We start from the raw sequence: 51,680 nt of genomic DNA on the forward strand, positions 1-51,680 counted from the left end.
TCGCCAGGGCGATCATTTTCATCTCGCGCACGTCGATCTTTTTACCGAGATATTCCGGCGTCCGGCCGATCATCAGTCCGGCGATAAATACCGCCAGCATGACGAACAGCAGCATGCCGTACAGGCCCGATCCGACGCCGCCGAAGACCACCTCGCCGATCTGCATCAGCCACATCGGCACCATGCCGCCCAGAGCGGTAAAGGAGTCATGCATGGCGTTTACCGCACCGCAGGAGGCGGCCGTGGTCACCACCGCAAACAGGCTGCTGGCTAAAATGCCAAAGCGGCTCTCTTTGCCCTCCATATTGACACTGCTATCGGCGCCAAGCGCCAGCAGGTGCGGGTTGCCGTGGGTTTCCGCCCACATCACTACCGCCACGCAGACGATGAAGATAAGCGCCATGGCCCACAGAATTGCCCGGCCCTGACGGCGATCGCCCACCGCTTCGCCGAAGGCAAAGCACAGCGCCGCCGGGATCAGGAAGATCGCCAGCATCTGCACCATATTGCTTAGCGCCGTCGGGTTTTCGAACGGATGCGCCGAGTTAGCGTTAAAGAATCCGCCGCCGTTGGTCCCCAGCATTTTAATGGCTTCCTGCGACGCCACCGGCCCCATCGGCAGCGTCTGGCGTACGCCTTCCAGGGAGGTGAACGCCTGATACGGCAGCAGATTTTGCGGCACGCCCTGCTGAATAAAGAACAGAGCGATCAGCAGCGAGATCGGCAGCAGCAGCCAGAGCGTGATGCGGGTGAGGTCGATCCAGGCGTTGCCGAGGGTGCTCACCTGCTGGCGTGACCAGGCGCGGGTGAAGGCGAAGATCACCGCAATGCCGGTTGCCGCAGAGAGGAAGTTCTGCACCGCCAGGCCCGCCATCTGGCTGAGGTAGCTCATGGTGGTTTCGCCGGCGTAGGCCTGCCAGTTGGTGTTGCTGACAAAGCTCACCGCCGTGTTCAGCGCCAGGTCCCAGGAGAGGCCGGGCAGATGCTGAGGGTTCAGCGGCAGCGATCCCTGCAGCATCAGCAGCGTAAACAGCGCCACCAGCCCGAGGGCGTTAAACAGCAGAATGGCGAAGAGATACTGATACCAGTTCATCTCCTGCGAACGAATACCTGCGACGCGCCAGATCCCGCGCTCTATCCTGGCCAGGCCGGGCAGCGGGGTATCGGCAATCATTCTGGCAAGCACCGTTCCCAGCGGGCGGGCCAGAACCATCAGCAGCAGAATAAAACTGGCGATAAGTAAAAATCCTTGAGCGGCCATCAGAATGCCTCCGCGTTGATCAGGGCATAAACCAAGTAAGCCAGCAACAGGAACACCAGCGCCACGCCAGCGATTACGCCTGCACTCACAATCCACCTCCGGGTGTATTTACGATTTACCCGCAGGATAGGAATTACGGCGCAAAGATTTTGCAAAAATCGGCGGGGGCGGTGTAAAAAAAGTATAAAAATGCCAAAGACCATTATTTAACTAATGGTTAGTATTAATTTAACTTTTCTGTAACTAAGTTACCGGGTGAATGTAAATAAAGGCTAAATAAGCCGCTTTTAGTGGTCGGATGAGTAGTAAAATTACAACCAAAGCGCTATTATTTTGCGCAGAGAGACATTGATAATTTACCGGCGTTAATTGCCGGCCTGACATAAGGGAGAGAAATTATGGCGTTATACAAAACTTATCCTGCTCACGTAGTCTTCTTACGTCGCGCTTTCGCCGTCGTGGCCGGCGTAGCGGCACTTCCGGTGATGCTGTTCTGGAAAGACAGAGCCCGCTACTACAGCTGGCTGCACCGCGTATGGGCGAAGACCAGCGAACAGCCGGTATGGATGGCGCAGGCCGAAAAGGCCGCCGCTGATTTTTACTGATAGCCAGCCTGTCGACTGATAAAGCAACCGCCGGTTTTCCGGCGGTTTTTTTTCGCCCGTAGTGGCTTACACTGAGAGCTCTTAACGATAAAGGAGCCGTCATGAGCGATAACTGGCTAGAGGACGATGAGCAAACCCGTCTTTACACCCTGCGCGAGCTGGATAATTTGCGCCGCGACGGGCTGACCCGCGGCCGGCTAATGGATTTTCACAGCCGCTATAAGCTGTTACTGCTGGCCCATTCACAGCCTGAATATCGCCAGATTGGTCCCTTCGTGGCGGAGATCGCCCGCTGGCCGTCGCTGGAGAAATTTTTTGTGGCCTACCGCGAGCGGCTGGTGAAGCTGCTGGCCCATCCCTCCACCCGCGCCAACCACACCAACGTGCTGATGCACGTTCAGGGCTACTTTCGCGAGCATTTGACCGCGCAGCAGAAGCAGGAGCTGACCTCGCTGATTGACCAGTATCGCCGCGGCGAGCAGCCGCTGCTTGCGCCGGTGAGCCTCCTCCAACACTATATGAGCGAATTTCCCGATCCCTGGCTCGCCAACCAGCGCTATTTCAATCCCTGGCCCGAGGCGCAGGGCTAACGAGACGTTATTAAGAGCATAAGAGCAGGAGTTTTATGGCCACCCATCTGGTCTGGTTTCGCGCGGATCTGCGCATTCACGATAATCTGGCGCTGGCTGCGGCCTGCCGCGATCCCGACGCCAGGGTTCTGGCGCTGTTTATCGCCACGCCCGAACAGTGGCGCCAGCACGGGATGGCGCCGCGTCAGGCGGCGTTTATCGTTAGCCATCTGCGCAGCCTGCAGACCGCGCTGGGCGAGCGCGGTATCGCCCTGCAGGTGGCGCAGGCGACAGATTTCTCCGCCAGCGTCGCCCTGCTGGCCCGCTTCTGCGAGGAGCAGCAGGTCAGCCATCTGTTTTACAACTATCAGTATGAAATTAACGAGCGCCAGCGCGACGCGGCGGCGGAGAAAACGCTGAGCCGCGTGGTGTGCCAGGGGTTTGACGACAGCCTGCTGCTGCCGCCCGGCAGCGTGCTGACCGGCAGTCGTGAAATGTATAAGGTTTTCACGCCCTTCAAAAATGCCTTTGTTCGCCGCCTGCGCGAGACGCTGCCGGAGTGCGTCGCGGCGCCGAAGGTGCGTAAAAACGAGCCGCTGACGCCCGCCGCCCTGCGGGAGATTGACTACCCCCAGACGGCGTTCGATCCGCTGCTGTTTGCCGCTGACGAAAAAGCGGCCATCGCCGGCCTGCGCGCTTTTTGCCAGCATAAGGCCGCCGATTATGACCAGCAGCGCGATTTTCCGGCGCTGGAGGGTACCAGCCGGTTTTCGCCGTGCCTGGCGACGGGCGTGCTCTCGCCGCGCCAGTGCTTGCATCGTCTGCTGGCGGAGCTGCCCGGCGCGCTGGACGGCGAGGGCGGGTCGGTGTGGCTCAACGAGCTTATCTGGCGCGAGTTCTACCGCCACCTGATGGTTTACTATCCGAGGCTGTGCAAGGGGCGGCCGTTTATCGCCTGGACCGACCGGGTGGCGTGGCGCGATGATGCGCCGGGGCTGCAGGCGTGGCAGGAGGGGCGTACCGGCTTTCCGATTGTCGATGCCGCGATGCGTCAGCTCAACGCGACGGGCTGGATGCACAACCGCCTGCGGATGATTGTCGCCAGCTTTCTGGTGAAGGATCTGCGCGTCGACTGGCGCGCCGGCGAGCGCTATTTCATCAGCCAGCTGATCGACGGCGATTTAGCCGCCAATAACGGCGGCTGGCAGTGGGCGGCGTCTACCGGGACCGATGCGGCGCCCTATTTCCGCATCTTCAACCCCACGACTCAGGGCGAGAAGTTTGATAAAGCGGGAGGGTTTATTCGCCAATGGCTGCCGGAGCTGGCAGCGGTGCCGGAAAAGGCCCTGCACCAGCCGTGGGTCTGGGCCGATAAGCAGGGCGTAACCCTGGCGTACCCGCGCCCACTGGTCGATCACAAGCAGGCGCGGCTGGAGACGCTGGCAGCCTGGGAAGCCGCCAGCAAAGGCGCTACTCCAGCGCCAGGCGGCGGGTCCTGACCCGCAGGGAGTGATAGAGCCAGATTGCCAGCACCAGGCCTACGCAGGCCAGCGAGCCCCAGGTAATCTGGCTGAACACGTCGATGTAGGCCTCAATCGCGTAGTGCGCCGCCCCGGCCGAATCGAACGAAGCCTGCGACGTCTGGTCGGCGATAACCCCCGCCAGATAGTTGGCGATGGCGCCGGAGAGCAGCATATAGATGCCGGTCAGCACGCCGGTGACGCCGGGTATTTCAATCCGCGTAATCTGCGACATCGCCACCGGATCGATAAACAGTTCGGCAAAGCCCATGACCGCCAGCCCCAGCACCATCAGCGGCATTGAGGAGTGGCCGTAGGTTGCCGACCAGCGGGCGCTCAGCGTCAGGATACAAAAGCCGGCGCTCATCAGGCCAAGGCCGAGCGCAAATTTGCCCCAGATGCGCACGGTGCGGTTACCGGTGATATTCTCTTTGACCAGCCACGCCAGCACCATTCCGCAGAGCATCACCGCAAAGGCGTTCACCGACTGGAACATTGCGGTCGGGACTTCGTAGCTCATCACGTGGCGGTTAACGAAGCGGTCGATGTAGAGGCTGATAGAGCTGCCGCCCTGCTGGGCAAAGGCCCAGAACAGCAGGCTGAAGCCGGTCAGGATAATAATCAGCCGCAGATCCCGGCGCTGTTTGGCGGTATCCGCCCGCAGATAGATCCTTGCCAGCACCGCCAGGCCAATGACGGTGGCGACAATCAGCGCATAGACCGACCACTCCTGCCAGAACAGCACCGTAATCAGCAGCGGCGTAGCCACCAGCAGCACCAGCAGCCAGCCCCAGTTCGGCAGCAGAAAGTGGCGGGCGAGCAGCGCCTCGCGATTGACGCCGGAGGTGTGGCGAAAATGACGGCTGCCGCAGAGGAAGATCACCAGCCCGGCGATCATGCCGATGGCCGCTAGCGCGAAGCCCATTGCCCAGCTGTACTCTTCCTGCACGTATCCGCAGGCGATAGGCGCGATAATCGAGCCGATATTGCCCGCGGCGTACATCAGCGAGAAGCCGCCGTCGCGGCGCGGATCGGTCGGCTCGTATAGCTCACCGAGCAGGCAGCTGACGTTGGACTTAAACAGCCCGTAGCCGCAAACGATAATGGCCAGCGACAGGTAGAGGAAGGTGGGGGCGATTTCGCTGGCGCCGAGCACCAGGTGGCCAATGGCCATCAGCAGCGCGCCGATCATCACCGCCATGCGGTTGCCTAACAGCTTATCGGCCAGAAAGCCGCCGAGGATCGGCGTAACGTAAACCAGGGAACAGTAGGCGCTGAAGAGGGCGTAGGCGTGGTTATCATCATACTTAAGCTGATTGGTGAGGTACAAAATCAGCAGCGCCCGCATACCGTAAAAACTGAAATATTCCCAGATTTGCAGCGCGACGACGTAGTAGATAGCGCGCGGCTGCGATGATTGTGTGTTCATGTAACGCTCAGTTCCTGCCGTAAAACGAAAGTCGATCTTCCTGCATGAATAGCTATTTAGTAGTGAAATTCATGGTCTAAAAGGCTTTCTGGTTATTTAATATGCTGTAATAGTGCATAAATATACACGAATGCGCGAAGAGGTGGGTAGACAAATTGCGGCTTTAAGCTAAAAGTCAAAATAGAGCGCGTTGCGAGCGTGCTATCGACGGTCAGCGAGGTTATCGTTATGTTATCTTCGCAGATAACATAACGACCTGATGGAGCGGCAATGAAAAATAGCGAACTGGAACAACTCATTAACGAAAAGCTCAATAGCGCGGCCTTTAGCGACTACGCGCCGAACGGCCTGCAGGTGGAAGGACGCGAGACGGTGCAACGAATTGTCACCGGCGTGACCGCCAGCCAGGCGCTGCTGGATGAGGCCGTCCGCCTGCAGGCGGACGCGGTGATTGTCCATCACGGCTATTTCTGGAAGGGAGAGACGCCGGAGATTCGAGGCATCAAGCGCCAGCGTCTGAAGACCCTGCTGGCCAACGATATCAACCTCTACGGCTGGCACCTGCCGCTGGATGCTCACCCTGAACTGGGCAATAACGCGCAGCTGGCCCAGCTGCTGGGTATCACTATCAAGGGCGAAATTGAACCCCTGGTGCCGTGGGGCGAACTGTCGATGCCGGTCTCCGGCCTCGAGCTGGCCTCGTGGGTTGAAGCGCGTCTGGGTCGCAAACCGCTGTGGTGCGGCGATACCGGGCCGGAAAAAGTCTCCCGGGTAGCGTGGTGCACCGGCGGCGGCCAGGGCTTTATCGACAGCGCGGCGCGCTTTGGCGTCGACGCTTTTATTACCGGCGAAGTGTCGGAGCAAACCATCCACTCGGCGCGCGAGCAGTCACTGCATTTTTATGCCGCCGGGCACCATGCCACCGAGCGAGGCGGTATTCGCGCCCTCAGCGAATGGCTGACGGAAAATACCGATCTGGACGTCACGTTTATTGATATCCCCAACCCGGCTTAAGGGAGAGAGAAAAGTGCAGCGAGCGCGTTGTTATCTGCTAGGCGAAACGGCGGTAGTGCTGGAGCTGGAGCCCCCGGTGACGCTGGAAAGCCAAAAGCGCATCTGGCGCCTGGCCCAGCGGTTGGCGGACCATGAAGATGCGGTGGATGTGATACCGGGGATGAACAATATCACCGTGGTGCTGCGCCATCCGCAGCTCATGGCGTGGGATGCGATTGAACGTTTACAGCGCTGGTGGGAAGAGAGTGAAGCCCTTGAGCCTGAGTCGCGGGAGATTGCGATCCCGGTCATCTACGGCGGAGAAGCGGGCCCCGACCTCGGTGAGGTGGCGCGCCACTGCGGGCTGACGGAGAAGCAGGTGGTGGAGCTGCATTCGTCGGTGGAGTACGTAGTGTGGTTCCTCGGCTTCCAGCCGGGCTTCCCCTATCTCGGCGGCCTGCCGGAGCAGCTGGCAATGCCGCGTCGCGCTGAGCCGCGCCTGCAGGTTGCGGCGGGGTCAGTCGGCATCGGCGGCGCGCAAACCGGCGTCTATCCGCTGGCGACGCCGGGCGGCTGGCAGTTGCTGGGGCGCACGCCGCTGGCGCTATTTGATGCGCAGCGTAAAGAGCCGGCGCTGCTGCGCTCTGGCGACCGGGTGCGCTTTGTGCCGCAAAAGGAGGGCCTATGTTGAAGATGATCCGCGCCGGAATGTACACCTCGGTGCAGGACGGCGGACGGGAAGGACAGCGCCGGTCGGCCATCAGCCGCTGCGGCGCGCTGGATAAGCCGTCGCTGACGATCGCTAACCTGCTGGTGGGGAATGACGCCAATGCGGCCGCTCTGGAGATCACCCTTGGGCAGGCGGATATTGAGTTTGAACGCGACTGCTGGTTTGCGCTGACTGGCGCCGCCTGTGAGGCGACGGTGGACGGCAGGCCGGTATGGGTCGGCTGGCGGACGGCGGCGAAAGCCGGCCAGCATCTGGTGCTAAAAAATCCTCAGTACGGTATCCGCAGCTATCTGGCGGTGGCGGGGGGCATCGACGTACCGGTGGTGCTGGGATCGCGCAGCACGGACCTGAAGGTCGGAATTGGCGGGCTGGAAGGGCGACGTCTGCAGGACGGCGATCGGCTAAAACTGGGCAAAGCGTCCCGCGAGTTCAGCGGCCCGCAGGGCGTCAGGCAGCTGCCGATCGGCAACCGCATTCGCGCGCTGCCGGGGCCGGAATATCATGAATTCGACAGCGCCTCGCAGGCCTCCTTCTGGCGCTCGCCGTGGCAGCTGAGCGCGCAGAGCAACCGAATGGGCTACCGCCTGCAGGGACAGCCGCTCGTACGCACCACCGACCGCGAAATGCTCTCTCACGGCCTGCTGCCCGGCGTGGTGCAGGTGCCGCATAGCGGTCAGCCGATTGTGCTGATGAACGATGCGCAAACCACCGGCGGCTATCCGCGGATTGCGAGCATCATTGAGGCGGATATGTACCAGCTGGCGCAAATTCCTTTGGGTCAGCCCATTCACTTTGTTCCCTGCTCGCTGGAGGAGGCGCTGAAAGCGCGCGCCGACCGCCAGCGCTACCTGGACCAGCTGGCGTGGAGGCTTAACGATGATAATTGACCTTAATGCCGATCTTGGCGAAGGCTGTGCCAACGACAGCGCTCTTTTACAGCTGGTCTCTTCCGCCAATATCGCCTGTGGTTTTCACGCCGGCGATGCGCTGCTGATGCACCAGTGCGTGCGCGAGGCGCTCAAAAACGGCGTTGCGATTGGCGCGCATCCGGGCTATCCCGACCGGCAAAATTTTGGCCGTACCGCGATGCAGCTGCCGCCGGAAACGGTTTACGTCCAGACGCTATACCAGATTGGCGCCCTGGCCGCGATTGTCCGCGCCGAGGGCGGCGAGCTGCGGCACGTCAAGCCGCACGGGATGCTCTACAACCAGGCGGCAAAAGAGGCTCCGCTGGCGGATGCGATTGCCAGAGCCGTTCGCGATTTTAATCCCGAGCTGGTGCTGGTTGGGCTGGCGGGGAGCGAGCTGATTCGGGCGGGCCAGCATTACCGGCTACCCACCCGCCAGGAGGTGTTTGCCGACCGGGGATACCTGGCCGACGGCAGCCTGGTGCCGCGTTCACAGCCCGGCGCGCTGATTGCCGATGAGGAGCAGGCGCTGGCGCAAACTCTGGAAATGGTGCAGCACCACCGGGTGCGCAGCGTCACCGGCGAGTGGGCGCACGTTATGGCGGAAACCGTTTGTCTGCACGGCGACGGGGAGCACGCGCTGGAGTTTGCCCGCCGTTTACGCGCGGCGTTTGCCGGACGCCACGTTCAGGTTAGCGCCGCAGTGGAAGACCAGGTCGGTAGGTAGTTACAACATACTATAGCGATATCGGGAGAGGAGAAGGGAGCATGGCTGGCGTATTGATCACCGGTTTCGAACCGTTTGACGGCGAAGCGGTTAACCCTTCGTGGGAAGTGGTAAAGCGACTCGATGGCGCTATCATTGCCGGAGAGCGCGTCGTGGCGCGGCAGCTGCCCTGCGTTTTTAACGAGGCGCTGACGGTGCTTCACGCCGCGCTGGATGAATTCAGGCCCGCGTTAACCCTTGCTATTGGCCAGGCGGGAGGGCGGGCTGATATTACCGTTGAACGCGTGGCGATAAACGTCGACGATGCGCGGATCCCGGATAACAAGGGCCAGCAGCCGATCGATCGGCCGATTGTGGCCGGTGGTCCGGCCGCCTGGTTCAGCAGCGTGCCGATCAAAGCGATCGTCGCCGCGCTGCGCCAGCAGGGCATTCCCGCTTCGGTATCACAAACGGCGGGGACCTTCGTGTGTAATCACGTTATGTACGGTCTGCTGCACAAGCTGCAGGGTCAGGCTGGCGTAAAAGGCGGCTTTATTCATATTCCGTATCTGCCGGAGCAGGCGGCGGCCCATCCCGGTGAGGCGAGTATGGCGCTGGAAACGATACGAGCGGCGCTGGAAACGGCGATTGCCGTATCCTTGACTCACGACGACGATCTCAGCGTTACCGGCGGCGCGATGCACTAACAGAAGGACGATATTATGCCGGAAGGTCCGGAAATCCGCCGCGCGGCGGATAGCCTGGAATTGGCGATTAAAGGCAAACCCCTGACCGAGGTCTGGTTTGCCTTCCCGCAGCTGCAGCCCTGGCAGTCTGAGCTGGCGGGCCAGCAGGTGACGCACATTGAGACGCGCGGCAAAGCGCTGTTGACGCATTTCTCCGGCGGGCTGACGCTGTACAGCCACAATCAGCTATACGGCGTGTGGCGCGTGGTCGCGGCAGGGGAGCAGCCGTTGACCAACCGCATTCTGCGCGTCAGGCTGCAGACGGCGGAGAAGGCGGTACTGCTCTACAGCGCTTCGGATATTGAAATATTGACCCCGGCGCAGCTGGCGGTACACCCGTTTTTACTCCGGGTCGGCCCCGACGTGCTGGATATGAGCCTGACGGTGGAAGAGGTCAAGGCCCGCCTGCTGTCGGCAAAATTCCGTCAGCGTCAGTTTTCCGGCCTGCTGCTGGACCAGGCATTCCTCGCCGGGCTGGGCAACTATCTGCGCGTTGAAATCCTCTGGCAGGTGGGATTGACCGGGCGACACAAGGCCTCGGCGCTGACGGACAGCCAGCTCGATGCGCTGGCGCAGGCGCTGCTGGCGATCCCGCGTCTGTCCTACACTACCCGTGGCCAGGTGGATGACAATCTGCATCATGGGGCGCTGTTTCGCTTTAAGGTTTTCCACCGCGACGGCGAGCCCTGCGAACGCTGCGGCACGCTTATCGAGAGAACCATGCTCTCCTCCAGGCCGTTCTACTGGTGCCCCGGCTGCCAGCGTTAAAGCGGCTTGCTAACCCTGCGCGTAGGCGGGCAGGGTTAGCGTGCTTTTTTGAAGGCGGGTCGTGTCGTATTCAGGCCGCGCTCATCTCGGCGCTGATTTGCTCAAGGGATTTATCTTTGGTCTCCGTTACGCAGAAGAGATTGAGTAAAAACCATAGCAGACAGCACAATCCATAGAGCAGGAAAGGGAAACTGCCGTTGAACCACTCGTTGAGCACGCGGCTATCCGTCAGCATCGGGAAGGTCTGGGAGACAATAAAGCTGCCGCTCCAGATTAAAAATGTCGCCCACGACATCAGCTTACCGCGAATAATATTCGGTGACAGCTCCGGGATAATTATCCATAGAATAGGTCCGACGGTTCCGCCAAAAAATAAAATATAGATAATCATAATCGCCAGCATAAAGATGCTGGTGATGCCCATCCAGATTAAAATTCCGAGCAGCGTAAGCGATACAAAGCAGACAAACGATCCGACGATCAGGAGCTTACGTCGACCATATTTATCCACCCGATATACGGCCCATACCGCAGCGGCAAAAAATGCGATACCGATAATAATTTGCTGATAATAGGCGGTGCGTTCGTTGGCGATGCCAATATTTTCAAGTAATACGTTGCCATAATACAGGACGGCGTTAATGCCACAAAGATTTGCCAGCAGCGCCATGGCGAGGATCGTAAATGATACTCTGCGGTATTTTTTCGATAATAGTGAGGTGGTGGCCTCTGAGCTTCCGACCCCGCTATCGGCAAATGAGCGTTTAATTTCCGACAATTCAGCGGTACAGTCATAGCCCTCGCCATTAATATATTTCATTATCTTATTTGCTTCGGCATCCCTGTTTTTACCCATTAGCCAACGTGGGGATTCTGGCAAAAAGCAGACGAGGATCATAAACAAACAGCCGGGAAGCGCCATCGCGCCTAACATAAAGCGCCATGAATATTGGGTCGCCCACGCCTGATCTGGCGCCTGTGCGGCGACCAGCGCATTGACCAGATAGACCAGCAGGATGCCGAAAGCGATCATCATCTGGTAAAAACCCAGCGTTTTACCGCGTATTTCCTGTGCCGATATTTCGCCGATATACACGGGGGCGGTTGCCGAACCCAGGCCCACGCCGATGCCACCAAGGATCCTGAACAGGATAAACAGGGTAAAGTTATAGGGGAATGCGGTGAATATCCCCGCTAAAAAAACCAGTAACCCGGAGATCAGTAATGCTTTTTTCCGCCCCAAAGAGTTATTGATAAACTGCCCGCTCAGTGCGCCTATCATAAACCCTAAAACGACCGAAGAAACCGCCCATCCGGTACCGATAGCATCAAGTGAAAAATATTTACTGAGATGAGAAATTGCCCCAGCGATAACTGCGGAATCAAAACCATACAACAACCCCGCTAATGAGGCAATGAGGGATAATTTATAACTCATATAATGTGTTGTATTCATGTGCAGGCACCCGTTAGTAAACTTTTTTTATTTTTGGTACGGCCTTGTCGGTAATGCGCCGGGAGCGTTCAATATATTCAGGGATGATTTTCATGGAGTCGTCGAACCAGGCATCAGGATCGGTGCTGGCGACCAGCGCAAAGTTTCCCCAGGGCATCAGTGAACCGGAACGAATAGTCACTTTAGCCCGCGGATAAATATCGGTAACGAGATTGCTGTGCGGAATCAAGGTGAAGTCCGCACCGCTGCCGGTAAATATCTCGGTTACGCGGGTGAGTAGTTTTGGATTATTATCCGGGACCTCATCGGCAAAAATAACTTCTTCGATGAAAATTTCATTGCGTAGAACGGCGAGAATTTCAAGAAGATCGACGCTCCCGGAATAAAAGGCAAGATCGATGCGGTTCGCGTTAGCGGGAATCGGGGCACCGGCATCGGTAACTAATATAATGTCGCCATGCCCTAAACTGGCTAACGCTGAGGCGATTTGTGGATGTAGGATTTTTCCAGGTCTCATAATGTACTCCGGATAGTGTTATTTATATAAGTAAAATACGGCACAGGGTGTCAGGTGGTGAAACGCTCCCGCCGTGGGCTAAGGATTATTTATGGTGTAATTCGAGCTCTATTTCCTCCAGGGTCTTGCCTTTAGTTTCAGGAACCATGGTCAGGACAAAAATTAGCGCGACCGCCGATGTGGCGGCAAAAATAAAGAATGTGCTTGCCGCACTGATATTTTCCACGAGGACCGGGAAAAAGCGCGACACGAAGAAGTTGCCTCCCCAAAGGGCAAACGTTGCGATAGAAACCGCCACGCCGCGGACCTGAATAGGGAATATTTCTGCGATGATGACGTAGGCCACGGTGCCATAAGAGACGGCGAAAATAGCCACATAGGCGAGAATACTCAGCAGCAGCAGGGTGGTGTGCGCTTCGCTGGCGCGGAACAGCATCCCAATACAGGTTAGCGCAATCGTCATACCGATAGAGCCGAAAATCAGCAGCGAGCGGCGTCCGACTCTATCAATGATCCACATGGAGAGCAGGGTCGAAATAACCAGCGTCAGGCCAATCAGCACGGTAAAAGACATCGCGCCGCTGACATCCACACCCGCTGTTTTAAAGATTTCCGGGGCGTAGTAAAAAATGGCGTTAATCCCGGTAATTTGTTGAAACAGCGCCACGCAAAAGCCGACGATCAGCGCCTTACGCAGGCGGGGGGTAAACAGCTCACTCAGCCGAAACTGGCTTTCGTTTTGTAACGCGGCCTGGATCGCCGCCAGCTGCTGCCTGGCCGTTGCCTCATCCGGATTAATTTTTCGCAGCACCTCGAGCCCCTTCGCATCATGCCCCTTGCGCAGCAGCCAGCGTGGGCTTTCCGGCACCCATGTCAGCAGGATCAGAAAGATCGCCGCGGGGGCGATGCCGGTCGCGAAGATAACCCGCCAGCCGTATTCGATATTCCACGCTTCGCTGGCGCTACTGGCGATGATTGCCGCAATCGAAAAAATAGCCAGATTGCCCACGCAGTTAAAAAGCTGATTTAACGAGACCAGTCGACCGCGAATGTGCGCCGGAGAAACCTCGGCGATGTAGAGCGGCGCGATGGTTGTTTCCACGCCGATACCCACCCCCACGAGGATGCGAAACCACACCAGCATCTCCGCCGAGGTCGCCATGGCCTGACCGAGTACGCCAAAAATAAAAATCAGCGCCGTCAGCAGCAGAACTTTTTTTCGTCCTACCGCATCGGAAAGCGGCCCCGCCAGCGCAACACCGATGATACAGCCCACGATAATCGAAGACGTTACCCAGCCGATACCGTTCGCATCAAGGGTGAATTTGCTTTGTAAAAAACCGACGGAGCCGGAAATACTGCCGTTATCAAAACCAAACAGAAACCCGCCGACGGCGGTCACAATGGAGATCAACAGAACGTTACGCATCCAGGCGGTTTTTGCTGAGATAGAGGCATGACTGACCATAATACACTCCGTTATTAGGCGGGTGAGCGTACCGCGCGTACCGCGCAGCGTTGTTGTAATACATGAAGGCTGACGTCGGCGGCCAGGCCCGCCGTTGAGCTGGCCGCATTGGCCGCGCCGCAGGCCGCCGCGAGCGTCAGGTGCGCCGCCCAGCCCGACTTCGGCCGGGCCAGCAGGCTGGCGATGAGCCCGGCGCAGTACGCATCACCGGAGCCGACGGCGCTGAGCATCGCCACGGCGGGGGCGGCGATTGTAAAATTTCCGTCCGGGGTCAGCGCCTGGGTCGGCTGCTGCCCATCGGTAATAATCACGCAGCGCACGCCCTGCGCGATCCAGTGGCCGGGTAAATCGTCCGCCGTCTCCGCATTGGCCTGCCGCAGCTCATCGCGGTTGATTTTGATGATGTCGGGCAGCGCGGCGGCGGATTGCAGCAGCGCGGCTCCGTGAGTATCGAGCAGCGAAAGGACGCCATGTTCGCGGGCCAGGGATATCCAGCGCCCGTACTCGTCCGGCGTCAGGTTCTGCGCCAGAGAACCGGTGCAGACAACGGCGCTGGCGCGAGGAAGCTCCGTCGCCAGCATGTTCCACAAACGGCGGTATTCTTCGGGCTGAATAGCCGGGCCGACGGCGTTGTAGACGCTGGCTTTGTCCGGTGCTTTTTGCTCCGTTACCACCTCGCAGATGCGGGTGCTGGCGGCAATCTCGCACCAGCGTCCGTCCAGCCCTTCCTCGGCCAGCAGCTCGCGGCATAGCCGACCCGTCGCGCCGCCAAGAAAACCGAGCAGTAGGGGCGCCGGCGCGTTTTCCAGCTGTGGCTGAAGCTGGCGTAAAACGCGCGCCACGTTCACCCCTTTCCCGCCGGCCAGGGTTTTATCGTTCAGCAGGCGATGGACCGTTCCGGGACGCTGTTGGTCGACCAGCAGCAGGCGTTCAATAGCCGTATTCAGCGAGGCGATAAGCACGTTCACAGGCGGTTCTCCCGGTGAGTGGTAATGAGCCAGCTTTCGCGAGCGATCATGGCGGCGCCGGTGGCAACCGGTTCAGCGAGCTCGCTGACGAACAGCGGCATTTTCCAACGACGTTTTCGGTGCTCAAGCATCTCTTTGCGCTGGAATAGCGAGCCCATCAGCACGGCATCCTGCGGACGGATTGCGCCAATCTCGCACATCCTGGTCAGCAGTCGAAATGCGCGATCGGCGATATGATTCAGGGTCGCCTGCACGATATTTGCTGGCTGAACACCGGCAGGCAAATGGTGCAGTGAAAACAGGCCCAGAGATTCGTCTTCATTAACCGAGACCGACACGCCAGGCGTGCGCGCCTCCTCGAGCAGCTCGCGAAACAGCGGATCGTAATCCCCCTGATAGAGCAGTTCCGCCAGCGTCTGAATGATTTTCCCCGACGGCGTTGCGCAGCCCATGACAAATTCTCCCGGCTGCCAGGTTCGTTCGATATCCACGCCAAGCTGCCAGGCGATAGGCGTATCCGGGAAGTGAGGCGTCAGCACCATCAGATATTCCGAGGTGCCGATCGAATCGAAGACGTGAGTGGGCTGGCGACTCTGAACCGCCCAGGCGGCAATAATTTGATCGTGCCCGCCGGCAAAAACGCAGGCTGCGGGATGCAGCGCCACTCCGGGAAGAGCCTGAGGGCTAATCTCCCCGCAGTGCTCGCCGGTGTTAACCGTAGCCGGGAAAATTTCGGGGCGCAGTCCGAGCCTATCCAGCGTGGGTTCATGGAGATGCATCGATTGTAAATCGACGCACTGCGAGTGGGTTATTTGCGAGGTGCAGGCCCGCCATTCGCCGGTTAAACGCCACATTGTGTAGCTGCCGAAATCTACCCACTGGTCGATTTTTCGCCAGAGTTCGGGATGCTGCTGGCGTATCCAGCTCAGCCGTTCCGGACTCTGGTTCGGGCGCGATCGCATCCCGGAAACAGCATAATGCGCCTGGCTATCCAGCCAGAGATGGACGTCGTCGGGCAGCGCGGCGGCAGGGTAGTTTTCCCACCACGCCAGCGATGGATAGATAACATCACCATAGCGATTGACCGCCACCGACTCCTCCTGGCCGAAGGTGCCGATGGAGATCGCCGCCAGCGGGCCGCAGGCGCGGGCCTCGCTGCGGGAATAGTCGATGATAAGCGCCGCCACGGTTTGCCAAACCGCCTGTGCATCATGGAAGGTCAGCCCGTCGCGCTGGAGGACGGGTGTGCGGCACTTTTTCACCGCCAGCGGCTGACCTTCTTCGTCGATGCCGATAATTTTTATATGCGTGGTGCCAATATCAATGCCGAGAAACCACATGGTGATGACCCTCAGTTAAGCGTTATAGCCCCAGTTTGCCAGGGTTGAGAATGCCGTTTGGATCGAGCGCCTGCTTGACGCGTCGCAGCAGTATATGCGCCGAACCAAGCGATTCCCGGGCATAGGGTGAGCGTACCAGTCCACCGCCGTGGTGGTGCGAGAGCTCGGCGCCGTGCGCCAGGCAGACGCGCATCGCCTCCCGCCAGATAGTGCGCAGCTTATCGACCGCCTCGGTGTCGTTGGCTTCGTGCCCGAGAAGGATCATGTACATGGAGGTCCCCTGCGGATAGACGTGGGAGAAATGCGAGAGAACTTCGCCGGCCAGCGGCGTCAGCGCTTGATTCAGGTCGTGATACAGGCTGGCAATACCGTCCCAGGTATGGGCGACTTCGATGGTTTCGGCAAAGCCGCCGCTGCAATCCAGCAGCTTTTCGACCGTTGAGAAGTCGAAGCGGCGATCCATCCACTGCAGTACACCCTGAGTACCGATCGATTTGCCGCCGTGACGCTGGACAAGGGTCATAAATGCGTCCATTTCCGCGCGGGCAACGGCCTCAACGCCCTGAGTGCCGAGGAACATCACCGGCTTGTCCTGAGCCGGATTTTGCATAGCGTGACGGGCTTCGCTGGGATCGTACACCCGGAGGAGGAAAGGGCGCAGCCCGGCCATCGCCTGTTCGCGCATGATCTGCAGTCCAGCTTCGACGGAGGGCAGCTCCAGGGTGTCGTAAAGACGCGTTTGCGGCAGCGGGAATATCTTGAGCTGCACCGAGGTTACTACGCCCAGCGTTCCTTCTGCGCCGATAAAAAGCTGGCGTAGATCCGGCCCCATCGCCGCGCGCGGCGAGGCTTTCAGCCGTACCTTTTCACCCGTTGCGAGGATAACCGTATAGGCGGTGATGAGATCTTCAATTCCGCCGTAATAAGAGGAGAACTGGCCGGTCGCCAGCGTTGATAGCCAGCCGCCGACGCTGGACTGGTACAGCGATTGCGGTGAGTGTCCTAGCGTCCAGCCCATCTGCTGCAGTTCATCTTCAAGCTGACCGCCGTTGTAGCCGGCGGAGACTTCAACGGTCAGGTTGGTCGTATTGATTGCGCGCTGATGCGCCATGCCGGTGAGATCGAGGACGATACCGCCCCGCGTGGGTAGCGGCTGTCCGGTGACCGAAGAAGCCAGGGCCCGAGGGGTGACCGGCGTATCGTTCTCCGTCGCCAGCGCGAGCACCTGCTGGATCTGTTGCTCATCGGTGACCTTCACCACAACGTCCGCCTGGTAATCATGGCACCCTAAGCGCCTGAGCTTTGTCGACAGTGGCCAGGTATCGTGGCTTGAGGCCTGAAGGGTTTCGCGGTCGCTCAGTACCTGCTGTTCTGGCAATATATTTTTCAAGGCGCTAATGAGATGGGAAATGTCCGGCATACCGACTCCTGCATTGACAATTGTAGAGAACATCCTGGCGGTCTGGCGGAGAAAACGCGCTCAGGGATAATTCATTGACATCGTGTTGATGGCTAATATACGATCAATTTGCAGAAAGCTGCAAATTGCATTTTACTTTTTTAGTCAACTTTGTGAAGGAGAGCAAGATGGATTCCCGTACCGGCAAGGCAGTTCGTTTAAGTCGTATTTTGCGCCCGGAAACAGGGCACGCGGTGGTCGTAGCCGCCTCCCACGGGGTGATGTCCGGCCCACCGTCGGGGCTGAAAACCCGCAGGGATATTGAAACCGTCTTTGCCCAGCTGCGCGGCGCGGATGGGGTGATGGTATCGCCGGGGATGATCCCGCTGGTGGATCAGACGTTTATGGGGCGTGACAGGCCGGGGTTTGTGCTACATCTCGACTGGAAAAACCACGCGCGTTCGATCTATACGCCGGGAAAAGATGGCCGCAGCGAAGGCGTGCTGGTGCAGCTGGCAGAAATTAGCGAGGTGGCCGCCAGCGGTATTGATGCAGTGATGACCTATATGTACCTCGGGCAGAAGGATACGGCGCTGGAACAGGCGGAAATTGCGCGCAACGCGCGTATTGTTCGCGAATGTGAACGATACGGTATCGCGGTGATTATCGAACCGCGCTCGGCGCTGGAGGGCATCGATCCCGACGCGCTTAGCGCCGGGGTGATGAGTATGTACTGCCGCATTGCCGCCGATATCGGCGCGGATCTGGTGAAGGCGCTTTGGCCCGGCTCGGTGGAGGATTTTGCTGCGGTAACAAGCACCTGCTATACTCCAGTGCTGCTGGCAGGCGGTGCGGGCGGCGAAGATCCGCAGTCAACGCTGCAGCTGGCGGCCGATGCCATGCAGGCGGGAGCGAAAGGGGTTATGTTTGGACGACGTATTTTCCGCGCGCAGCGGCCGGCCGGCGTGCTTCGCGCGCTGAATGCCGTGGTGCATGAAAACCACAGCGTTGAACGGGCGCTGCGGCTTCTGGAACAGTAAGAGTTGACGGAAATAATGACGGTTATTGCGCACGATGCGAAACAGCTTTCTCCGGTCGCATTTATTGCCCGCACGATTATCACGCTTGGGCTATCTGGCCGTCTGCCGACCACCTCCTGGTTTCAGGAGGTGCTGGATATTGGCTCTGGTACGGTGCAAAAGGCGCTGCAGGAGTTGAAAAAAGATGGCGCGGTTAATCTCGTCTCTCGCGGGCACCAGGGGACGTTTGTGGTCTCCTGGGATTTCCCGACGCTCTGGGACGCCGCGCGCATGCCGCCGGTGCATATCCTGCTGCCGCCTCGAGGCTCCCTCGAAGCGACGCAGGTGGCCTCCGCGTTTGTACAGCAGTCCGAATGCTGGGGTGTGGTCACCACCGTCGGCTATCTGCGCGGCGCGCGTTCGCGCCTGGCCGCTTTTGAGCATCATGCGGTTGATATTGTTCTGCTCTCTTCCGGCTCTGCACAAATGCTGATGGCGGATGCCGCCGAACAGGGCTTCGAACTTTTTGACGTCGGCTACGGAAGCTACTATCGACCGGGTAGTCTGGTGGTGGTGGAGAAAACCGATGCGACCTTAGTCCGGCGCCCACGCGTCGGCATCGATTTTCATTCCAGCGATCATCAGCGGCTGACGCGAGCCCAGTTCCCGGAAGCGGATTATGAATATGTGGAAGTGGATTTTACCCTGCTGCCGCGTTCCGTTTTTCTCGGCGAAATTGATACCGGCGTCTGGCATCAGCAAGCATCGCTGATTCCGCTGGATAAGGTTGGGTTGAACATTTGTCCGTTGGATAATCCGTCCGCGCAGGCGCTTGCCAAAGAGATTTCCAGCGCGGTACTGGTGGTCCGCTCGTCCTCTCCCGTAGCCCAACTGCTGCATCAGCTCGATCTTCCGCGCCTGCAGCAGCAATCATCTCAGGCGTTCGATAGCCTCAATGACCTTCAACTGGCGTTTCGTCTGCCCTGAATGGTGCTCAGATAGCAGCGATATTGCAGAGATAAAAAACGCGCCCTTAAGGCGCGTTTTTTGTTGCCGAAACCTGGCTTAGTGCTTGATGTCGCACTTGAAATCGCGTTTGTCGTAGCCGGTGTACAGCTGACGCGGACGGGCAATTTTCATGCCGTCGCTGTGCATTTCGTTCCAGTGGGCAATCCAGCCAACGGTACGCGCCATCGCGAAGATAACGGTAAACATGGAGGACGGAATACCCATCGCTTTCAGGATGATACCGGAGTAGAAATCGACGTTCGGATAGAGTTTCTTCTCGATGAAGTACGGGTCGTTGAGCGCAATGTGCTCAAGCTCCATCGCCACTTCCAGCAGATCGTCTTTGGTGCCCAGCTCTTTCAGCACTTCATGGCAGGTTTCACGCATGACGGTGGCGCGCGGGTCGTAATTTTTATACACGCGGTGGCCAAAGCCCATCAGGCGGAAAGAGTCATTTTTATCTTTCGCACGACGAACGAATTCCGGAATGTGCTCAACGGAGCTGATCTCTTCCAGCATCTTCAGCGCCGCTTCGTTCGCGCCGCCGTGCGCCGGTCCCCACAGGGAGGCGATGCCTGCAGCGATACAGGCGAACGGGTTCGCGCCTGAGGAGCCTGCGGTACGGACGGTTGAGGTTGAAGCGTTCTGTTCGTGGTCAGCGTGCAGGATCAGAATACGGTCCATGGCGCGTTCCAGTACCGGATTAACCTCGTAGGTTTCACACGGCGTGGAGAACATCATATTCAGGAAGTTACCCGCGTAGGAGAGGTCGTTGCGCGGATAAACAAAAGGCTGGCCGATTGAATATTTGTAACACATTGCTGCCATTGTCGGCATTTTGGACAGCAGGCGGAACGCCGCGATATCACGGTGGCGCGGATTATTAACGTCCAGGGAGTCGTGATAGAACGCCGCCAGCGCGCCGGTAATACCGCACATCACCGCCATCGGGTGCGAGTCGCGACGAAACGCATGGAACAGACGGGTAATCTGCTCATGGATCATAGTGTGGCGGGTAACGGTGGTTTTGAACTCTTCGTACTGGGCCTGATCCGGCTTTTCGCCGTTCAGCAGGATGTAGCAGACTTCAAGGTAGTTGGACTCGGTCGCTAACTGATCGATCGGGAAACCACGGTGGAGAAGAATACCTTCATCACCGTCGATAAAGGTGATTTTAGATTCACACGATGCGGTTGACGTGAAACCAGGGTCAAAGGTAAATACGCCTTTTGAACCAAGACTACGAATATCAATAACATCCTGGCCTAGCGTGCCTTTTAGCACATCCAGTTCGATAGCAGTATCACCACCTAGGGTGATTTTTGCTTTTGCATCAGACATTTATGGTCTCCTTAGCGCCTTTATTGCTTAAGACTGCCGGGGGGGATTTGCCTTCGGCTCGTGCCTGATTACGTTACCAGTTTGTTATGTTGCACACAGCTCTGCGACAGCGGAATTGGCAGGGTACAGAGCAAAGGCGCTTGATGGAACGTTTTCAGTTTACGACGAAATAACAGCAAATCAGTGTTTTAGCAGCCCGAATTTGAAAATCGTTATACCACTAATAACCGTCCTGATTACATTGGTCAATACCGTCACACTGTTGCATAACTTATTCTCAGGTGAAAGAGTGACCCCATAACTTTTGAGCATTATTGCATTTATCTGGTAATGGTTGTAACAAGAATGTTTAATATTTGTCAAATCAGGTGATTAAATTTTAAAATAATGTTGTTATCGTGACTTTGATCACTGTTCGGGACAAAACCCGACAAACTATATGTAGGTTAATTGTAATGATTTTGTGAACGGCCTATACTGCCGCCAGGTCTCCGGAACACCCTGCAATCCCGAGCCACCCAGCGTTGTTTGGTCACGTTTTCGCTCCTGAAAAGGAGTTTATTCATGACTACAGGTTATAGAAAGGACGCTGTCTGACCCGCAAGCAGACCGGAGGAAGGAAACAATAAGAACAGCATGTGGGCGTTATTCATGGTAAGAAATGTGAAAAAACAAAGACCTGTCAATCTGGATCTGCAAACGATCCGGTTCCCAATCACGGCGATAGCGTCCATTCTCCATCGCGTATCCGGTGTGATCACCTTCGTGGCGGTCGGGATTCTGCTTTGGTTGCTGGGCACCAGCCTTTCCTCTCCCGAAGGTTTCCTCACTGCGGCATCCATTATGGATAGCTTCTTCGTGAAATTCATTATGTGGGGCATTCTGACCGCATTGGCTTATCACGCAGTGGTCGGTATCCGCCACCTGATGATGGACTTTGGCTACCTGGAAGAAACCCTCGAAGTAGGGACACGCTCCGCCAAGATTTCTTTTGTTATTACTGTCGTGCTTTCACTTCTCGCAGGAGTCCTCGTATGGTAAGCAACGCCTCAGCACTGGGACGCAACGGCGTACATGACTTCATTCTGGTTCGTGCTACCGCCATCGTTCTGACCCTCTACATCATCTATATGGTCGGCTTTTTTGCCACCACGGGTGAAATATCATGGGAAGTCTGGACGGGTTTTTTCTCCTCCGCGTTCACTAAAGTCTTCACCCTGTTGGCCCTCGTCTCCATCCTGATCCACGCCTGGATCGGTATGTGGCAGGTACTGACGGACTACGTTAAACCACTGGCTGTGCGCCTGGTTCTGCAACTGCTTATCGTCGTTGCGCTGGTGGCTTACGTTCTTTATGGATTTGTTGTGGTGTGGGGTGTGTAATGAAATTGCCTGTCAGAGAATTTGATGCTGTTGTGATTGGTGCCGGTGGCGCAGGTATGCGCGCGGCGCTGCAGATTTCCCAGAGCGGCCAGTCCTGTGCGCTGCTCTCCAAAGTGTTCCCTACTCGTTCCCATACCGTTTCCGCGCAGGGTGGCATCACCGTTGCGCTCGGTAATACCCATGAAGATAACTGGGAATGGCACATGTACGACACCGTTAAAGGGTCGGACTACATTGGTGACCAGGACGCCATTGAATATATGTGCAAAACCGGTCCGGAAGCGATTCTCGAACTGGATCATATGGGCCTGCCGTTCTCGCGCCTCGAAGATGGCACCATTTATCAACGTCCGTTTGGCGGCCAGTCGAAAAACTTCGGCGGCGAGCAGGCGGCACGTACCGCGGCGGCGGCTGACCGTACCGGCCACGCCCTGCTGCATACCCTGTATCAGCAAAACCTGAAAAACCACACCACTATCTTCTCCGAATGGTACGCGCTGGATCTGGTGAAAAACGCCGACGGTGCCATCGTTGGCTGTACCGCGCTGTGTATTGAAACCGGCGAAGTGGTGTACTTCAAGGCCCGCGCAACCGTGCTGGCCACCGGTGGTGCAGGTCGTATTTATCAATCCACCACCAACGCCCACATCAATACCGGTGATGGCGTTGGGATGGCGATCCGCGCCGGCGTGCCGGTGCAGGATATGGAAATGTGGCAGTTCCACCCAACCGGGATCGCCGGGGCTGGGGTTCTGGTCACCGAAGGCTGCCGCGGTGAAGGCGGCTATCTGCTGAATAAACACGGCGAGCGTTTTATGGAGCGCTATGCTCCGAATGCGAAAGACCTGGCGGGTCGTGACGTGGTGGCGCGTTCCATCATGATCGAAATCCGCGAAGGTCGCGGCTGCGACGGTCCGTGGGGCCCGCACGCCAAGCTGAAGCTTGACCATCTGGGTAAAGAAGTTCTCGAATCCCGCCTGCCGGGTATCCTTGAACTGTCCCGTACCTTTGCGCACGTTGACCCGGTGAAAGAGCCGATTCCGGTTATCCCAACCTGCCACTACATGATGGGCGGTATTCCGACCCGCGTAAGCGGCCAGGCGCTGACCGTTAACGCGCAGGGCGAAGATGTGGTTATTCCTGGGCTGTTCGCCGTCGGTGAAATCGCCTGCGTATCGGTCCACGGCGCTAACCGTCTGGGCGGCAACTCGCTGCTTGACCTGGTGGTGTTCGGCCGCGCGGTCGGCGTACATCTGCAGGAGTCTATCGCCGAACAGGGCGAGCTTCGCGACGCGACGGAAGACGAGATCGACGCTTCCCTGGCGCGCCTCAACCGCTGGAACGGCAACCGTAACGGTGAAGACCCGGCCGAGATCCGCAAAGCGCTGCAGGAATGTATGCAGCACAACTTCTCGGTGTTCCGCGAAGGTGATGCGATGGCGAAAGGGCTTGAGCAGTTGAAGGTTATCCGCGAGCGTCTGAAAAATGCGCGTCTGGACGATACCTCCAGCGAGTTCAACACCCAGCGCGTTGAGTGTCTGGAGCTGGATAACCTGATGGAAACTGCTTACGCCACCGCGGTGTCGGCAAACTTCCGTACCGAAAGCCGTGGCGCGCATAGCCGCTTCGACTTCCCGGAACGTGACGATGAAAACTGGCTGTGCCATTCCCTGTACCTGCCAGAGTCGGAAGCCATGACGCGTCGTAGCGTCAACATGGAACCGAAACTGCGCCCGGCATTCCCGCCGAAGATTCGTACTTATTAATGCGGAGACAGGAAAATGAAACTCGAGTTTTCAGTTTATCGTTATAACCCGGACGTTGACGATGCTCCGCATATGCAGGATTACACCCTGGAAGCGGAAGAAGGTCGCGACATGATGCTGCTGGACGCGCTGATGCAGCTGAAGGAAAAAGACCCGTCGCTCTCATTTCGCCGTTCCTGCCGTGAAGGGGTCTGTGGCTCCGATGGTCTGAACATGAATGGTAAAAACGGTCTGGCGTGCATCACGCCGATCTCCGCGCTGAATCAGCCGGGTAAGAAGATTGTTATCCGTCCGCTGCCAGGTTTGCCGGTTATCCGCGATTTGGTTGTAGACATGGGGCAATTCTATGCACAATATGAGAAGATTAAGCCTTACTTGTTGAATAATGGGCAAAATCCTCCGGCTCGTGAGCATCTGCAGATGCCAGAGCAGCGTGCGAAACTCGACGGGCTGTACGAGTGCATTCTGTGCGCATGTTGTTCAACGTCCTGCCCGTCGTTCTGGTGGAACCCGGACAAATTTGTCGGCCCGGCAGGCTTACTGGCGGCGTATCGCTTCCTGATCGACAGCCGCGATACCGAAACCGACAGCCGCCTGGAAGGGTTAAGCGATGCTTTCAGCGTATTCCGCTGTCATAGCATTATGAACTGCGTCAGTGTTTGTCCTAAGGGATTGAACCCGACGCGCGCCATCGGCCATATCAAGTCGATGCTGCTGCAGCGCAGTGCGTAAGTAACCCGGTCTGTCCCGGATGGCGCTATCGCTTATCCGGGCTACCCGAAGCAGTAGCCCCGGCAGCGTTTGTGCCGCCGGGAAATGAATACCCTAAATAATTCGAGTTACAGGAAGGCGGCGACGCCGCGAATCCCCAGGAGCTTACTCAAGTAAGTGACTGGGGTGAGTGAGGAAAGCCAACGCACATGTAACTTGAATTATGAAGGGGATGGCAGGAAATCTTTAAAAACCGCCAAATATGTACCAGTAATCAAGGCGTTCAGAGCGAGGTAAGGCGGCAACTGAACGCATCCCCGGGAGCATAGTGAACTATGTTACTGGGGTAAGTGAAGGCAGCTAACGCAACCGCAGCCTGAACGCCGAAGATTAATGGCAGTTTTTAAAGGTTCCTTAGCGGACGCAGAAGCCACAACTCGTCCGTAATGAGTGAACCCCGGCACGTACAATCCATGTGCGTGGTAGTTTCTACGGCGAAATAAGCATATAAATGCTTAAGGGATCACGATGCAGAACGGCGCAATGAAAGCCTGGCTGGACTCTTCTTACCTCTCTGGTTCGAACCAGAGCTGGATAGAACAGCTCTATGAAGACTTCTTAACCGATCCTGACTCTGTTGACGCCAACTGGCGTTCTATGTTCCAGCAGTTACCTGGCACCGGAGTCAAACCGGATCAATTTCATTCCAAAACGCGTGATTATTTCCGTCGATTGGCGAAGGATGCCTCACGTTACACTTCTTCGATTTCCGACCCTGACACCAATGTGAAGCAGGTTAAAGTCCTGCAGCTCATCAACGCCTATCGCTTCCGCGGTCACCAGCATGCGAATCTCGATCCGCTGGGACTGTGGAAACAGGATAGAGTGGCAGATTTAGACCCGGCATACCACGATTTGACCGAGGCCGATTTCCAGGAAAGTTATAACGTAGGTTCCTTTGCCATCGGGAAAGATACGATGAAGCTGGGCGAGCTGCTGTCAGCGCTCAAACAGACCTACTGCGGCGCTATCGGCGCGGAATACATGCATATCACCTCTACCGAAGAGAAGCGCTGGATCCAGCAGCGTATTGAATCGGTAGCAGGGAAAGCCAGCTTTACCGCTGAAGAGAAAAAACGCTTCTTAAACGAACTGACCGCCGCTGAAGGTCTGGAACGCTACCTCGGCGCGAAATTCCCGGGCGCGAAACGCTTCTCGCTGGAAGGCGGCGATGCGCTGATCCCGATGCTCAAAGAGATGATCCGCCACGCTGGCAAAAGCGGCACCCGCGAAGTGGTGCTGGGCATGGCGCACCGCGGCCGTCTGAACGTGCTGGTCAACGTCCTCGGTAAAAAGCCGCAGGATCTGTTTGACGAGTTCGCCGGCAAGCATAAAGAACACCTCGGCACCGGCGACGTGAAGTACCACATGGGCTTCTCTTCCGATATGGAAACCGAAGGCGGTCTGGTACACCTTGCGCTGGCGTTTAACCCGTCGCACCTCGAAATCGTCAGCCCGGTGGTTATCGGTTCCGTGCGCGCCCGTCTGGATCGTCTTGACGAGCCAAGCAGCAATAAAGTACTGCCGATTACCATTCACGGCGACGCCGCGATCACCGGTCAAGGCGTGGTTCAGGAAACCCTGAACATGTCGAAAGCCCGCGGTTACGAAGTGGGCGGTACCGTACGTATTGTTATCAACAACCAGGTGGGCTTCACCACCTCGAACCCGCTGGACGCGCGCTCCACGCCGTACTGTACCGATATCGGTAAGATGGTTCAGGCGCCGATCTTCCACGTTAACGCGGATGACCCGGAAGCCGTGGCTTTCGTTACCCGCGTGGCGCTGGATTTCCGCAATACCTTCAAACGCGATGTTCTGATCGACCTGGTGTGCTACCGCCGTCACGGCCATAACGAAGCCGACGAGCCGAGCGCAACCCAGCCGCTGATGTATCAGAAAATCAAAAAGCATCCGACTCCGCGCAAAATCTATGCTGACAAACTCGAGCAGGACAAAGTTTCGACGCTGGAAGACGCAACCGAGCAGGTCAACCTCTACCGCGACGCGCTGGATGCCGGCGAATGCGTGGTAGAAGAGTGGCGTCCGATGAACCTGCACTCCTTTACCTGGTCGCCGTACCTCAACCACGAGTGGGATGAGGGCTACCCGAGCAAGGTAGAGATGAAGCGCCTGCAGGAACTGGCTAAGCGCATCAGCACCGTGCCTGAAAGTATTGAAATGCAGTCTCGCGTCGCCAAAATTTACGGCGATCGTCAGGCGATGGCGGCCGGAGAGAAGCTGTTCGACTGGGGCGGGGCGGAAAATCTGGCCTACGCGACGCTGGTTGATGAAGGCATTCCGATTCGTCTGTCCGGTGAGGACTCCGGTCGCGGCACCTTCTTCCACCGCCACTCGGTTATTCATAACCAGGTGAACGGCTCAACCTATATTCCGCTGCAGCACGTGCATAACGGCCAGGAGCATTTCAAAGTCTGGGACTCCGTGCTCTCTGAAGAAGCGGTACTGGCGTTTGAATACGGCTATGCCACCGCTGAGCCGCGCACTCTGACTATCTGGGAAGCGCAGTTCGGCGACTTCGCCAACGGTGCTCAGGTTGTTATTGACCAGTTCATCAGCTCCGGCGAGCAGAAGTGGGGCCGGATGTGTGGCCTGGTGATGCTGCTGCCGCATGGCTACGAAGGCCAGGGCCCGGAGCACTCCTCCGCGCGTCTGGAACGCTATCTGCAGCTCTGCGCAGAGCAGAACATGCAGGTCTGCGTACCCTCTACGCCGGCTCAGGTTTACCACATGCTGCGTCGTCAGGCGCTGCGCGGTATGCGCCGTCCGCTGGTGGTGATGTCACCGAAGTCGCTGCTGCGCCACCCGCTGGCGGTTTCCAGCCTCGACGAGCTGGCAAACGGCACCTTCCTGCCGGCGATCGGTGAAGTGGACGATCTCGACCCGAAAGCCGTGAAGCGCGTAGTACTGTGCTCTGGTAAAGTTTATTACGACCTGCTGGAGCAGCGTCGTAAGAACGACCAAAAAGATGTCGCTATCGTGCGCGTAGAGCAGCTCTATCCGTTCCCGCATCAGGCGGTACAGGAAGCGCTGAAGCCTTATGCGCAGGTGCATGATTTTGTCTGGTGTCAGGAAGAACCGCTCAACCAGGGCGCGTGGTACTGCAGCCAGCATCACTTCCGCGAAGTGATTCCGTTTGGGGCCTCTCTGCGTTATGCAGGCCGCCCGGCCTCCGCCTCTCCGGCGGTAGGATATATGTCCGTTCACCAGAAACAGCAACAAGATCTGGTCAATGACGCGCTGAACGTCGATTAATTAAAGGATACATAATGAGTAGCGTAGATATTCTGGTTCCCGATCTGCCTGAGTCCGTAGCTGACGCGACCGTTGCGACCTGGCATAAAAAACCGGGCGATAGCGTCCAGCGTGATGAAGTGCTGGTGGAAATCGAAACTGACAAAGTGGTACTGGAAGTACCGGCATCAGCGGACGGCATTCTGGAAGCAGTGCTGGAAGACGAAGGCGCAACCGTGCTTTCTCGTCAAATTCTGGGCCGCCTGCGTGAAGGTAACAGCGCTGGCAAAGAGTCCGGTGCGAAGGCCGATGCGAAAGAGTCCACCCCGGCTCAGCGTCAGCAGGCTTCTCTGGAAGAGCAGAGTAACGATGCGCTCAGCCCGGCGATCCGTCGCCTGCTGGCTGAACATAACCTCGATGCGAGCGCGATCAAAGGCTCCGGCGTTGGCGGCCGTCTGACCCGTGAAGATGTTGAAAAACATCTGGCGGCAGCGCCGGCTAAAGCGGAAACCAAGGCGCCGGCTGCGGCCGCGGCTCCGGTTGCTCAGCTGGGCCACCGCTCCGAAAAACGCGTTCCGATGACCCGCCTGCGCAAACGCGTGGCCGAGCGTCTGCTGGAAGCGAAAAACTCTACCGCCATGCTGACGACCTTCAACGAAGTCAACATGAAGCCGATTATGGATCTGCGTAAGCAGTACGGCGACGCGTTTGAAAAACGTCACGGCATCCGCCTGGGCTTTATGTCCTTCTACGTGAAAGCGGTCGTGGAAGCGCTGAAGCGCTATCCGGAAGTGAACGCCTCCATCGATGGCGACGACGTGGTTTATCACAACTACTTCGACGTCAGCATGGCCGTATCGACGCCGCGTGGCCTGGTAACGCCGGTTCTGCGCGATGTCGATCTGCTGGGCATGGCGGATATCGAAAAGAATATTAAAGAGCTGGCACTGAAAGGCCGCGACGGCAAGCTGACCGTAGACGATCTGATCGGCGGTAACTTCACCATTACCAACGGCGGCGTCTTCGGTTCTCTGATGTCTACGCCAATCATCAACCCACCGCAGAGCGCAATTCTGGGTATGCATGCTATTAAAGATCGTCCGATGGCGGTCAATGGCAAGGTAGAAATTCTGCCGATGATGTACCTCGCGCTCTCCTACGACCACCGTCTGATCGATGGACGTGAATCGGTAGGCTTCCTGGTAGCGATTAAAGAGCTGCTGGAAGACCCGACTCGTCTGCTGCTGGACGTGTAGCGATCATGGCCCGGCAGCGTTCAGCGTGCCGGGCCAATAAAAACATCATCAGCGCTGTAAACGGCGATTTATCGCCTTACAGACTCAATGATAACGATTACCTGAAGGATGGACTGAACACATGAACTTACATGAATATCAGGCAAAACAACTGTTTGCCCGCTATGGCTTACCGGCGCCGGTGGGTTATGCCTGTACTACTCCGCGCGAAGCAGAAGAAGCCGCTTCAAAAATCGGTGCGGGTCCGTGGGTAGTGAAATGTCAGGTTCACGCTGGCGGCCGCGGTAAAGCGGGCGGTGTGAAAGTAGTTAACAGCAAAGAAGATATTCGCGCATTTGCTGAACATTGGCTGGGCAAACGCCTGGTGACCTACCAGACGGATGCGCACGGCCAGCCGGTTAACCAGATCCTGGTTGAAGCGGCGACCGATATCGCCAAAGAGCTCTATCTTGGCGCCGTGGTTGACCGTAGCTCCCGTCGCGTTGTGTTCATGGCTTCCACCGAAGGCGGCGTGGAAATCGAAAAAGTGGCGGAAGAGACGCCGCACCTGATCCACAAAATTGCTATCGACCCGCTGGCGGGCCCGATGCCTTACCAGGGCCGTGAGCTGGCGTTCAAACTGGGTCTGGAAGGTAAGCAGGTTCAGCAGTTCACCAAAATCTTCATGGGCCTGGCGAACATTTTCCTGGAGCGCGATCTGGCGCTGATCGAAATCAACCCGCTGGTTATCACCAAACAGGGCGACCTGATCTGCCTCGACGGCAAGCTGGGCGCCGATGGCAATGCCCTGTTCCGTCAGCCGGATCTGCGTGAAATGCGCGACCAGTCTCAGGAAGATCCGCGTGAAGCTCAGGCTGCACAGTGGGAGCTGAACTACGTTGCGCTGGACGGCAACATTGGCTGTATGGTTAACGGCGCAGGCCTGGCGATGGGCACCATGGACATCGTTAAGCTGCACGGCGGCGAACCGGCTAACTTCCTTGATGTTGGCGGCGGCGCAACCAAAGAGCGCGTAACAGAAGCGTTTAAAATCATCCTTTCCGACAGCAATGTTAAAGCCGTACTGGTTAACATCTTCGGCGGTATCGTGCGTTGCGACCTGATCGCTGACGGCATTATCGGCGCGGTAGAGGAAGTGGGCGTTAACGTTCCGGTGGTCGTTCGTCTGGAAGGTAACAACGCCGAACTGGGCGCGAAGAAACTGGCTGACAGCGGCCTGAATATTATTGCAGCGAAAAGTCTGACGGACGCAGCGCAGCAGGTTGTTGCTGCAGTGGAGGGGAAATAATGTCCATTTTAATTGATAAAAACACCAAGGTTATCTGCCAGGGCTTCACCGGTAGCCAGGGGACTTTCCACTCTGAACAAGCGATCGCTTACGGTACGCAAATGGTCGGTGGCGTGACGCCGGGCAAAGGCGGCACCACGCATCTTGGCCTGCCGGTGTTCAACACCGTGCGCGAAGCCGTAGACGCAACCGGCGCAACCGCAACCGTTATCTACGTACCGGCTCCGTTCTGCAAAGACTCCATTCTGGAAGCTATCGATGCGGGCATTAAGCTCATCATCACCATCACCGAAGGTATCCCGACTCTGGATATGCTGACCGTGAAAGTGAAGCTTGATGAAGCCGGCGTGCGCATGATCGGCCCTAACTGCCCGGGCGTTATCACCCCAGGCGCATGCAAAATCGGCATCATGCCGGGCCACATTCACCAGCCGGGTAAAGTGGGTATCGTTTCCCGTTCCGGTACACTGACCTATGAAGCGGTTAAGCAGACTACTGACTACGGCTTCGGCCAGTCTACCTGCGTCGGTATCGGCGGTGACCCGATCCCAGGTTCTAACTTCATCGATATCCTGAAGCTGTTCCAGGAAGACCCGCAGACCGAAGCGATCGTGATGATCGGTGAGATCGGCGGCAGCGCTGAAGAAGAAGCGGCAGCCTACATCAAAGAGCACGTGACCAAGCCGGTAGTGGGTTATATCGCCGGTGTGACCGCGCCGAAAGGCAAGCGTATGGGCCACGCTGGCGCCATCATCGCCGGCGGTAAAGGCACGGCTGACGAGAAGTTTGCTGCCCTGGAAGCGGCCGGTGTGAAAACCGTCCGTAGCCTGGCAGACATCGGCGAAGCGCTGAAATCTATCATTAAGTAAATGTAATAAAACGGCCCCTGCTATTCGATCGCTGAGAGTGAATAGCTCGGGGCCGGTCCAGTTTCGACATGGTTGGCCATCTGATGATGGCCTTTTTTTTGCCCGTAACTCAGCGTTCCGCCAGCGCCTTCAGCCAGCGAATGCCGCTCTCCGGCGAGGTCATTACCGGTACCGGCGGGGCAGGGAGCTGCTGTAACACCCGCGCCATCGACGCCTGCGCCAGCATGACCACATCCGCCTGGGTAAACGCGCTCTTTAATCCTTCGCTGACGATACGATCGTGGGTATCCATATCTCCCGCTAATAGCGCATGGAAGGCCTCTTCCATTAATATCGGCGTGACAGTGCGCTGCTGGCCGCTTTCCTGGACTTTGCGCTGCACGTAATCCAGCGTCGGCTTCAGCGTGGTAGCGACGGTTGCCAGCACGGCGATACGCTCGCCTTTACTGATGGCTTCTTCGACCATCGCGCAATCAATACGCGCAAGCTGGAGCGGGGTCATAAACTGGCACTGCTCGACCGCGGAGCCAATAGAAGAGCAGGCGGTGATGAAAATATCGCAATCCGCTTTTTCGGCGATGTGCACATAGTCAGCGATGCGGGCGGCAATATTTGGCGTTACGCCGCCGGCCTTCATCACCTGTTTAATCATGGACTCTTCGACCAGGTGCATCACGTCGACTTCCGGCATGATGTCGGCAATTAGCTGCTGCATCATGGCGAGGGTGGCGGCACTGGTGTGTAGCATGGCAACTTTTTTCATTGGGCAATCTCCTTAAGCAAATTTTCCGCGACGGCCATTGCCGCATCATGATCTTCCTGTGCTGACAGGCCGCCGACGGCGACGGCGCCCAGGCATTTACCGTCATGCAGAATTGGAACTCCGCCGGGCAGGGCGGTAAAACGCGAGTCGGCAAAATAACCGATATCCAGCTGCTCTTTTTGCAGGCGCTGCAAAAATGCCTGGGTGGTACAGCCTAAGCGGCTGCTGGTGCGCGCTTTGCGCTGGGTCAGCTCAATAGTTAACAGTTTGGCTGTATCCATGCGGGCAAAGCTCAGTAGCTCCCCACTGGCATCGCACACCGCCACGCTTAGCGGGCGATTTGCGTAACGATTCTCGGCGAGGGTGAGCGCACTCTCCACGGCACGTATTGCTTGCTGTAAGGTCAGAGTAGTCATCATGAATTATCCTTTTGAAAGATGTTCAGAAACGGGCTGATGTGTCTGTTGAGCGGCCGCTGCCTGCGCCTGGCGGGCATCTTTTTTGCGCCAGTAGTTGGCGAGCAGCGAGCCGCTGACGTTGCCAAGCGGGGTCATTACCGCCGAGGCAAGGCCGACGGTTGCCAATTTGCCCATGGCTGCGGCAAGCCCTGACGCCATGCCGCCGTTTTGCAGGCCGACTTCAAAGGCCACGGTGCGGGCGGACTGTACATCCATGCGGAAGATCCAGCGGCTCATCAGGTAGCCAATCAGGAAGCCACCGAGGTTATGCATCAGCATGGCGAAGCAGAGCAGGAAGCCGACCTGCACCAGATTGTCGCGCCCTGCGGCAGCGGCGGTAGTAGTGAAGAAAATAATCCCGATCATTGAGATGGTCGGCATAATCTTCTTAATGCTCTCGACGCGACCGTACAGCCAGTTGTAGAACAGCGCCCAGACGAGACCGCCTGCGGCAAAATTCAGCACCACCGCGTACATTTGCGCCTCTGCGCTGGCGGAGCCGAATTGTGCGTCCCAGCCACCGGCGCTCATATACAGCAGCCACAGAGCGCCAATCCCGGCCAGAATCTGCACGGTACGACGGCCGCGCACGCCAGCGTAAGTTTTCAGGTAGTCATGTAAAATCGCCGCGCCGATAGGGATGAGCACGATTTTCACCACGTCCATCACCATCGCGGTGAGCTGAATATCGATCATGGAACCGGCCAGCAAATTCACCCATAGCGGCGTCATCACCGTTGCCACCAGCGTCGAAACTGCGGCAATGGAAACGGCCAGCGCCAGGTTGGCGTTAGCTATATACACCATTACCGTCGAAGAGAGGCCGCTCGGACAGGCACCTATCAGCAGAATACCTACCGCCACTTCAGGCGGAAAATCAAAGATCAGGGTAATGCTCAGGCCAAGTAGCGGCATGATCACGAAGTGGCAGAAGGTGCCGATAAATACCGCCCACGGCATTTTGGCGACGTCGATAAAATCCTGGATCGTCAACTTAGTACCCATGCTGAACATGGTGGCCTGGATAACCAAAAACACGATCCATTTATGGGTGATATTGAAACCGCCCCAGACGATCAGATCTGTAGACCAGGTCATCGCGGCGACAAAACCGGCGATGATCCACAGCGTAAACTGATAGCTGCGCAAACCCGGCCAGTAACCCGCGCCTGCCGCAAACCCGGCAGTGAACATCACCAGTCCTGGCTGCCAGAGAGCGGGAGATTGCATCAGCGCGCCAATCGCCGCCAGCGCGATACCGGCGATGCTGATGCCGAGCCCGGCTTTATGTATAACGCTCGTCATAGTCATAATGAAATGTCCTTCCTCGTTATTGCTGCCGGGGCGGAATGGCTAACATTTGCCGCGCTATTTCTGGCGTGGCGACTTTTTTATCCATGCTACGAATCAACGTGGCAAGTTTGGCGACCTGCTGGTAATTATGTTCAGCGCGTTCTTCAGCGCTTAAATAATAACTGTCTTCAAAGCCGATACGCACTTCGCTGGCACCCATACCAACCGCGGCGGCAATAATATCGAAGTTCTTTCTGCCGAAATGGGTAATTCCCCATAACGCATCGCGTGGGATCATACTACGTAGAGCAATTAAGGCATCAACGGTGGCAGGGGTGCTGCCGCGATGTCCCAGGACGATATTAAATAACATTGGCTGTTTAAATTTAATATTATCTTGCAGGGCGAGGATGTTATTAATCATGCCAATTTCGAAAATTTCAAATTCCGGAATAATATTGCGCGCGGTAATTTGCCGGGAGCAATATTCGACATCCGGACCGGGATTAAAATAGACCACATCGCCGAGGTTGACGGAGCCGACGTTCAGCGAGGCCATTTCCACGCCGGGGCAGGTCAGCGGGGCGCAGCGTTCAGCGATGGACATCGCTGAAACACCGCCGGTTGAGGCCTGAATAATCAGGTCTGAGTGGCGCATCACGCAGTCGATGGTCGCCTGAAAATCGCTGGTGTCCGGGGTCAGGCGCCCCTGTTGATCGCGAACGTGCAAATGAACAATGGCCGCACCATGTTCCACGCTGGCGAGTATTTCCTGCGCCAGTTCTTCAGGTATCACTCTGGGGCAATCCGCAGCCACGGGCGCCAGCGAGATAATAACGGTATCCGACATTTATTCCTCCGGTACAGAGATAGAAATATTAAAATTATAGGTAAGGCGTTATCCAGCGTAATGATTCAGGTCCTGACGTCGATGGCCGATATTCACAGCCGATCCAGTCCTGATAATTCAGTTGTGCAATAAAATCGAGAATCCACGTTTCATTTAATTCTCCGGTTCCTGGTTCATGGCGATAAGGAACAGAAGCAATCTGAAAATGTTTTATCAATGGGAAATAAAGTTCAATATTTTTTACCACATCGCCGTGAATTTTCTGGCAGTGGTAAATATCAAACTGTAAACTGATATTTTTCCTGTCGATCTCGCGAATAATAGATTCGGCCAGCGGGAAATTATCAATCATATAGCCCGGCATATCCTGCGGATTTAATGGCTCAATAAGTACGTCAAGTCCCGCTTCCGCCATTACATCACAGGCGCTGCGCAATCTGTCGATCAGAAGAGTGTGCTGAGCGTTGAGGGTAAGATCATCACAGCGCAGGCCCGACATCACGTGAACCCGGCGGCAGCCTAGCGCTGTGGCATATTCCCGGGCCAGATTCAGGCTATGGCGAAACTCCTCATCGCGGCCTGGTAACGCCGCTAGTCCCCGTTCACCCTGCTGCCAGCGGCCTGCCGGGGCGTTCATTAGCACTACCGGCAGGCTGGTTTTCCTTTGAGCCGCCTGCAACGTCTCCAGCGGATGCTGCCAGAGAAACAGCCCCTCCACGCCGCGAAAACCCGCGTCTTTTGCCGCCTGAAAGCGTGCTGCTATCGGCAATTCAGTAAACAACCAGTCAAGGTTAGCCGCTAATTTCAGCATGATATTTCCCCTCCCGGCTATCGACCAGGTGCAGTTTTACCCCCTGATTGGCGATGGCTTGTTGCGCGTCATCTGGCAGCTGATTGTCAGAAATAATATCGGTTAGCTGATCCAGACCGCAGATATGGAACATCCCGTACTTGCCAAATTTACTGCTGTCGCAGACCAACACCCGGCGGCGGGAAACGGTGAGAACCGCCTCTTTAACCGAGGCTTTGCCTTCGCTGGGGGTCGACATGCCGCGCTCGGTATCCCACGACGATGAGCTGAGAAACGCCACGTCGATATTAATGGTACGCAAAAAGCTGGCGGCGCTTTTGCCAAGGCTTGAGCGGTTGCGTTGATCCACCAGACCGCCGGTGTGATAGAGGGTGATATGCGGCATGTCCATCAGGTAGTGGCTGATGGAGAAGTCGTTCGTCACCACGGTCAGATTAAAACAGTGGCTGGCGGCTACCGCTTTCGCCACTTCAAACAGCGAGGTTCCGGCATCCAGATACAGCGTTTGCCCCGGCTCAATCAGCATGGCGGCAAGCTGGCCCATTTTGCGCTTCACCTCATGATGCAGCTCCGCCTTTTCCCGCCACGGCAGCTCGGACTTCAGCAGGTTATTGAGCTTCACGCCGCCGTTAATCGAGATAACTTTGCCTTCCTCTTCCAGCAATTGAATGTCGCGGCGCACGGTCATATGCGACACGCTCATCAAGTCCGCCAGCTCATTAAATGAGGCGACGTTTTTTTCATGAACGTAGCGATAGATAAAGTCACGTCGTTGTTCGGGGATCATTATCTCACCTCACGCTCGCCGGGATTGTTCGAGTTCGGCTACCGCCTCAACTGAGAGCGGTACGTAACCGAGCGGTTTTAAGGTCAACCAGATGCGGGCGCTGTCCTCCAGCTCCTCGGCGTTAAATACCGCTTCGCGCAGCGAGCGACCACTGACGACCGGACCGTGGTTGGCCAGCAGCGCCGCCGTGTGGTCAGCGGCGATTTCGCTAAGCGCGCTGGCGATGCCTTCATGTCCAGGTTTGAAGTAGGGCAGCAGCGGCAACTGCCCGACGCGCATCACGTAGTATGGCGTTAATGGCGGCAGACAGTTTTCCGGTGTTTCACACGGCAGACAAGAGAGTGCGGTCAGCCACGGCGAATGCAGATGAACCACTGCTCCGCAGGAGGGACGGTGGCGATACCATGCCAAATGCATCGGCACCTCTTTCGACGGTTTGTCCCCGCTGAGATGAACGCCATTGGCATCCAGTTTGCTCAGCGTTGCTGCGTCCAGTTCTCCCAGGCAGGAGTTAGTTGGGGTGACCAGATAACCGCCATCCGCGAGCTTAACGCTCAGGTTGCCGGATCCGCCGCTGCTGTAGCCGCGCATAAATAGAGAGCGGCCATAATGGACGAGCTGCTCGCGAAGTTGTTGCTCACTCACCTGGCTCATGATGTGTACTCCTGGGCGGTAAAAAAGAAATCTTCGTCGCCAAAATTGCCTGACTTCAACGCCAGCGCCAGTTCGGCGGAGAAGACCCATGGAACCCCCGGGGCGATGGCCTTGCCGACGGACAGACGCGTTACCTGTAGCGCTTCCACGACGGTGCCGGATGTCTCGCCACCAGCAACAATAAAGGTGTTCACGCCTGCGGCCTGGAGCTTCGCGCTCAGCCGGGCAAACGTATGTTCAATCGCCTGGCTGGCGGGCTGCTCGCCATACTCTTGCTGAATGCGTTTTAGCGCATCAGGTGGCTGGGTGGCGTAAATCAGCGGTGCATGCGGGTCGCTGATATGCGACATGGCCCACTGCGATAGCTCATCGGTATAGCGCTCGGCGTCCGACAGGCAGCGTGCTACGTCGAGCAAACGAGAGGCCGCCGCCGTTTTATAGCGATTGACCTGACGGTTGCTCATCGCCGAACAGCTCCCGGAAAAGACCACCGCTTTGATGGGATGCGGAAAGTCTTGTGGTGGCGATGTCTGCTGAGCGCCGGCGTTGGCGGCCAGCGCGCCGCCGAGCCCGGAACCTCCGGCTAACAAGGGAGAGTCGTGCAGCGCCTGGGCTAGCATGTGGAGATCGGCTTCGTCCAGCGTATCGACAATCACGTGGCGTTTTCCTTCAGCTTTAAGGCTGGCGAGCGCGTGAGTGACTGCTTGCACACCGCTGCGAATGGTATTGAGATCAATATTGCCAACGGTATTCGGCGTTTGCGCTGACAGCAGGCGTGACAAATTGGCATCGGTCATCGGGTTAAGCGGATGTTTTTCCATGCCGGACTCGTTCAACAGAACACCGTTGACAAACAGATGACCGTGCACCACCGTGCGTCCGTTTTGCGGCAGAGCGGGGCAGTGAACGATAAGCGGGATCTGCATCGCTTCCATGAGGGCATCGCTCACCGGGCCAATATTGCCGTGCGGTGTAGAGTCAAACGTTGAGCAGTATTTGAAATAGACTTGCCTGACGCCTGCGTTTTGTTTTAGCCACCGGGCGCAAGCCAGCGATTGGGCGACGGCCTGCTCTGCGGGCAGAGATCGGCTTTTCAGCGAGATAACAATTGCATCAATTTCTTCGTTCCACTGCTGCGTAAGGTCGGGCATTCCGGGCAAGAGCGCGACTCGCCAGCCCTGTTCTGCCATAAAACTTGCGATATCCGTTGCGCCGGTAAAATCGTCGGCGATAACTCCTGTTGTGACGGCCATGACTCCACTCCGTTCAGATTGTTTACTGATTGAGCATATTATTCAGTAGTCGATTTCACATTAACATGATGATTCTCACAAACAAGAACATCATGTTAATGTATTAAAAATGTATAATCATTTGAAATATAATGATTATTGTTTCATTAGTGGTAAAATCACGCTCACAACAATCTGTGAATATTCGTTAAATTTTGAGAAGTGTTGTGCAGGGGGCGTTCCTTGACCCATCAGGGGGCGTTTGCATGAACGTTGGGTTGGTCATGCATTTTGATCAAATTCATCTGCGAAAATGAGATTAGTTTTTGCGTTTAAAGTCATTCTTTTGATGCGCTAAATTCTGCATATTAGCGGCTGACTATCAGGCTACTGGAGAATAATGTGCAGCAAAGAGACAGGGATGATGAACACCGGTTTTTCTCTTCGTTGGCAACGACCTTTTCTCGTGCAATCGGTCTGATCGCCGTGGTTATTGATACCCGTGGGGAGCAATTGCCTGACCGCTATGCAGGGTTAAATTTCTTTTCACTGCCCCTCATGTGTTTTGAAAAAGTGTGGGGATATATTATTTGTGACCACAGTAAGGCCACCGACAATAGTCATCGATTGGCGGCAGAAAGATTACTTCATTTTATTGTGAATAACGTCACGCCGGTTGAGGGGATAAAAGTGATAGCGAATAAGCAACCTCGCCGAAATAGTGATTTTTATTATGCGCAACGTCCACCGCACGAAATAAAACTGGCCTCTGTCCTACGTTATATTGATGAGCATTTATACTCGTCATACTTCAAGTTGCATGTGTGTTGGCTACGTTCGCTCACCCGAATCACTTACTGGTGTAAGCTCATCGGGATTCACTCCCTTGCCGCCGTCCTGCAACTTGAATTATTTAGAGTATAAAGTGAAAAAATATTGACAACTTATTGACGCTATTTGCGGGGCAGACACCTTGTTTAAATTGTGTTTATTGAGGTGCTGGGGTGTTATTGGGTATTATTTGATTGCTGCTAATATGCATTAATCATGGAATAGATCAATGACATCTGACGGGATAATAAAATATAACACTCGGGGATAACCTGATGTCCTTGCGCGCTTTTTTTATTCTTTAAATAATTTTTGGCTTTGTTGAATAAATCGAACTTTTGCTGAGTTAAAGGATCAGATCACGCATCATCCGGCAACACTGGCCGTCCCATGGCAAAGCAGAAGTTTAAAGTCACCAACTGGCGCAACTACAACAAGGCCCTCATCAACCGCGACTCCGTCCTTTCTGGCTTGATGACGAGGCTATTCAGGCCTGGTATGAGCCCGCCATACACACATCGCGGGGACGGCCTCAGTACTATTCTGACCTCGCCATCACCACCGTCCTGGTCGTTAAACGTGTATTCCGCCTGACCCTGCGAGCCGCACAAGGCTTTATTGATTCCATTTTTGCCATGATGGGTGTTCCTCTTCGTTGTCCGGATTACACCCGTGTCAGCAAGCGGGCAAAGTCGGTTAACGTCAGTTTTAAAACGCCCGCCCGGGGTGAAATTGCGCATCTGGTTATCGACTCCACCGGCTTAAAAGTCTTCGGTGAAGGTGAGTGGAAAGTCAAAAAGCACGGCAAAGAGCGCCGTCGTATCTGGCGAAAACTGCATCTGGCTGTTGATGCGAGTACGCATGAAGTCATCTGCGCGGACCTGTCGCTGAACAATGTCACGGACGCTGAAGCTTTTCCGGGACTTATCCGGCAAACCCACCGAAAAATCAGGTCAGCGGCGGCGGACGGAGCTTAGGATACGCGGCGATGTCATGACGAACTGCGTCGCAAGAAAATCAGCGCACTCATTCCTCCCCGAAGAAAAGGAGCGGGCTACTGGCCAGGTGAGTATGCAGACCGCAATCGTGCTGTTGCGAATCAACGGCTGAGCGGGAGCAATACACGATGGAAATGGACACCAGATTACAACCGTCGGTCGATAGCGGAAACGGCGATGTACAGGGTAAAGCAGTTGTTCGGAGGTTCGCTGACGTTGCGTGACTACGGTGGTCAGGTTGCAGAGGCCTTGGCCATGGTGCGTGCGCTGAACAAAATGACGAAGGCAGGCATGCCAGAAAGCGTGCGTATTATCTGACAACTGCAACCAGCTACGAAGATGCTTGCCCCCAAATCTGATTTATTCAACAAAGCCTGTACGCTCCGGTTTCTGTGCGCTGTCCGTGTTCAAACTGCCTGCGACAATAACGCCTGCTGGGATAGGTTCTTACTTGGGAATGAGATAGTTACGCATGCGTGTTAATTTAAAGTGAATTTAATGATAAATAAAATAAGTAAAAAATATATGGTACTGACTTGATAAAAAAAATCTGTGAGCTACGCATCATTATCCGTTTATGGCTCAGTTTTGACCGCTATTCTTCCACTCATTAAATTCCTCTCCGGCTTTAAATAAATCGACTATCATTTTCAGTAACTGATGACACCTTCGCAAAACATATCTTTAACCAATCGTTTACTAGCGTTGCACATAGTAAACATAATTAACATTCAAAATGAAAATTGATTTAAATCAATGTTTAACAGTTGGAAAAAAATGAGAAATGGAGTTAAATTGTCGCCGATCAAATTGGCCGAAAACCGGTATTTTCGCTATAAATTGATCTCTGTCGAAAAGCGCAAATTTATCTCAATAAAAACCTATTTATTGTAAGGGATTTGCAGCGTAATATAACCACGGGATCAATTTGGGTGTTTTTTTAACATGTTTGTAACTTTTCTCCATTGCCGTTTCCTCTCAGGAAGAAAGGGTACGGCGAAAAGGCGCAAATAAATTTGTATTGGGGCATGTGTGTGACCCTTTCTAACGGGGTTCACTCTCGGAGTCTTCATGCGATGAGCAAGGAGTCATGATGTTAGATATAGTCGAACTGTCGCGCTTACAGTTTGCCTTGACCGCGATGTACCACTTCCTTTTTGTGCCACTGACGCTCGGTATGGCGTTCCTGCTGGCCATCATGGAAACGGTTTACGTCCTTTCCGGCAAACAGATTTATAAAGATATGACCAAATTCTGGGGCAAGTTGTTTGGTATCAACTTTGCGCTGGGTGTAGCAACCGGTTTGACCATGGAGTTCCAGTTCGGGACAAACTGGTCTTATTACTCTCACTACGTGGGCGATATCTTCGGTGCGCCGCTGGCCATTGAAGGGCTGATGGCCTTCTTCCTCGAATCTACCTTTGTCGGTCTGTTCTTCTTCGGCTGGGATCGTCTGGGCAAAGTACAGCACATGGCGGTGACCTGGCTGGTGGCTCTGGGGTCCAACCTTTCCGCACTGTGGATCCTCGTTGCTAACGGCTGGATGCAAAACCCGATCGCCTCGGACTTCAACTTCGAAACCATGCGTATGGAGATGGTCAGCTTCTCCGAGCTGGTGTTGAACCCGGTAGCTCAGGTGAAGTTTGTCCACACCGTCGCCTCTGGTTACGTCTGCGGCGCGATGTTCGTTCTGGGCATCAGCTCCTACTATATGCTGCGCGGTCGCGACTTCGCCTTCGCTAAACGCTCCTTTGCCATCGCAGCAAGCTTCGGTATGGCCGCTATTCTCTCCGTTATCGTTCTCGGTGATGAGTCCGGTTACGAAATGGGCGACGTGCAGAAGACCAAACTCGCGGCTATCGAAGCCGAATGGGAAACGCAGCCGGCACCGGCTGCCTTCACCCTGTTTGGTATTCCCGATCAGGATGCGCAAGAAAACCGCTTCGCGATTCAAATTCCGTATGCGTTGGGGATTATTGCCACCCGCTCCGTGGATAAGCAGGTTACCGGTCTGAAAGAGCTGCTCGTTCAGCACGAAGCGCGTATCCGCAACGGCATGAAAGCCTACACCCTGCTTGAAGAACTGCGTGCCGGTTCGAAAGATCAGGCCGTTCGTGACGAATTCAACAGCGTCAAGAAAGACCTTGGCTACGGGCTGCTGCTGAAACGCTATACGCCGAACGTCTCCGACGCGACGGAAGCTCAGATTGCGCTGGCAACGAAGGACTCGATCCCTCGCGTGGCTCCGCTGTACTTTGCCTTCCGTATCATGGTTGCCTGCGGCATCCTGATGCTGGGTATCATTGCAGCCTCCTTCTGGACGGTTATCCGCAACCAGGTCGGCGAGAAAAAATGGCTGCTGCGCATCGCGCTTTACGCGATTCCGCTGCCGTGGATTGCCATCGAGTCCGGCTGGTTTGTTGCTGAATACGGCCGTCAGCCGTGGGCGATAGGTGAGGTCTTGCCGACCGCGGTGGCGAACTCCTCGCTGACCGCCGCTGACCTGATCTTCTCGATGTTGCTGATTTGCGGTCTGTACACCCTGTTCCTGGTGGCGGAGCTGTACCTGATGTTCAAATTCGCACGCCGTGGCCCAAGCAGCCTGAAAACCGGTCGCTACCACTATGAGCAGTCTTCCGCGACTACTCAGCCGGCACGCTAAGACAGGAGTCGTCAAATGATCGATTATGAAGTATTGCGTTTAATCTGGTGGCTGCTGATCGGCATTCTGCTGATTGGTTTTGCCGTCACCGATGGCTTCGACATGGGGGTGGGCATGCTCACCCGCTTCCTCGGTCGTAACGACACCGAGCGTCGAATCATGATCAACTCCATTGCTCCACACTGGGACGGAAACCAGGTATGGCTGATTACCGCGGGCGGCGCGCTGTTTGCCGCCTGGCCGACGGTCTATGCCGCGGCGTTTTCCGGCTTCTATGTGGCAATGATTCTGGTGCTGGCGTCTCTGTTCTTCCGTCCGGTTGGTTTCGACTACCGCTCGAAGATTGAGGACACCCGCTGGCGTAACATGTGGGACTGGGGCATCTTCATCGGTAGCTTCGTGCCGCCGCTGGTGATCGGCGTGGCGTTCGGTAACCTGCTGCAGGGCGTGCCGTTCCACATGGATGAATACATGCGCCTGTACTACACGGGTAACTTCTTCCAGCTGCTGAATCCGTTTGGCCTGCTGGCCGGCGTAGTAAGCGTGGCGATGATCCTGACCCAGGGCGCGACCTACCTGCAGATGCGTACCGTCGGTGAACTGCACCTGCGTGCTCGCGTCACCTCACAGGTTGCGGCCCTGGTCACGCTGGTCTGCTTCCTGCTGGCAGGCGTTTGGGTGGTCTACGGTATCGATGGTTACGTGGTGACCTCGGTTATCGATCGCGCAGCGCCGTCTAACCCGCTGACCAAAGAAGTGGCGCGTCAGGCCGGTGCGTGGATGGTTAACTTCAACAACATGCCGTCGCTGTGGGCAATCCCTGCTCTGGGCGTCGTGCTGCCGCTGTTGACTATTCTGACCTCACGTCTGGAGAAGGGCGCTCTGGCGTTTGTCTCTTCCTCCATTACCCTGGCGTGTATCATCCTGACTGCGGGTATCGCTATGTTCCCATTCATTATGCCGTCCAGCACGATGATGAACGTTAGCCTGACCATGTGGGATGCGACCTCCAGCCAGATGACGCTGAACCTGATGACCTATGTGGCGATTGTCTTCGTGCCGATTATTCTGGGCTACACCAGCTGGTGTTACTGGAAAATGTTTGGCCGCATCACCAGAGAAGACATCGAAAAGAACACCCACTCGCTGTACTAAGGTAAGGAGCTATATATATGTGGTATTTCGCATGGATTTTGGGAACGCTTCTTGCCTGTGCTTTTGGGGTTATCACCGCGCTGGCGCTTGAGCACGTGGAAGCCACCAAAGCAGGTAAAGAAGAACACTGATGAGAGTTATCGCAACGCGATATACGAAATCAGTCGGGTTGCATCGAGGCGGCAAGCCAGGGAATCCCCGGAAGCTTACGGAGGTAAGCGACTGGGGTAAGCGGGCGCAGCCAACAAGGAGGCAACACGAATGATAAAATATATCTATGCGATAATGGATAAGCGCCCGCTCAGGGCGCTTTCTCTGGTGATGGCGCTGCTGCTGGCGGGCTGCATTTTCTGGGATCCGTCGCGCTTTGCGGCGAAAACCAGCGAGCTTGAAATCTGGCATGGTTTCCTGCTGATGTGGGCCGTTTGCGCCGGCGTTATCCACGGCGTGGGCTTTCGTCCACGTGCCGTTTTTTGGCAGGGGATTTTCTGTCCACTTATCGCTGATATTGTCCTCATTACCGGGCTTTTCTTTTTCTTCTTTTGAAAGATAAAAGTATAAGAGAACTTTGGTAACCTTATGGGCTTGCATAAGCCCATAAAAATTTACTCGCCGTTTACTTTCTCCCATTCCAAACCACGATTCCCGCGCGTATAGTAGCGAAGTTTGAAAGCACTCATCTTTTTTTGCATTACCGGGATGTAAAGTGAACACAACGCGATATACAACGGCATTCTCAATGCATCGCGGCGGCAGGTACGCAAATCACCGGGAGCTTACCAGAGTAAGTGACTGGCGTGAGTGGACGAAGCCAACAAAGAGGCAGCAGGAATGAATAAGTATATGTTTCGATGGCCGGTTCGGGTCTACTACGAAGATACCGATGCCGGTGGTGTGGTTTACCACGCCAGCTACGTCGCTTTTTATGAAAGAGCACGTACAGAGATGCTGCGCCACCATCACTTCAGTCAGCAGGTTTTGTTGGCTGAGCGAGTTGCCTTCGTGGTTCGCAAAATGACGCTTGAATATTTTGCGCCCGCCAGACTCGACGACATGCTCGAAATCCAGACGGAAATATCTTCGATGCGAGGCACCTCTTTGGTCTTCACGCAGCGAATCGTCAACGCCGAGAATACAGTGTTAAACGAAGCTGAGGTTCTCATTGTGTGCGTTGATCCACTCTTAATGAAGCCTCGTGCGCTTCCCAAGTCTATTGTCGCGGAGTTTAAGCAGTGACTGACATGAATATCCTTGATTTGTTCCTGAAGGCCAGCCTTCTGGTTAAACTTATCATGTTGATTTTGATTGGTTTTTCTATCGCTTCCTGGGCTATCATTATTCAGAGAACGCGTATCCTCAATACGGCAACCCGCGAGGCTGAGGCCTTTGAAGACAAGTTCTGGTCGGGTATTGAGCTTTCTCGCCTGTATCAGGAAAGCCAGGGGCGTCGAGATAACCTGGCCGGTTCGGAACAGATTTTCTATAGTGGTTTCAAAGAGTTTGCCCGTCTGCATCGCGCAAACAACCATGCGCCAGAGGCGGTGGTTGAAGGGGCATCGCGCGCCATGCGTATCTCCATGAACCGCGAGCTGGAAACCCTGGAAACGCATATCCCGTTCCTCGGAACCGTCGGCTCCATCAGCCCCTATATCGGCCTGTTTGGTACCGTTTGGGGGATTATGCATGCCTTCATCGCCCTTGGTGCGGTGAAGCAGGCGACTCTGCAGATGGTTGCGCCGGGTATCGCCGAAGCGCTTATCGCCACGGCAATTGGCCTGTTTGCAGCAATCCCGGCGGTAATGGCCTATAACCGTTTGAACCAACGAGTGAACAAACTTGAACTGAACTACGACAACTTTATGGAAGAGTTCACCGCGATTCTGCACCGTCAGGCGTTTACCAGCAGCGAAAGCAATAAGGGGTAAGCCATGGCCAAAGCACGTGGACGCGGACGCGGACGTCGCGAACTGAAGTCCGAGATCAACATCGTTCCGCTGCTGGATGTCTTGTTGGTGCTGCTGCTGATCTTTATGGCAACAGCGCCGATCATTACGCAGAGCGTAGAGGTCGACCTGCCGGATGCTACCGAATCGCAGGCGGTTAAAAGCAACGACGAACCGCCGGTGATCGTTGAAGTTTCCGGCGTCGGGCAGTACAGCGTGAAAGTTGGCCAGGAAACGCTGTCGCAGCTGCCGCCGGAGCAGGTTATTGCCGAAGCGAAGCGCCGACTCGAGGCCAATGAGAAAACGGTGTTCCTGATCGGCGGCGCGAAGGACGTACCTTACGATGAAATTATTAAAGCGCTTAACCTGTTGCATAGCGCAGGGGTTAAATCGGTTGGCTTAATGACCAAGCCTATTTAATCGCTTCAGATATGTGCGCCCGCCGGACGCAGGCGACGAGATAAACAGGCTCGTCGCCTGCGAGAAAAGCGGGAACAGGCGAACAGTTTTTGGGAACCGATAGTGTCAAAGGCAACCGAACAAAACGACAAGCTTAAACGAGCCATCATAGTTTCAGTCGTGCTGCACATCATTCTGATCGCGCTGCTGATCTGGAGTTCGTTCGATGAGCATCTGGATACTTCGTCCGGTGGAGGAGGAGGCTCTTCCATTGATGCGGTGATGGTCGATCCTGGGGCGGTCGTTAACAACTACAACCGTCAGCAGCAGCAGCAGGCCAGTTCGCGCCGTGCCGCTGAGCAACGCGAAAAGCAGGCTCAGCAGCAGGCCGAAGAGCTGCGTGAAAAACAAGCCGCAGAGCAGGAGCGCCTGAAGCAGCTGGAGCAGGATCGTCTGCAGGCTCAGGAAGCGGCTAAAGAAGCGAAAGAACAGCAGAAACAGGCTGAAGAGGCCGCAGAGAAAGCGGCTGCAGCGGCGAAAGCGCAAGCGGATACTCAGGCTAAAGAAGCGCAGGAAGCGGCGGCGAAAGCCGCTGCCGATGCAAAAGCGAAGGCTGATGCCCAGGCTAAAGTAGCGGAAGCTGCGGCAGCCAAGGCCGCAGCCGATGCGAAAAAGCAGGCGGAAGCTGAAGCGGCGAAAGCCGCAGCTGACGCGCAGAAGAAGGCCGAGGCGAAAGCGGCGGCAGACGCGCAGAAGAAAGCTGAAGCCGATGCGGCTAAAAAAGCGCAGCAGCAGGCTGAGAAGAAAGCCCAGCAGGACGCGGCTAAACAGGCCGCCGCCGAGAAGGCTGCGGCAGAGAAAGCCGCTGCAGCCAAAGCCGCCTCTGAAAAGGCCGCGACTGAAAAAGCGGAGAAAGCCGCTGCCGCCAAAGCTGCAGCAGCAGAAAAAGCGGCCGCTGATAAAGCAGCTAAAGCCGCTGCTGCTAAGGCTGCCGCGGCGAAGAAAGCTGCGGCAGCTAAAGAAGCTGACGGCGTTGACGACCTGCTCGGTGACCTGAGCTCGGGTAAGAATGCGCCGAAAGGTGGTGGAGCCAAAGGTCAGGGGCAGCCGTCGAACTCAACCGGCACCTCGGGCAGCAACGGCGGGGCGTCTGGCGCAGATATCAGCGGCTACGCGTCGCAGATTCGTAATGCTATTCAGAGCCGATTGTACGGTGCTGATTTGTATGCAGGAAAGTCTTGTGTGCTGCATATTAAGCTGGGTCCTGATGGACAATTGCTTGATATACAACAGGAAGGTGGGGATCCGGCTCTTTGCCAGGCAGCATTGACTGCGGCCAAAGCGGCGAGGATTCCGAAACCACCTAGCCAGGCAGTTTATGAGAAAATAAAAGATGCCAAACTAGACTTTAAACTGTAATAGTTTTCCCCGTGAAAACGGGGCAAAACAATCTATGGTTGTCACCGGGTTTTGGTAGTTTTGTGTATTTGAGTTTGTTAACATTCTGCTAAATTATCGTGGGCTTTCCGCCCGGATAAGGGAGATATGATGAAGCAGGCATTACGAGTAGCATTTGGTTTTTTAATGCTGTGGGCGGCTGTGCTGCACGCAGAAGTACGTATCGAGATCACCCAAGGGGTCGACTCGGCACGCCCGATCGGCGTTGTACCGTTCCAGTGGGCCGGACCGGGTGCTGCACCTGAAGATATTGGCGGTGTGGTGGCGGCTGACCTGCGCAACAGCGGTAAATTCAACCCGTTGGATCGCTCGCGTCTGCCTCAACAGCCGGGAACCGCGCAGGAAGTTCAACCTGCCGCATGGTCCGCGCTGGGTATTGACGCCGTGGTCGTAGGTCAGGTCACGCCAAACCCGGACGGTTCTTACAATGTTGCCTACCAGCTGGTCGACACCGGCGGTGCGCCGGGCACGATTCTGGCACAAAACTCTTATAAGGTGACTAAACAGTACCTTCGCTATGCGGGTCACACCGCCAGCGATGCGGTATTTGAGAAGCTGACCTCTATTAAGGGCGCGTTCCGTACCCGTATTGCTTACGTTGTACAGACCAACGGCGGCCAGTTCCCGTATGAGCTGCGCGTTTCCGACTACGATGGCTACAACCAGTTTGTTGTCCACCGTTCGCCGCAGCCGCTGATGTCTCCGGCATGGTCTCCGGACGGCTCTAAGCTGGCTTACGTCACCTTCGAAAGCGGTCGTTCTGCGCTGGTCGTTCAGACTCTGGCTAACGGAGCAGTGCGTCAGATTGCCTCGTTCCCGCAGCACAACGGCGCGCCGGCGTTCTCGCCGGACGGCAGCAAGCTGGCCTTCGCACTGTCGAAAACCGGTAGCCTGAACCTGTACGTGATGGATCTGGGCTCTGGTCAGATTCGCCAGGTGACCAACGGTCGCAGCAACAACACCGAACCAACCTGGTTCCCGGACAGTCAGAACCTGGCCTTTACTTCTGACCAGGCCGGTCGTCCGCAGGTGTACAAAGTCAGCGTTGGCGGCGGTACTCCGCAGCGTATTTCCTGGGAAGGTTCGCAAAACCAGGATGCGGACGTCAGCAGCGACGGTAAATTTATGGTAATGGTGAGCTCGGCCAGCGGCCAGCAGCACATTGCCAAACAAGATCTGGTAGCGGGTGGCGTACAAGTTCTGTCGTCAACGTTCCTGGACGAAACGCCAAGTCTGGCACCTAACGGCACTATGGTAATCTACAGCTCTTCTCAGGGGATGGGATCCGTGCTGAATCTGGTTTCTACAGATGGGCGTTTCAAAGCGCGTCTTCCGGCGACTGATGGACAGGTAAAATTCCCTGCCTGGTCTCCGTATCTGTGATAATAAATAATTGATTATTAAAGGAATCAAAGAAATGCAACTGAACAAAGTGCTGAAAGGGCTGATGATCGCTCTGCCGGTTATGGCAATCGCGGCGTGTTCTTCCAACAAGAACGCCAGCAACGACCAGAGCGGTGAAGGCATGCTGGGTGCCGGCACTGGTATGGATGCTAACGCTAACGGCGGCAACATGTCTTCCGAAGAGCAGGCTCGTCTGCAGATGCAGCAGCTGCAGCAGAACAACATCGTTTACTTCGATCTGGACAAGTACGATATCCGTTCTGACTTCGCTGCAATGCTGGATGCGCACGCTAACTTCCTGCGTAGCAACCCGTCCTATAAAGTGACCGTTGAAGGTCACGCGGATGAGCGCGGTACTCCGGAATACAACATCGCTCTGGGTGAGCGTCGTGCTAACGCCGTTAAGATGTATCTGCAGGGCAAAGGTGTTTCTGCTGACCAGATCTCCATCGTTTCTTACGGTAAAGAAAAACCTGCAGTACTGGGCCACGACGAAGCGGCTTACGCCAAAAACCGTCGCGCCGTACTGGTTTACTAAGAGAATTGCATGAGCAGTAACTTCAGACATCATCTGTTGAGTCTGTCGTTACTGGTTGGCATAGCGGCCCCCTGGGCCGCTTTTGCTCAGGCGCCAATCAGTAGTGTCGGCTCAGGCTCGGTCGAAGACCGCGTCACTCAACTCGAGCGTATTTCTAACGCTCACAGTCAGCTTTTAACTCAGCTTCAGCAACAGCTCTCCGATAACCAGAACGATATTGATTCCCTGCGCGGTCAGATTCAGGAAAGTCAGTATCAGCTTAATCAGGTTGTTGAGCGCCAGAAACAGATCCTGCTGCAAATTAACGGTATGAGCAGCGGTGGGGCTACGCCGGATGCACAGGCGCCGGCGGCATCGTCCGGTGACGGGCTGGGCGCAGCGGCCGCTACGGCGGCTCCAGCGGCGAACTCCGGCGCTCCGGCGCTGACCGGAGATGCCAATACTGATTACAACGCCGCTATTGCGCTGGTGAAGGATTCGTCCCGCCAGGATGATGCGATGGCTGCGTTTCAGAATTTCGTTAAAAAGTACCCGGATTCAACCTATCAACCGAACGCCAACTACTGGCTCGGTCAGTTGAATTACAACAAGGGGAAAAAGGATGATGCGGCCTACTATTTTGCTTCGGTGGTGAAGAATTACCCTAAATCCCCAAAAGCGCCGGATGCGATGTTTAAAGTCGGCGTGATCATGCAGGACAAAGGTGATACCGCTAAAGCGAAGGCCGTTTACCAGCAGGTGGTCGGTAAGTTTCCTGGGACCGATGGCGCGAAACAAGCGCAAAAACGCCTTAACGCTCTCGGCTGATTATGCCATGACCAGAAATTGCAGTATTTCTGGTCGTGTCGCGTGAATCCTAAGCAGTCAGATGTTTTTTATCGAAATACTTGTTGCGCTGAATTCTTAAATCAGTAATATATGCCGCCGTTGCCAAGGGATATCGAACAAGCCTGAAGCGACGAAAAAAGTGGGTCGTTAGCTCAGTTGGTAGAGCAGTTGACTTTTAATCAATTGGTCGCAGGTTCGAATCCTGCACGACCCACCAATCGTTCTGGTGGAACGCGATAGTAAAACGTGAAGGATAACGTTGCATTAGCAACGGCCCGTAGGGCGAGGCGAAGCCGAGTCATCCTGCACGACCCACCACTAATTAATTACTAAGTTAATTAGTAGCAGTATCCAGCGTAGTATCGGGTGATTAGCTCAGCTGGGAGAGCACCTCCCTTACAAGGAGGGGGTCGGCGGTTCGATCCCGTCATCACCCACCACTCGGGTCGTTAGCTCAGTTGGTAGAGCAGTTGACTTTTAATCAATTGGTCGCAGGTTCGAATCCTGCACGACCCACCAATTTTAACGTCTTACTCAGATGTTAAGCGTGAAGGATAACATTGCGCAGCAATGGCCCGTAGGGCGAGCGCAAGCGAGTCATCCTGCACGACCCACCAATTTTATTGGTGACGAGTGAAGAATAATTCAGGTAGTACCCGAGCGGGTCGTTAGCTCAGTTGGTAGAGCAGTTGACTTTTAATCAATTGGTCGCAGGTTCGAATCCTGCACGACCCACCAACGCTTAAGGTATTTATCGGTAGAGACAGTGAAGGATAACGTTGCACAGCAACGGCCCGTAGGGCGAGGCAAAGCCGAGTCATCCTGCACGACCCACCAGCCTGAATGATTAAAGTAGTAAACCCGCAAGGGGTCGTTAGCTCAGTTGGTAGAGCAGTTGACTTTTAATCAATTGGTCGCAGGTTCGAATCCTGCACGACCCACCAAATTTAGAAAAAAGCGCCTTTAGGCGCTTTTTTCGTTTCTGCGCACTATGCTCAACCGTGCAGGATGAGAACCTGCAGCAGGTTCGACAAAATCGCCGGGAGTGATTTTGCATCGCCACTTGTGGCGACCCGTAGGGCGAGTCTCAGGATGAGACGAGTGATATCCTGCACGACCCACCAATGTAAAAAGGCGCCCTAAAGGCGCCTTCAGATTGATGACAAAGTCCTGGCCGTGAGGCCAGGACTTTGATCTAATAAGGTCAGTGCAAAAAATGGACTGACTGCCATGCTTAGAGAACCTTCCCCCCATCAATATCAGTTTGAAACCATTACT

At 55.9% G+C, this 51,680-nt stretch carries 48 protein-coding genes, 5 tRNA genes, 1 other RNA gene and 2 pseudogenes (1 of these 56 only partly in view); 38 read left to right on the forward strand and 18 right to left on the reverse strand.

What is annotated here, in order from left to right; all coding sequences use genetic code 11:
- Positions 1–1,261, reverse strand: the 5' portion of a protein-coding gene (kdpA, locus tag GVK32_RS19680; RefSeq protein WP_159871982.1) for a potassium-transporting ATPase subunit KdpA. Its footprint begins 419 nt before the window's first position; the window shows 1,261 of its 1,680 coding nt (coding positions 1–1,261); its start codon is at positions 1,259–1,261; its stop codon lies off the left edge, out of view.
- Positions 1,261–1,350, reverse strand: a complete 90-nt coding sequence (gene kdpF / locus GVK32_RS19685) for a K(+)-transporting ATPase subunit F (RefSeq protein ID WP_015584874.1) — start codon at positions 1,348–1,350, stop codon at positions 1,261–1,263. The genes kdpA and kdpF overlap by 1 nt, the downstream gene beginning before the upstream one ends.
- A 309-nt stretch (positions 1,351–1,659) precedes the next feature.
- Between kdpF and GVK32_RS19690 the strand changes: the two genes are divergently transcribed.
- The 3 genes and pseudogenes from GVK32_RS19690 (at position 1,660) to phrB (ending at position 3,934) form a co-directional block, all read left to right on the forward strand.
- A complete protein-coding gene (locus GVK32_RS19690; RefSeq protein WP_004859627.1) occupies positions 1,660–1,866 on the forward strand; it encodes a DUF2517 family protein in 207 nt (68 codons plus the stop codon).
- 101 nt (positions 1,867–1,967) lie between these two features.
- Positions 1,968–2,456: pseudogene (locus tag GVK32_RS19695) on the forward strand (YbgA family protein); the annotation flags it as partial.
- A gap of 35 nt (positions 2,457–2,491) precedes the next feature.
- Positions 2,492–3,934, forward strand: coding sequence for a deoxyribodipyrimidine photo-lyase (gene phrB, locus GVK32_RS19700; RefSeq protein WP_159871987.1), 1,443 nt, complete (start codon positions 2,492–2,494; stop codon positions 3,932–3,934).
- Here phrB and dtpD read toward each other — a convergent pair.
- On the reverse strand, positions 3,906–5,384 hold the full coding sequence (dtpD, locus tag GVK32_RS19705) for a dipeptide permease DtpD (RefSeq protein WP_159871990.1): 1,479 nt from the start codon (positions 5,382–5,384) through the stop codon (positions 3,906–3,908). The two genes, phrB and dtpD, sit on opposite strands and share 29 nt — an antisense overlap.
- 270 nt (positions 5,385–5,654) lie before the next feature.
- Here dtpD and GVK32_RS19710 point away from each other — a divergent pair, with 270 nt between their 5' ends.
- Genes GVK32_RS19710 through nei form a run of 6 tightly spaced genes read left to right on the forward strand, consistent with a single transcriptional unit; the run spans position 5,655 to position 10,235 of the window.
- On the forward strand, positions 5,655–6,398 hold the full coding sequence (locus GVK32_RS19710) for a type 2 GTP cyclohydrolase I (protein WP_159871993.1): 744 nt from the start codon (positions 5,655–5,657) through the stop codon (positions 6,396–6,398).
- A 13-nt stretch (positions 6,399–6,411) separates the two neighbouring features.
- Entirely contained in the window at positions 6,412–7,068 is a 657-nt protein-coding gene (gene pxpB, locus GVK32_RS19715) for a 5-oxoprolinase subunit PxpB (protein WP_045854492.1), read from the forward strand.
- Positions 7,062–7,994: a 5-oxoprolinase subunit PxpC gene (gene pxpC / locus GVK32_RS19720; protein WP_159871996.1), complete on the forward strand. Its 933-nt coding sequence runs from the start codon at positions 7,062–7,064 to the stop codon at positions 7,992–7,994. The genes pxpB and pxpC overlap by 7 nt, the downstream gene beginning before the upstream one ends.
- On the forward strand, positions 7,984–8,742 hold the full coding sequence (gene pxpA, locus GVK32_RS19725; protein WP_123707031.1) for a 5-oxoprolinase subunit PxpA: 759 nt from the start codon (positions 7,984–7,986) through the stop codon (positions 8,740–8,742). The genes pxpC and pxpA overlap by 11 nt, the downstream gene beginning before the upstream one ends.
- 41 nt (positions 8,743–8,783) lie before the next feature.
- The gene (gene pcp, locus GVK32_RS19730; protein ID WP_159871999.1) at positions 8,784–9,428 is read left to right on the forward strand and encodes a pyroglutamyl-peptidase I; all 645 of its coding nucleotides are present in this window, start codon (positions 8,784–8,786) and stop codon (positions 9,426–9,428) included.
- 15 nt (positions 9,429–9,443) lie between these two features.
- Entirely contained in the window at positions 9,444–10,235 is a 792-nt protein-coding gene (gene nei / locus GVK32_RS19735) for an endonuclease VIII (protein ID WP_159872001.1), read from the forward strand.
- A 70-nt stretch (positions 10,236–10,305) separates the two neighbouring features.
- On the opposite strand, the gene GVK32_RS19740 is transcribed toward nei, so the two are convergent.
- The 6 genes from GVK32_RS19740 to GVK32_RS19765 form a co-directional block, all read right to left on the reverse strand.
- The gene (locus GVK32_RS19740; protein WP_159872004.1) at positions 10,306–11,691 is read right to left on the reverse strand and encodes a sugar porter family MFS transporter; all 1,386 of its coding nucleotides are present in this window, start codon (positions 11,689–11,691) and stop codon (positions 10,306–10,308) included.
- Between the two features lie 13 nt (positions 11,692–11,704).
- Positions 11,705–12,208 (reverse strand): RbsD/FucU domain-containing protein, encoded by a 504-nt coding sequence (locus GVK32_RS19745; RefSeq protein ID WP_159872007.1) that lies wholly within the window; start codon positions 12,206–12,208, stop codon positions 11,705–11,707.
- An 85-nt stretch (positions 12,209–12,293) separates the two neighbouring features.
- Positions 12,294–13,676, reverse strand: a complete 1,383-nt coding sequence (locus GVK32_RS19750) for a sugar porter family MFS transporter (RefSeq protein WP_159872009.1) — start codon at positions 13,674–13,676, stop codon at positions 12,294–12,296.
- Between the two features lie 14 nt (positions 13,677–13,690).
- Entirely contained in the window at positions 13,691–14,644 is a 954-nt protein-coding gene (locus GVK32_RS19755; protein WP_159872011.1) for a 1-phosphofructokinase family hexose kinase, read from the reverse strand.
- Entirely contained in the window at positions 14,641–15,984 is a 1,344-nt protein-coding gene (locus GVK32_RS19760) for an L-fuculokinase (RefSeq protein WP_159872013.1), read from the reverse strand. Before GVK32_RS19760 ends, GVK32_RS19755 begins: the two co-directional genes overlap by 4 nt.
- A gap of 22 nt (positions 15,985–16,006) precedes the next feature.
- The gene (locus GVK32_RS19765; protein WP_159872015.1) at positions 16,007–17,404 is read right to left on the reverse strand and encodes an FAD-binding oxidoreductase; all 1,398 of its coding nucleotides are present in this window, start codon (positions 17,402–17,404) and stop codon (positions 16,007–16,009) included.
- Between the two features lie 167 nt (positions 17,405–17,571).
- Between GVK32_RS19765 and GVK32_RS19770 the strand changes: the two genes are divergently transcribed.
- Together GVK32_RS19770 and GVK32_RS19775 are read left to right on the forward strand one after the other, a co-directional pair.
- On the forward strand, positions 17,572–18,423 hold the full coding sequence (locus GVK32_RS19770; protein WP_123707040.1) for a class I fructose-bisphosphate aldolase: 852 nt from the start codon (positions 17,572–17,574) through the stop codon (positions 18,421–18,423).
- A 15-nt stretch (positions 18,424–18,438) separates the two neighbouring features.
- Positions 18,439–19,389, forward strand: a complete 951-nt coding sequence (locus tag GVK32_RS19775) for a YhfZ family protein (RefSeq protein ID WP_159872017.1) — start codon at positions 18,439–18,441, stop codon at positions 19,387–19,389.
- Between the two features lie 78 nt (positions 19,390–19,467).
- Here GVK32_RS19775 and gltA read toward each other — a convergent pair whose 3' ends face one another.
- Positions 19,468–20,751, reverse strand: a complete 1,284-nt coding sequence (gene gltA / locus GVK32_RS19780) for a citrate synthase (protein ID WP_095095145.1) — start codon at positions 20,749–20,751, stop codon at positions 19,468–19,470.
- 636 nt (positions 20,752–21,387) lie between these two features.
- Between gltA and sdhC the strand changes: the two genes are divergently transcribed.
- The 8 genes from sdhC (at position 21,388) to sucD (ending at position 31,338) form a co-directional block, all read left to right on the forward strand.
- On the forward strand, positions 21,388–21,792 hold the full coding sequence (sdhC, locus tag GVK32_RS19785; protein ID WP_045854497.1) for a succinate dehydrogenase cytochrome b556 subunit: 405 nt from the start codon (positions 21,388–21,390) through the stop codon (positions 21,790–21,792).
- Positions 21,786–22,133 carry a succinate dehydrogenase membrane anchor subunit gene (sdhD, locus tag GVK32_RS19790; RefSeq protein ID WP_041144632.1) on the forward strand — a complete coding sequence of 116 codons (348 nt, stop codon included), beginning with the start codon at positions 21,786–21,788 and terminating at the stop codon, positions 22,131–22,133. The genes sdhC and sdhD overlap by 7 nt, the downstream gene beginning before the upstream one ends.
- Positions 22,133–23,899 carry a succinate dehydrogenase flavoprotein subunit gene (gene sdhA, locus GVK32_RS19795; protein ID WP_159872019.1) on the forward strand — a complete coding sequence of 589 codons (1,767 nt, stop codon included), beginning with the start codon at positions 22,133–22,135 and terminating at the stop codon, positions 23,897–23,899. Before sdhD ends, sdhA begins: the two co-directional genes overlap by 1 nt.
- A gap of 15 nt (positions 23,900–23,914) precedes the next feature.
- Positions 23,915–24,631, forward strand: a complete 717-nt coding sequence (gene sdhB / locus GVK32_RS19800) for a succinate dehydrogenase iron-sulfur subunit SdhB (RefSeq protein ID WP_159872021.1) — start codon at positions 23,915–23,917, stop codon at positions 24,629–24,631.
- Positions 24,632–25,138: 507 nt separating this feature from the next.
- On the forward strand, positions 25,139–27,946 hold the full coding sequence (gene sucA, locus GVK32_RS19805; RefSeq protein WP_159872023.1) for a 2-oxoglutarate dehydrogenase E1 component: 2,808 nt from the start codon (positions 25,139–25,141) through the stop codon (positions 27,944–27,946).
- A gap of 14 nt (positions 27,947–27,960) precedes the next feature.
- Positions 27,961–29,181 (forward strand): 2-oxoglutarate dehydrogenase complex dihydrolipoyllysine-residue succinyltransferase, encoded by a 1,221-nt coding sequence (gene odhB / locus GVK32_RS19810; RefSeq protein WP_133596866.1) that lies wholly within the window; start codon positions 27,961–27,963, stop codon positions 29,179–29,181.
- A 121-nt stretch (positions 29,182–29,302) separates the two neighbouring features.
- Positions 29,303–30,469, forward strand: coding sequence for an ADP-forming succinate--CoA ligase subunit beta (gene sucC / locus GVK32_RS19815; RefSeq protein ID WP_041144637.1), 1,167 nt, complete (start codon positions 29,303–29,305; stop codon positions 30,467–30,469).
- Positions 30,469–31,338, forward strand: a complete 870-nt coding sequence (gene sucD / locus GVK32_RS19820) for a succinate--CoA ligase subunit alpha (RefSeq protein ID WP_041144638.1) — start codon at positions 30,469–30,471, stop codon at positions 31,336–31,338. The genes sucC and sucD overlap by 1 nt, the downstream gene beginning before the upstream one ends.
- A 109-nt stretch (positions 31,339–31,447) precedes the next feature.
- On the opposite strand, the gene GVK32_RS19825 is transcribed toward sucD, so the two are convergent.
- From GVK32_RS19825 to otnK, 8 genes are read right to left on the reverse strand one after another with little or no spacing between them, the layout of a single operon-like run.
- Complete coding sequence (locus GVK32_RS19825) at positions 31,448–32,101, reverse strand: aspartate/glutamate racemase family protein (RefSeq protein ID WP_159872025.1); 654 nt, start codon at positions 32,099–32,101, stop codon at positions 31,448–31,450.
- Positions 32,098–32,517 carry a heme-binding protein gene (locus tag GVK32_RS19830; protein WP_159872040.1) on the reverse strand — a complete coding sequence of 140 codons (420 nt, stop codon included), beginning with the start codon at positions 32,515–32,517 and terminating at the stop codon, positions 32,098–32,100. The genes GVK32_RS19825 and GVK32_RS19830 overlap by 4 nt, the downstream gene beginning before the upstream one ends.
- A 6-nt stretch (positions 32,518–32,523) precedes the next feature.
- The gene (locus GVK32_RS19835) at positions 32,524–33,870 is read right to left on the reverse strand and encodes a bile acid:sodium symporter family protein (RefSeq protein WP_159872027.1); all 1,347 of its coding nucleotides are present in this window, start codon (positions 33,868–33,870) and stop codon (positions 32,524–32,526) included.
- Positions 33,871–33,889: 19 nt separating this feature from the next.
- Positions 33,890–34,702, reverse strand: a complete 813-nt coding sequence (locus GVK32_RS19840; RefSeq protein ID WP_159872029.1) for a 3-keto-5-aminohexanoate cleavage protein — start codon at positions 34,700–34,702, stop codon at positions 33,890–33,892.
- Positions 34,703–34,736: 34 nt separating this feature from the next.
- Positions 34,737–35,513, reverse strand: coding sequence for a hydroxypyruvate isomerase family protein (locus tag GVK32_RS19845; protein WP_159872031.1), 777 nt, complete (start codon positions 35,511–35,513; stop codon positions 34,737–34,739).
- On the reverse strand, positions 35,494–36,300 hold the full coding sequence (locus tag GVK32_RS19850) for a DeoR/GlpR family DNA-binding transcription regulator (protein WP_159872032.1): 807 nt from the start codon (positions 36,298–36,300) through the stop codon (positions 35,494–35,496). Before GVK32_RS19850 ends, GVK32_RS19845 begins: the two co-directional genes overlap by 20 nt.
- A gap of 9 nt (positions 36,301–36,309) precedes the next feature.
- Positions 36,310–36,954 carry an aldolase gene (locus tag GVK32_RS19855; protein WP_159872033.1) on the reverse strand — a complete coding sequence of 215 codons (645 nt, stop codon included), beginning with the start codon at positions 36,952–36,954 and terminating at the stop codon, positions 36,310–36,312.
- The gene (otnK, locus tag GVK32_RS19860; RefSeq protein ID WP_159872034.1) at positions 36,951–38,207 is read right to left on the reverse strand and encodes a 3-oxo-tetronate kinase; all 1,257 of its coding nucleotides are present in this window, start codon (positions 38,205–38,207) and stop codon (positions 36,951–36,953) included. The genes GVK32_RS19855 and otnK overlap by 4 nt, the downstream gene beginning before the upstream one ends.
- A gap of 381 nt (positions 38,208–38,588) precedes the next feature.
- Between otnK and GVK32_RS19865 the strand changes: the two genes are divergently transcribed.
- The 19 genes and pseudogenes from GVK32_RS19865 (at position 38,589) to GVK32_RS19955 (ending at position 51,526) form a co-directional block, all read left to right on the forward strand.
- The gene (locus GVK32_RS19865) at positions 38,589–39,110 is read left to right on the forward strand and encodes a hypothetical protein (RefSeq protein ID WP_159872035.1); all 522 of its coding nucleotides are present in this window, start codon (positions 38,589–38,591) and stop codon (positions 39,108–39,110) included.
- Positions 39,111–39,342: 232 nt separating this feature from the next.
- Positions 39,343–40,333, forward strand: a pseudogene (locus tag GVK32_RS19870) (IS5 family transposase).
- Positions 40,334–41,108: 775 nt separating this feature from the next.
- Complete coding sequence (gene cydA, locus GVK32_RS19875) at positions 41,109–42,677, forward strand: cytochrome ubiquinol oxidase subunit I (protein WP_132511851.1); 1,569 nt, start codon at positions 41,109–41,111, stop codon at positions 42,675–42,677.
- Positions 42,678–42,692: 15 nt separating this feature from the next.
- Positions 42,693–43,832 (forward strand): cytochrome d ubiquinol oxidase subunit II, encoded by a 1,140-nt coding sequence (gene cydB / locus GVK32_RS19880; RefSeq protein WP_045854504.1) that lies wholly within the window; start codon positions 42,693–42,695, stop codon positions 43,830–43,832.
- 17 nt (positions 43,833–43,849) lie between these two features.
- Positions 43,850–43,963, forward strand: coding sequence for a cytochrome bd-I oxidase subunit CydX (gene cydX / locus GVK32_RS19885; RefSeq protein ID WP_004100325.1), 114 nt, complete (start codon positions 43,850–43,852; stop codon positions 43,961–43,963).
- A gap of 130 nt (positions 43,964–44,093) precedes the next feature.
- Complete coding sequence (gene ybgE, locus GVK32_RS19890) at positions 44,094–44,378, forward strand: cyd operon protein YbgE (protein WP_041144641.1); 285 nt, start codon at positions 44,094–44,096, stop codon at positions 44,376–44,378.
- A 285-nt stretch (positions 44,379–44,663) separates the two neighbouring features.
- On the forward strand, positions 44,664–45,068 hold the full coding sequence (ybgC, locus tag GVK32_RS19895) for a tol-pal system-associated acyl-CoA thioesterase (protein WP_041144642.1): 405 nt from the start codon (positions 44,664–44,666) through the stop codon (positions 45,066–45,068).
- On the forward strand, positions 45,065–45,757 hold the full coding sequence (gene tolQ / locus GVK32_RS19900) for a Tol-Pal system protein TolQ (protein ID WP_115193300.1): 693 nt from the start codon (positions 45,065–45,067) through the stop codon (positions 45,755–45,757). Before ybgC ends, tolQ begins: the two co-directional genes overlap by 4 nt.
- A 3-nt stretch (positions 45,758–45,760) precedes the next feature.
- Positions 45,761–46,195, forward strand: a complete 435-nt coding sequence (gene tolR, locus GVK32_RS19905) for a colicin uptake protein TolR (protein WP_159872036.1) — start codon at positions 45,761–45,763, stop codon at positions 46,193–46,195.
- A 102-nt stretch (positions 46,196–46,297) separates the two neighbouring features.
- Positions 46,298–47,593, forward strand: coding sequence for a cell envelope integrity protein TolA (tolA, locus tag GVK32_RS19910; protein ID WP_159872037.1), 1,296 nt, complete (start codon positions 46,298–46,300; stop codon positions 47,591–47,593).
- 129 nt (positions 47,594–47,722) lie between these two features.
- The gene (gene tolB / locus GVK32_RS19915; protein ID WP_041144645.1) at positions 47,723–49,015 is read left to right on the forward strand and encodes a Tol-Pal system beta propeller repeat protein TolB; all 1,293 of its coding nucleotides are present in this window, start codon (positions 47,723–47,725) and stop codon (positions 49,013–49,015) included.
- 34 nt (positions 49,016–49,049) lie between these two features.
- Complete coding sequence (gene pal, locus GVK32_RS19920; RefSeq protein ID WP_004859700.1) at positions 49,050–49,574, forward strand: peptidoglycan-associated lipoprotein Pal; 525 nt, start codon at positions 49,050–49,052, stop codon at positions 49,572–49,574.
- A 9-nt stretch (positions 49,575–49,583) separates the two neighbouring features.
- Positions 49,584–50,381, forward strand: a complete 798-nt coding sequence (gene cpoB / locus GVK32_RS19925) for a cell division protein CpoB (protein ID WP_159872038.1) — start codon at positions 49,584–49,586, stop codon at positions 50,379–50,381.
- A gap of 162 nt (positions 50,382–50,543) precedes the next feature.
- Positions 50,544–50,619, forward strand: a tRNA-Lys gene (locus GVK32_RS19930).
- A 147-nt stretch (positions 50,620–50,766) separates the two neighbouring features.
- Positions 50,767–50,842 (forward strand) — tRNA-Val (locus GVK32_RS19935).
- A 3-nt stretch (positions 50,843–50,845) separates the two neighbouring features.
- Positions 50,846–50,921, forward strand: a tRNA-Lys gene (locus GVK32_RS19940).
- 143 nt (positions 50,922–51,064) lie between these two features.
- A tRNA-Lys gene (locus GVK32_RS19945) sits at positions 51,065–51,140 on the forward strand.
- Between the two features lie 130 nt (positions 51,141–51,270).
- A tRNA-Lys gene (locus tag GVK32_RS19950) sits at positions 51,271–51,346 on the forward strand.
- A 43-nt stretch (positions 51,347–51,389) separates the two neighbouring features.
- A non-coding RNA gene (locus tag GVK32_RS19955) (RtT sRNA) lies at positions 51,390–51,526 on the forward strand.
- Positions 51,527–51,680: the final 154 nt, after the last annotated feature.

The sequence above is a fragment of the Klebsiella sp. 18074 genome (assembly GCF_902705905.1).
GTDB classification, from domain to species: domain Bacteria; phylum Pseudomonadota; class Gammaproteobacteria; order Enterobacterales; family Enterobacteriaceae; genus Klebsiella; species Klebsiella terrigena.

Excerpts from the sequence above, each read along its gene's own strand:
- GVK32_RS19855 (WP_159872033.1), bottom strand. The coding sequence starts at position 36,954 with ATGAGCCAGGTGAGTGAGCAACAACTTCGCGAGCAGCTCGTCCATTAT.
- pal (WP_004859700.1), top strand. The coding sequence starts at position 49,050 with ATGCAACTGAACAAAGTGCTGAAAGGGCTGATGATCGCTCTGCCGGTT.
- ybgC (WP_041144642.1), top strand. The coding sequence starts at position 44,664 with ATGAATAAGTATATGTTTCGATGGCCGGTTCGGGTCTACTACGAAGAT.
- sucD (WP_041144638.1), top strand. The coding sequence starts at position 30,469 with ATGTCCATTTTAATTGATAAAAACACCAAGGTTATCTGCCAGGGCTTC.
- sdhA (WP_159872019.1), top strand. The coding sequence starts at position 22,133 with ATGAAATTGCCTGTCAGAGAATTTGATGCTGTTGTGATTGGTGCCGGT.
- GVK32_RS19770 (WP_123707040.1), top strand. The coding sequence starts at position 17,572 with ATGGATTCCCGTACCGGCAAGGCAGTTCGTTTAAGTCGTATTTTGCGC.
- GVK32_RS19775 (WP_159872017.1), top strand. The coding sequence starts at position 18,439 with ATGACGGTTATTGCGCACGATGCGAAACAGCTTTCTCCGGTCGCATTT.
- sdhD (WP_041144632.1), top strand. The coding sequence starts at position 21,786 with ATGGTAAGCAACGCCTCAGCACTGGGACGCAACGGCGTACATGACTTC.
- GVK32_RS19750 (WP_159872009.1), bottom strand. The coding sequence starts at position 13,676 with ATGGTCAGTCATGCCTCTATCTCAGCAAAAACCGCCTGGATGCGTAAC.
- GVK32_RS19690 (WP_004859627.1), top strand. The coding sequence starts at position 1,660 with ATGGCGTTATACAAAACTTATCCTGCTCACGTAGTCTTCTTACGTCGC.
- GVK32_RS19765 (WP_159872015.1), bottom strand. The coding sequence starts at position 17,404 with ATGCCGGACATTTCCCATCTCATTAGCGCCTTGAAAAATATATTGCCA.
- otnK (WP_159872034.1), bottom strand. The coding sequence starts at position 38,207 with ATGGCCGTCACAACAGGAGTTATCGCCGACGATTTTACCGGCGCAACG.
- sdhB (WP_159872021.1), top strand. The coding sequence starts at position 23,915 with ATGAAACTCGAGTTTTCAGTTTATCGTTATAACCCGGACGTTGACGAT.
- dtpD (WP_159871990.1), bottom strand. The coding sequence starts at position 5,384 with ATGAACACACAATCATCGCAGCCGCGCGCTATCTACTACGTCGTCGCG.
- GVK32_RS19850 (WP_159872032.1), bottom strand. The coding sequence starts at position 36,300 with ATGATCCCCGAACAACGACGTGACTTTATCTATCGCTACGTTCATGAA.
- GVK32_RS19745 (WP_159872007.1), bottom strand. The coding sequence starts at position 12,208 with ATGAGACCTGGAAAAATCCTACATCCACAAATCGCCTCAGCGTTAGCC.
- odhB (WP_133596866.1), top strand. The coding sequence starts at position 27,961 with ATGAGTAGCGTAGATATTCTGGTTCCCGATCTGCCTGAGTCCGTAGCT.
- GVK32_RS19710 (WP_159871993.1), top strand. The coding sequence starts at position 5,655 with ATGAAAAATAGCGAACTGGAACAACTCATTAACGAAAAGCTCAATAGC.
- cydA (WP_132511851.1), top strand. The coding sequence starts at position 41,109 with ATGTTAGATATAGTCGAACTGTCGCGCTTACAGTTTGCCTTGACCGCG.
- tolR (WP_159872036.1), top strand. The coding sequence starts at position 45,761 with ATGGCCAAAGCACGTGGACGCGGACGCGGACGTCGCGAACTGAAGTCC.
- sucC (WP_041144637.1), top strand. The coding sequence starts at position 29,303 with ATGAACTTACATGAATATCAGGCAAAACAACTGTTTGCCCGCTATGGC.
- GVK32_RS19760 (WP_159872013.1), bottom strand. The coding sequence starts at position 15,984 with ATGTGGTTTCTCGGCATTGATATTGGCACCACGCATATAAAAATTATC.
- GVK32_RS19830 (WP_159872040.1), bottom strand. The coding sequence starts at position 32,517 with ATGACTACTCTGACCTTACAGCAAGCAATACGTGCCGTGGAGAGTGCG.
- gltA (WP_095095145.1), bottom strand. The coding sequence starts at position 20,751 with ATGTCTGATGCAAAAGCAAAAATCACCCTAGGTGGTGATACTGCTATC.
- GVK32_RS19740 (WP_159872004.1), bottom strand. The coding sequence starts at position 11,691 with ATGAATACAACACATTATATGAGTTATAAATTATCCCTCATTGCCTCA.
- GVK32_RS19835 (WP_159872027.1), bottom strand. The coding sequence starts at position 33,870 with ATGACTATGACGAGCGTTATACATAAAGCCGGGCTCGGCATCAGCATC.
- GVK32_RS19840 (WP_159872029.1), bottom strand. The coding sequence starts at position 34,702 with ATGTCGGATACCGTTATTATCTCGCTGGCGCCCGTGGCTGCGGATTGC.
- sucA (WP_159872023.1), top strand. The coding sequence starts at position 25,139 with ATGCAGAACGGCGCAATGAAAGCCTGGCTGGACTCTTCTTACCTCTCT.
- pxpC (WP_159871996.1), top strand. The coding sequence starts at position 7,062 with ATGTTGAAGATGATCCGCGCCGGAATGTACACCTCGGTGCAGGACGGC.
- cydX (WP_004100325.1), top strand. The coding sequence starts at position 43,850 with ATGTGGTATTTCGCATGGATTTTGGGAACGCTTCTTGCCTGTGCTTTT.
- GVK32_RS19825 (WP_159872025.1), bottom strand. The coding sequence starts at position 32,101 with ATGAAAAAAGTTGCCATGCTACACACCAGTGCCGCCACCCTCGCCATG.
- pcp (WP_159871999.1), top strand. The coding sequence starts at position 8,784 with ATGGCTGGCGTATTGATCACCGGTTTCGAACCGTTTGACGGCGAAGCG.
- nei (WP_159872001.1), top strand. The coding sequence starts at position 9,444 with ATGCCGGAAGGTCCGGAAATCCGCCGCGCGGCGGATAGCCTGGAATTG.
- phrB (WP_159871987.1), top strand. The coding sequence starts at position 2,492 with ATGGCCACCCATCTGGTCTGGTTTCGCGCGGATCTGCGCATTCACGAT.
- cydB (WP_045854504.1), top strand. The coding sequence starts at position 42,693 with ATGATCGATTATGAAGTATTGCGTTTAATCTGGTGGCTGCTGATCGGC.
- GVK32_RS19845 (WP_159872031.1), bottom strand. The coding sequence starts at position 35,513 with ATGCTGAAATTAGCGGCTAACCTTGACTGGTTGTTTACTGAATTGCCG.
- cpoB (WP_159872038.1), top strand. The coding sequence starts at position 49,584 with ATGAGCAGTAACTTCAGACATCATCTGTTGAGTCTGTCGTTACTGGTT.
- tolB (WP_041144645.1), top strand. The coding sequence starts at position 47,723 with ATGAAGCAGGCATTACGAGTAGCATTTGGTTTTTTAATGCTGTGGGCG.
- ybgE (WP_041144641.1), top strand. The coding sequence starts at position 44,094 with ATGATAAAATATATCTATGCGATAATGGATAAGCGCCCGCTCAGGGCG.
- pxpA (WP_123707031.1), top strand. The coding sequence starts at position 7,984 with ATGATAATTGACCTTAATGCCGATCTTGGCGAAGGCTGTGCCAACGAC.
- sdhC (WP_045854497.1), top strand. The coding sequence starts at position 21,388 with ATGTGGGCGTTATTCATGGTAAGAAATGTGAAAAAACAAAGACCTGTC.